General features: G+C 63.5%; 52 protein-coding genes. 29 read left to right on the top strand and 23 right to left on the bottom strand.

Annotated features, from left to right (window positions below; translation table 11 throughout):
- Positions 1–235, top strand: a 235-nt coding sequence (locus AB4Y32_RS27390) for a hypothetical protein (protein WP_368724364.1), incomplete at its 5' end; no start/stop codon positions are given.
- A 50-nt stretch (positions 236–285) separates the two neighbouring features.
- On the opposite strand, the gene AB4Y32_RS27395 is transcribed toward AB4Y32_RS27390, so the two are convergent.
- Positions 286–1560 carry an SGNH/GDSL hydrolase family protein gene (locus AB4Y32_RS27395; RefSeq protein WP_368724365.1) on the bottom strand — a complete coding sequence of 425 codons (1275 nt, stop codon included), beginning with the start codon at positions 1558–1560 and terminating at the stop codon, positions 286–288.
- 159 nt (positions 1561–1719) lie between these two features.
- On the opposite strand from AB4Y32_RS27395, the gene paaA reads away from it, so the two are divergent.
- The 8 genes from paaA (at position 1720) to AB4Y32_RS27435 (ending at position 8191) form a co-directional block, all read left to right on the top strand.
- Positions 1720–2718 carry a 1,2-phenylacetyl-CoA epoxidase subunit PaaA gene (gene paaA, locus AB4Y32_RS27400; protein WP_368724366.1) on the top strand — a complete coding sequence of 333 codons (999 nt, stop codon included), beginning with the start codon at positions 1720–1722 and terminating at the stop codon, positions 2716–2718.
- A 39-nt stretch (positions 2719–2757) separates the two neighbouring features.
- Positions 2758–3042, top strand: coding sequence for a 1,2-phenylacetyl-CoA epoxidase subunit PaaB (gene paaB, locus AB4Y32_RS27405; protein ID WP_090871245.1), 285 nt, complete (start codon positions 2758–2760; stop codon positions 3040–3042).
- Between the two features lie 9 nt (positions 3043–3051).
- Complete coding sequence (gene paaC, locus AB4Y32_RS27410; RefSeq protein WP_368724367.1) at positions 3052–3855, top strand: 1,2-phenylacetyl-CoA epoxidase subunit PaaC; 804 nt, start codon at positions 3052–3054, stop codon at positions 3853–3855.
- Positions 3856–3874: 19 nt separating this feature from the next.
- Positions 3875–4444: a 1,2-phenylacetyl-CoA epoxidase subunit PaaD gene (gene paaD, locus AB4Y32_RS27415; protein ID WP_368724368.1), complete on the top strand. Its 570-nt coding sequence runs from the start codon at positions 3875–3877 to the stop codon at positions 4442–4444.
- A gap of 1 nt (position 4445) precedes the next feature.
- Positions 4446–5534 carry a 1,2-phenylacetyl-CoA epoxidase subunit PaaE gene (gene paaE, locus AB4Y32_RS27420; RefSeq protein WP_368724369.1) on the top strand — a complete coding sequence of 363 codons (1089 nt, stop codon included), beginning with the start codon at positions 4446–4448 and terminating at the stop codon, positions 5532–5534.
- Between the two features lie 226 nt (positions 5535–5760).
- Entirely contained in the window at positions 5761–6573 is an 813-nt protein-coding gene (locus tag AB4Y32_RS27425) for a DUF1835 domain-containing protein (RefSeq protein WP_368724370.1), read from the top strand.
- A 17-nt stretch (positions 6574–6590) separates the two neighbouring features.
- Positions 6591–7217 (top strand): TetR/AcrR family transcriptional regulator, encoded by a 627-nt coding sequence (locus tag AB4Y32_RS27430; RefSeq protein ID WP_368724371.1) that lies wholly within the window; start codon positions 6591–6593, stop codon positions 7215–7217.
- Between the two features lie 308 nt (positions 7218–7525).
- Positions 7526–8191 carry a GNAT family N-acetyltransferase gene (locus tag AB4Y32_RS27435; RefSeq protein ID WP_368724372.1) on the top strand — a complete coding sequence of 222 codons (666 nt, stop codon included), beginning with the start codon at positions 7526–7528 and terminating at the stop codon, positions 8189–8191.
- A gap of 93 nt (positions 8192–8284) precedes the next feature.
- On the opposite strand, the gene AB4Y32_RS27440 is transcribed toward AB4Y32_RS27435, so the two are convergent.
- On the bottom strand, positions 8285–8800 hold the full coding sequence (locus AB4Y32_RS27440; protein ID WP_368724373.1) for an Lrp/AsnC family transcriptional regulator: 516 nt from the start codon (positions 8798–8800) through the stop codon (positions 8285–8287).
- A gap of 154 nt (positions 8801–8954) precedes the next feature.
- Here AB4Y32_RS27440 and hppD point away from each other — a divergent pair, with 154 nt between their 5' ends.
- Positions 8955–10052 (top strand): 4-hydroxyphenylpyruvate dioxygenase, encoded by a 1098-nt coding sequence (hppD, locus tag AB4Y32_RS27445; protein ID WP_368724374.1) that lies wholly within the window; start codon positions 8955–8957, stop codon positions 10050–10052.
- 158 nt (positions 10053–10210) lie between these two features.
- On the opposite strand, the gene AB4Y32_RS27450 is transcribed toward hppD, so the two are convergent.
- A complete protein-coding gene (locus tag AB4Y32_RS27450; RefSeq protein WP_368724375.1) occupies positions 10211–10396 on the bottom strand; it encodes a hypothetical protein in 186 nt (61 codons plus the stop codon).
- Positions 10397–10744: 348 nt separating this feature from the next.
- On the opposite strand from AB4Y32_RS27450, the gene AB4Y32_RS27455 reads away from it, so the two are divergent.
- Complete coding sequence (locus AB4Y32_RS27455; protein WP_368724376.1) at positions 10745–14356, top strand: indolepyruvate ferredoxin oxidoreductase family protein; 3612 nt, start codon at positions 10745–10747, stop codon at positions 14354–14356.
- 105 nt (positions 14357–14461) lie between these two features.
- On the opposite strand, the gene AB4Y32_RS27460 is transcribed toward AB4Y32_RS27455, so the two are convergent.
- Entirely contained in the window at positions 14462–16747 is a 2286-nt protein-coding gene (locus AB4Y32_RS27460) for an NADP-dependent malic enzyme (protein ID WP_368724377.1), read from the bottom strand.
- Between the two features lie 744 nt (positions 16748–17491).
- On the opposite strand from AB4Y32_RS27460, the gene AB4Y32_RS27465 reads away from it, so the two are divergent.
- Positions 17492–18178, top strand: a complete 687-nt coding sequence (locus AB4Y32_RS27465) for an orotate phosphoribosyltransferase (protein WP_368724378.1) — start codon at positions 17492–17494, stop codon at positions 18176–18178.
- A gap of 168 nt (positions 18179–18346) precedes the next feature.
- Here AB4Y32_RS27465 and AB4Y32_RS27470 read toward each other — a convergent pair whose 3' ends face one another.
- A complete protein-coding gene (locus tag AB4Y32_RS27470) occupies positions 18347–19048 on the bottom strand; it encodes a response regulator (protein WP_368724379.1) in 702 nt (233 codons plus the stop codon).
- A 265-nt stretch (positions 19049–19313) separates the two neighbouring features.
- Here AB4Y32_RS27470 and AB4Y32_RS27475 point away from each other — a divergent pair, with 265 nt between their 5' ends.
- The 6 genes from AB4Y32_RS27475 to AB4Y32_RS27500 all read left to right on the top strand — a co-directional run bounded on the left by AB4Y32_RS27475 (position 19314) and on the right by AB4Y32_RS27500 (position 26129).
- Positions 19314–19931, top strand: a complete 618-nt coding sequence (locus AB4Y32_RS27475; RefSeq protein ID WP_368724380.1) for a YbhB/YbcL family Raf kinase inhibitor-like protein — start codon at positions 19314–19316, stop codon at positions 19929–19931.
- Positions 19932–20069: 138 nt separating this feature from the next.
- Entirely contained in the window at positions 20070–20645 is a 576-nt protein-coding gene (locus AB4Y32_RS27480) for a flavodoxin family protein (protein ID WP_368724381.1), read from the top strand.
- Positions 20646–20827: 182 nt separating this feature from the next.
- Positions 20828–21775, top strand: a complete 948-nt coding sequence (gene argC / locus AB4Y32_RS27485; RefSeq protein ID WP_368724382.1) for an N-acetyl-gamma-glutamyl-phosphate reductase — start codon at positions 20828–20830, stop codon at positions 21773–21775.
- A 535-nt stretch (positions 21776–22310) separates the two neighbouring features.
- Positions 22311–23723, top strand: a complete 1413-nt coding sequence (locus AB4Y32_RS27490; protein WP_368724383.1) for a DUF2957 domain-containing protein — start codon at positions 22311–22313, stop codon at positions 23721–23723.
- A gap of 167 nt (positions 23724–23890) precedes the next feature.
- Positions 23891–25138: a DUF2957 domain-containing protein gene (locus AB4Y32_RS27495; protein WP_368724384.1), complete on the top strand. Its 1248-nt coding sequence runs from the start codon at positions 23891–23893 to the stop codon at positions 25136–25138.
- Between the two features lie 154 nt (positions 25139–25292).
- The gene (locus tag AB4Y32_RS27500; RefSeq protein WP_368724385.1) at positions 25293–26129 is read left to right on the top strand and encodes an OmpW family protein; all 837 of its coding nucleotides are present in this window, start codon (positions 25293–25295) and stop codon (positions 26127–26129) included.
- A gap of 257 nt (positions 26130–26386) precedes the next feature.
- On the opposite strand, the gene AB4Y32_RS27505 is transcribed toward AB4Y32_RS27500, so the two are convergent.
- A complete protein-coding gene (locus tag AB4Y32_RS27505) occupies positions 26387–27316 on the bottom strand; it encodes a LysR family transcriptional regulator (RefSeq protein ID WP_368724386.1) in 930 nt (309 codons plus the stop codon).
- 95 nt (positions 27317–27411) lie between these two features.
- Between AB4Y32_RS27505 and AB4Y32_RS27510 the strand changes: the two genes are divergently transcribed.
- Positions 27412–28704 (top strand): MFS transporter, encoded by a 1293-nt coding sequence (locus AB4Y32_RS27510; protein WP_368724387.1) that lies wholly within the window; start codon positions 27412–27414, stop codon positions 28702–28704.
- Positions 28705–28794: 90 nt separating this feature from the next.
- On the opposite strand, the gene AB4Y32_RS27515 is transcribed toward AB4Y32_RS27510, so the two are convergent.
- Positions 28795–29442 carry a LysE family translocator gene (locus AB4Y32_RS27515; protein ID WP_368724388.1) on the bottom strand — a complete coding sequence of 216 codons (648 nt, stop codon included), beginning with the start codon at positions 29440–29442 and terminating at the stop codon, positions 28795–28797.
- A 171-nt stretch (positions 29443–29613) separates the two neighbouring features.
- The gene (locus tag AB4Y32_RS27520; protein WP_368724389.1) at positions 29614–30483 is read right to left on the bottom strand and encodes an NAD(P)-dependent oxidoreductase; all 870 of its coding nucleotides are present in this window, start codon (positions 30481–30483) and stop codon (positions 29614–29616) included.
- 103 nt (positions 30484–30586) lie between these two features.
- Here AB4Y32_RS27520 and AB4Y32_RS27525 point away from each other — a divergent pair, with 103 nt between their 5' ends.
- Both AB4Y32_RS27525 and AB4Y32_RS27530 read left to right on the top strand, forming a co-directional pair.
- The gene (locus AB4Y32_RS27525; RefSeq protein ID WP_368724390.1) at positions 30587–31342 is read left to right on the top strand and encodes a Mut7-C RNAse domain-containing protein; all 756 of its coding nucleotides are present in this window, start codon (positions 30587–30589) and stop codon (positions 31340–31342) included.
- Between the two features lie 99 nt (positions 31343–31441).
- A complete protein-coding gene (locus AB4Y32_RS27530; protein WP_368724391.1) occupies positions 31442–31729 on the top strand; it encodes a hypothetical protein in 288 nt (95 codons plus the stop codon).
- A gap of 198 nt (positions 31730–31927) precedes the next feature.
- Here AB4Y32_RS27530 and AB4Y32_RS27535 read toward each other — a convergent pair whose 3' ends face one another.
- Positions 31928–32137 carry a hypothetical protein gene (locus AB4Y32_RS27535; RefSeq protein ID WP_087736240.1) on the bottom strand — a complete coding sequence of 70 codons (210 nt, stop codon included), beginning with the start codon at positions 32135–32137 and terminating at the stop codon, positions 31928–31930.
- A 337-nt stretch (positions 32138–32474) separates the two neighbouring features.
- Here AB4Y32_RS27535 and AB4Y32_RS27540 point away from each other — a divergent pair, with 337 nt between their 5' ends.
- Complete coding sequence (locus AB4Y32_RS27540) at positions 32475–33425, top strand: DMT family transporter (RefSeq protein ID WP_368724392.1); 951 nt, start codon at positions 32475–32477, stop codon at positions 33423–33425.
- Between the two features lie 196 nt (positions 33426–33621).
- On the opposite strand, the gene AB4Y32_RS27545 is transcribed toward AB4Y32_RS27540, so the two are convergent.
- Together AB4Y32_RS27545 and AB4Y32_RS27550 are read right to left on the bottom strand one after the other, a co-directional pair.
- Complete coding sequence (locus tag AB4Y32_RS27545) at positions 33622–33894, bottom strand: hypothetical protein (RefSeq protein WP_368724393.1); 273 nt, start codon at positions 33892–33894, stop codon at positions 33622–33624.
- A 458-nt stretch (positions 33895–34352) separates the two neighbouring features.
- Positions 34353–35465, bottom strand: coding sequence for a YbfB/YjiJ family MFS transporter (locus tag AB4Y32_RS27550; protein ID WP_368724461.1), 1113 nt, complete (start codon positions 35463–35465; stop codon positions 34353–34355).
- Between the two features lie 335 nt (positions 35466–35800).
- Here AB4Y32_RS27550 and AB4Y32_RS27555 point away from each other — a divergent pair, with 335 nt between their 5' ends.
- Entirely contained in the window at positions 35801–37402 is a 1602-nt protein-coding gene (locus tag AB4Y32_RS27555; RefSeq protein WP_368724394.1) for a diguanylate cyclase, read from the top strand.
- Between the two features lie 239 nt (positions 37403–37641).
- Here the strand turns inward: AB4Y32_RS27555 and AB4Y32_RS27560 are convergent, their stop codons facing one another.
- Complete coding sequence (locus AB4Y32_RS27560; protein ID WP_368724395.1) at positions 37642–38712, bottom strand: LacI family DNA-binding transcriptional regulator; 1071 nt, start codon at positions 38710–38712, stop codon at positions 37642–37644.
- A gap of 130 nt (positions 38713–38842) precedes the next feature.
- On the opposite strand from AB4Y32_RS27560, the gene AB4Y32_RS27565 reads away from it, so the two are divergent.
- On the top strand, positions 38843–40039 hold the full coding sequence (locus AB4Y32_RS27565) for a phytanoyl-CoA dioxygenase family protein (protein ID WP_368724396.1): 1197 nt from the start codon (positions 38843–38845) through the stop codon (positions 40037–40039).
- Between the two features lie 43 nt (positions 40040–40082).
- Positions 40083–41237 (top strand): Gfo/Idh/MocA family protein, encoded by a 1155-nt coding sequence (locus AB4Y32_RS27570; RefSeq protein ID WP_368724397.1) that lies wholly within the window; start codon positions 40083–40085, stop codon positions 41235–41237.
- Positions 41238–41735: 498 nt separating this feature from the next.
- On the opposite strand, the gene AB4Y32_RS27575 is transcribed toward AB4Y32_RS27570, so the two are convergent.
- The gene (locus tag AB4Y32_RS27575) at positions 41736–42071 is read right to left on the bottom strand and encodes a hypothetical protein (protein WP_439899853.1); all 336 of its coding nucleotides are present in this window, start codon (positions 42069–42071) and stop codon (positions 41736–41738) included.
- A 676-nt stretch (positions 42072–42747) separates the two neighbouring features.
- Between AB4Y32_RS27575 and AB4Y32_RS27580 the strand changes: the two genes are divergently transcribed.
- The gene (locus AB4Y32_RS27580) at positions 42748–43560 is read left to right on the top strand and encodes a class I SAM-dependent methyltransferase (protein ID WP_368724398.1); all 813 of its coding nucleotides are present in this window, start codon (positions 42748–42750) and stop codon (positions 43558–43560) included.
- A gap of 141 nt (positions 43561–43701) precedes the next feature.
- On the opposite strand, the gene glmS is transcribed toward AB4Y32_RS27580, so the two are convergent.
- The 5 genes from glmS to AB4Y32_RS27605 all read right to left on the bottom strand — a co-directional run bounded on the left by glmS (position 43702) and on the right by AB4Y32_RS27605 (position 49389).
- Positions 43702–45519 carry a glutamine--fructose-6-phosphate transaminase (isomerizing) gene (glmS, locus tag AB4Y32_RS27585; RefSeq protein ID WP_368724399.1) on the bottom strand — a complete coding sequence of 606 codons (1818 nt, stop codon included), beginning with the start codon at positions 45517–45519 and terminating at the stop codon, positions 43702–43704.
- Positions 45520–45575: 56 nt separating this feature from the next.
- The gene (gene glmU, locus AB4Y32_RS27590) at positions 45576–46937 is read right to left on the bottom strand and encodes a bifunctional UDP-N-acetylglucosamine diphosphorylase/glucosamine-1-phosphate N-acetyltransferase GlmU (protein WP_368724400.1); all 1362 of its coding nucleotides are present in this window, start codon (positions 46935–46937) and stop codon (positions 45576–45578) included.
- Between the two features lie 133 nt (positions 46938–47070).
- On the bottom strand, positions 47071–48072 hold the full coding sequence (gene ttcA / locus AB4Y32_RS27595) for a tRNA 2-thiocytidine(32) synthetase TtcA (protein WP_368724401.1): 1002 nt from the start codon (positions 48070–48072) through the stop codon (positions 47071–47073).
- A gap of 3 nt (positions 48073–48075) precedes the next feature.
- The gene (locus AB4Y32_RS27600) at positions 48076–48471 is read right to left on the bottom strand and encodes a dihydroneopterin aldolase (RefSeq protein ID WP_368724402.1); all 396 of its coding nucleotides are present in this window, start codon (positions 48469–48471) and stop codon (positions 48076–48078) included.
- 102 nt (positions 48472–48573) lie between these two features.
- The gene (locus AB4Y32_RS27605; protein ID WP_368724403.1) at positions 48574–49389 is read right to left on the bottom strand and encodes an SDR family oxidoreductase; all 816 of its coding nucleotides are present in this window, start codon (positions 49387–49389) and stop codon (positions 48574–48576) included.
- A 13-nt stretch (positions 49390–49402) separates the two neighbouring features.
- Here AB4Y32_RS27605 and AB4Y32_RS27610 point away from each other — a divergent pair, with 13 nt between their 5' ends.
- Together AB4Y32_RS27610 and AB4Y32_RS27615 are read left to right on the top strand one after the other, a co-directional pair.
- Positions 49403–50593 carry a class I SAM-dependent methyltransferase gene (locus tag AB4Y32_RS27610; RefSeq protein WP_368724404.1) on the top strand — a complete coding sequence of 397 codons (1191 nt, stop codon included), beginning with the start codon at positions 49403–49405 and terminating at the stop codon, positions 50591–50593.
- A 10-nt stretch (positions 50594–50603) separates the two neighbouring features.
- Positions 50604–50798: a DUF2905 domain-containing protein gene (locus AB4Y32_RS27615; RefSeq protein WP_090871319.1), complete on the top strand. Its 195-nt coding sequence runs from the start codon at positions 50604–50606 to the stop codon at positions 50796–50798.
- 13 nt (positions 50799–50811) lie between these two features.
- Here the strand turns inward: AB4Y32_RS27615 and AB4Y32_RS27620 are convergent, their stop codons facing one another.
- From AB4Y32_RS27620 to AB4Y32_RS27635, 4 genes are all read right to left on the bottom strand, one after another.
- Positions 50812–52065 carry a multifunctional CCA addition/repair protein gene (locus AB4Y32_RS27620; RefSeq protein ID WP_368724405.1) on the bottom strand — a complete coding sequence of 418 codons (1254 nt, stop codon included), beginning with the start codon at positions 52063–52065 and terminating at the stop codon, positions 50812–50814.
- Positions 52062–52709 (bottom strand): glutathione S-transferase family protein, encoded by a 648-nt coding sequence (locus tag AB4Y32_RS27625; protein ID WP_368724406.1) that lies wholly within the window; start codon positions 52707–52709, stop codon positions 52062–52064. Before AB4Y32_RS27625 ends, AB4Y32_RS27620 begins: the two co-directional genes overlap by 4 nt.
- A 44-nt stretch (positions 52710–52753) precedes the next feature.
- Complete coding sequence (locus AB4Y32_RS27630; RefSeq protein ID WP_368724407.1) at positions 52754–53710, bottom strand: complex I NDUFA9 subunit family protein; 957 nt, start codon at positions 53708–53710, stop codon at positions 52754–52756.
- A gap of 89 nt (positions 53711–53799) precedes the next feature.
- Entirely contained in the window at positions 53800–55773 is a 1974-nt protein-coding gene (locus AB4Y32_RS27635) for a lytic transglycosylase domain-containing protein (RefSeq protein WP_368724408.1), read from the bottom strand.
- Between the two features lie 20 nt (positions 55774–55793).
- Between AB4Y32_RS27635 and AB4Y32_RS27640 the strand changes: the two genes are divergently transcribed.
- Entirely contained in the window at positions 55794–56402 is a 609-nt protein-coding gene (locus AB4Y32_RS27640; protein WP_368724409.1) for a 5-formyltetrahydrofolate cyclo-ligase, read from the top strand.
- A 28-nt stretch (positions 56403–56430) separates the two neighbouring features.
- On the opposite strand, the gene AB4Y32_RS27645 is transcribed toward AB4Y32_RS27640, so the two are convergent.
- Positions 56431–56943, bottom strand: a complete 513-nt coding sequence (locus AB4Y32_RS27645; RefSeq protein WP_087736256.1) for a winged helix DNA-binding protein — start codon at positions 56941–56943, stop codon at positions 56431–56433.
- Between the last annotated feature and the right edge of the window lie 30 nt (positions 56944–56973).

The raw sequence follows: 56973 nt of genomic DNA on the forward strand, positions 1-56973 counted from the left end.
CCACACCTGTCGGCTGTTAGTTTTTAAAGAACATTCGCACGAGGCGCCTTGCCTTCGCTGCGTTGCTGCATCAGCAGCAGAGAAAGGAGATTATGAAGAACCTTCCGGTATTCGTCAACAGGTTTTTGCATCATCGCTTGAAACCCCGCCGACCACACCACCGCGCCGTTTCTGCCGCGGCCCTCGCCGCGTCGCGCCGCAAACCGCGCGCCCCAGCGAAGGACGCGAATCTTAGGCCATCCATGGCCCAATGACAAGGGCGTGGGCGGAAGTTTCTTTGACAATTCACTTTTGGAGCGCGCCCAGCACCGCCGGCAGCGGAATCGCAGCGGCCATCGCCGCATAACCTGCATCGCTGGGATGGATATGATCGCCGCTGTCGAACGAACGTTGGAGGCGCGTCGGCTCGGCTGGATTACGCAGTGCGGCATCGAAATCCACGACCCCGTCGAACGCCCGGCTCGTCCGGATCCATTGATTGACCGCCGAACGGATCGCCTCACGCTGCGGCGGCAAATCCGCCGGCGTTAATGTGGCCCCGAAAATGCGCATGCCTCGCGCGTGCGCCGCCGCAACGAGCTGCTTGTAGCCGGCAATCAGACTCTCCGATGTAACGGCCGTATGCGGAAAGTCGCAATCGAGTCCAGCGCGCGCCGGCATCGCGGCAAAGTTGATGTCGTTGATGCCGATCAGCAGGATCACGGTCTTCACGCCGGGCTGGGCCAGCACGTCGCGGGCAAAACGCGAGGCGAGCGCGTCCCCGTAGCAAGGCGAGTCGCTCAGCAGCCGGTTTCCGCTGATCCCAAGATTGACGACCGCCGTCGTCTTGTCGCCGCTCTGAACTACCCGGCGCGCAAACGCGTCAGGCCATCGATGATTCTGATTCAGGCTCGAGCGCATCCCATCCGTGATCGAGTCGCCGATTGCCGCGATCGTCGTCGACGAAGGCGCCTCCACTTGCAACCCCGTCACCCATGCGAACTGGGTAAATCGCTGGCGATAAGCGTCGGCGGACGCATCGGCCGCATGGTTGCCGGGCATCGACACGTAGTTGACCTGATTCGAAACCCGATGCCACGCGACTATCCGCTGCTCGCGCCCCATATAACTGCTGAAGGCATACGGTACGCCGGCGGAAATGGCGATCCGCACGGGATCGCTATCGATCTCCGCGCCGGCAGGCACACTCACTGCCGCTTTTCCGCCAAACGTCACCCGCGCGTCCGTCCCGCTCTGTGTGGCCGCGCCTGCTCCGATACCCGATCGCGCGATCCGCAGATCCTCGATGACGAGCGGCGTCTTTCCATACGCATTGCTGATGTGAATGCGCGCAACGTTGCCCGACAGCGTCGGATAGACGATCTGCCGAACCGTGCGTCCCGCGACGTCGGGCGTCCGGTACAGCGCGGGCGGATCGGGCATTTGCGGGATCGGCTGGAGCGCCGTGGCCCAGGCTGTGACCCATGGCGTCTGCGCGCCGGCCGCGAATGCGGGCGCCGAGGCGAACACGATCGAAGAAAGAACGGCGCCGCAAAGAACAGCGAGAGGACGAGTGATCATTTCGACTGATTGCTGGAAAACGGGTTGAGGACGCAAGTCGCCCATTGTGCACGATCACATAGTGCAAACCCCTACCAATCCATCTCAAAAAATTGATTAACCGACCGGACGGTTGGTTTATACTGCCGGACACACACCACCAGGACGAGAGCGTTCGACATGTACACGCAATCCCTCGACATTCCCGGCAACGTCGCCCCGCTCGATGCGGCAACCGACTCTTCCGAGCAGGCCCGTTTCGATGAAGTGATGGCCGCCGACGGCAAGATCGAGCCGCAGGACTGGATGCCCGACGCGTACCGCAAGACGCTGGTTCGCCAGATTTCGCAGCACGCGCATTCGGAAATTGTCGGCATGCTGCCGGAAGGCAACTGGATCACGCGCGCGCCGAGCCTCAAGCGCAAGGCGATCCTGCTGGCCAAGGTGCAAGACGAAGGCGGCCACGGTCTCTATCTGTATAGCGCGGCCGAAACGCTCGGCGTGTCTCGCGACCAGATGATCGACGCACTGCATTCGGGCAAGGCGAAATATTCGAGCATCTTCAATTACCCGACGCCGACCTGGGCGGACGTCGGTGTGATCGGCTGGCTGGTCGACGGCGCGGCGATCATGAACCAGATTCCGCTGTGCCGCTGCACGTACGGTCCGTACGCGCGCGCCATGATCCGCATCTGCAAGGAAGAGTCGTTCCATCAGCGTCAAGGCTTCGACGCGCTGCTCGCAATGATGAAGGGCACCGACGCCCAGCGCGAACTCGTCCAGCAGGCCGTCAACCGCTGGTGGTGGCCCGTGCTGATGATGTTCGGCCCGAGCGACAAGGATTCCATCCACGGCAACCAGTCGGCGAAGTGGGGCATCAAGCGCATCACGAACGACGATCTGCGCCAGAAATTCGTCGACGCGACCGTCGAGCAGGCCAAGGTGCTGGGCGTCACGCTGCCCGACCCGAAGCTGAAGTGGAACGAGGAACGCGGCCACTACGACTACGGCGACATCGACTGGGAAGAATTCTGGCGTGTCGTCAACGGCGATGGCCCGTGCAACCGGGAACGTCTCGCCACGCGCGTGAAGGCGCATGACGACGGCGCCTGGGTGCGCGAAGCCGCCCTCGCCCATGCCGAAAAACAGCGCCAGCGCGCGCAGCAACACGCCGCCTGAGCGGCGCCCCGAATCTGGAAGGACAGAAAGGAGATAGCGATGAACAAGGAATGGCCGATCTGGGAAGTCTTCGTGCGCAGCAAGCAGGGACTCGACCACAAGCATTGCGGCAGCCTGCACGCGGCCGACGCGGCGATGGCGCTGCGCATGGCGCGTGACGTCTACACGCGCCGCCAGGAAGGCGTGAGCATCTGGGTGGTGCCGTCGTCGGCGATCACGGCATCGGCGCCTGACGAGAAGGCCGAACTGTTCGAACCGGCTGGCGACAAGATCTATCGTCATCCGACGTTCTATCAGCTCCCCGACGAAGTCAACCACATGTAAGCGCGCGTCATGGATATCACACCCCAACACCTCGCCTACGTGCTGCGCCTCGCCGATACGGCGCTGATCCTCGGTCAGCGCAACGCGGAATGGTGCGGCCACGGCCCGATTCTCGAAGAAGACATCGCGCTGTCGAACATGAGCCTCGATCTGATCGGTCAGGCGCGTCTGCTCTACACGCACGCCGCCGAACTGGAAAAGACGCTCACGGGCAAAAGCCGCACGGAAGACGACTTCGCGTTCTTCCGCGCCGAGCGCGAGTTCGCGAACTACACGCTCGCCGAACTGCCGCACGTCGGGCCGCTCTCGGGCACGACGCACGCGGACAAGGACTACGCGGTCACGATCGCGCGCAACTTCCTGTACTCGACGCTGATGCTGCACGTGTGGTCCGCGCTGACGGGCTCGGCGGACGAGCAGCTCGCTGCGATCGCCGCGAAGTCGATCAAGGAAACGCAGTACCACGTGCACCACGCGCGCGAATGGCTTGTGCGTTTCGGCGACGGCACCGACGAATCGCATCGCCGCGCGCAGGCAGCGCTCGATTACCTGATTCCGTACACGCGCGAATTCTTCAGCGCCGATGCGACGGAAGACGCAATCGCCGCCGCCGGCATCGGCCCGAAAACGGCCGAACTGGAAGCGCTGTGGCTCGAAGACGTGCGTGCCGCGCTCGACGAAGCGACGCTCACGCTGCCGGAACCCGTCAGGCACATCACGACGGGCAAGCACGGCGAGCACTCGGAGCACATGGGCTTCCTGCTCGCGGAAATGCAAAGCCTCGCGCGCCAGCATCCGGGCGCAAGCTGGTAATCCAAAGGTGAGTGAGACGATGACTTCGATCGCCCAAACAGCTGCCGTTGCAACGGATCGCGCGCTCGACGAGGCGTGGGCCGTGCTCGAAGCGGTGCCCGATCCGGAAATTCCCGTCGTGTCGATCCGTGAACTGGGGATTCTGCGCGACGTGCGCCATGCCGCCGATGGCGCGCTCGAAGTCGTCATCACGCCGACTTACTCGGGCTGCCCGGCAATGTCGCAGATCGCGGAAGACATCGGCCATGCGCTCGACGCAGCCGGTCTCGCGCCGTATCGCGTGCAAACCGTGCTCGCGCCCGCCTGGACGACCGACTGGATCACCGACGACGCCCGCGACAAACTGCGCGCCTACGGCATCGCGCCGCCGACGGGCAACTGCGGCAGCGCCGAGCCCAGCGCCAATGCAGGCGGGAGCGCGAAAGAGAAAGTGATCCGCTTCGTCCCGCGTTCACTGCCCGCGCCCGCGTGCCCGCGCTGCGGCTCGAAGCATACCGAACGCCTCGCGCAATTCGGCTCGACGGCATGCAAGGCGCTGTATCGCTGCGTCGACTGCCGCGAACCCTTCGACTATTTCAAACCCTACTGATATGGCCACTCCGCAATTTCATCCGCTGCGCATCCGGGAAGTGCGGCCTGAAACCGCCGACGCGGTCTCCGTCGCCTTCGAAGTTCCCGTCGAACTGCGCGAGCAGTATCGCTTCACGCAAGGCCAGTTCGTCACGCTCAAGACACACATCGACGGCGAAGAAACGCGCCGCTCGTACTCGATCTGCGTCGGCGTCACCGATTACGATCGCGACGGCGAGTTGCGCATCGGCATCAAGCGTGTGCGCGGCGGCCGCTTCTCGAACTTCGCGTTCGATACGCTGCAACCCGGCCACACTATCGACGTGATGACGCCCGACGGCCGCTTCTTCACGCACCTGAACGCAGACGACGGCAAGCAGTACGTCGCGTTCTCGGGCGGCTCGGGCATCACGCCCGTGCTCGCGATCATCAAGACGACGCTGGAGATCGAGCCGCGCAGCACGTTCACGCTGATCTACGGCAACCGCAGCATCGATCAGATCATGTTCGCCGAAGAACTCGAAGATCTGAAGAACCGGTTCATGAACCGCTTCGTGCTGTATCACGTGCTGTCCGATGACATCCAGGACGTCGATCTGTTCAACGGCGTGCTCGATCAGCAGAAGTGCGCGTCGTTCCTCGAAACGCTGATGCCCGCCGACGCTATCGACGAAGCGTTCATCTGCGGTCCCGGGCCGATGATGGATGCCGCCGAAGCCGCGTTGAAGGCCGCGGGCGTGCCGCAGGAAAAGGTGCACGTCGAGCGTTTCGGAACGCCGCTGCCGCAAGCGGGCGTGCCCGCCGCCGAAATCACCGACGACACGCCGACAGCCGACCTCGAAATCGTCCTCGACGGCAAGAAGCGCAAGCTGCGTCTGCCATATCAGGGCTTGAGCGTGCTCGACGTAGGCTTGCGAGCCGGACTGGCGCTGCCGTACGCGTGCAAGGGAGGCGTCTGCTGCACCTGCCGCGCGAAGGTGCTGGAAGGCGAGGTGAAGATGGAGAAGAACTACACGCTTGAGGAACAGGAGATTCGCGACGGCTTCGTGCTCACCTGCCAGTGCCATCCCATCAGCGACAAGGTCGTGGTCAGCTACGACGAACGCTGACGGTTGCGCGAAGCACGGCACGGCGCGCCTGCAGTGCACGCGCCGCGTAATGGTGTGCGCGGACGTGGACGCGCCAGTCGCTTTCGGCACGTCCGCGATCCGCTTACACTAGGGGCCGCTCGTCATGGGGAAAGTCACTTTCCTCGACGAGCGGCCTTTTCCGTTGTCCGGGCGAAGCTCGCCTGAACTGCAATCGAGCGGTGACCAAACCGCCCCGTCAATCACAATGAGCACGATCCACATTACCAACGGCGACATTGCCGCCGACTCCCTGCGTCAAGCGCTCAGTCACGCGGGCCGCGCCGACGCCGTGCTCGCGTTGCGCGACGACCTGGCCGTCGGTCCGTTGCTCGGCATCGATGAAGCGCCGCATCTGCGCGCCGACTTCTGGCAACGCGTCGCCGGCGACATCACACGCCATCTCGCGGCCGGATTCGACGCACAGGCGAGCGAACTGGAAGCGCTGGTTGGCGGGACAACGCACGTCGTCGTATGGCATGGCCAAAGCTGCGCCGATCAGCTGACGCTGCGCCGAGTATGTTTCCATCTGCGCGAGATGCCACAACGGCTGAACGAGGTGCGTGTCTGCATCGACGATCTGACGGGCGACAGCGCCGCGCAACGCCGCGCCGATCGGGCGACGTCCGTCGGCATGTTCGCTCCTGCCGTGCTGCAACAGCGGCTCGCCACGGCCGCGCCGATCTCGGTGCTGCGCATCGGGCGTCTCGCGCTCGAATGGCAGGAGATGAAGCAGGCCAACGCGGAACTGCGCCGCTGGCACGACAACACCTTTTCGAGCGGCACGTTCGCCGAACTGGACGCGTCGATCCTCGAACACGCCGCTGAAGGGTGGCAATCCGCCGGGCGCGTCGCCGCTGCCGTGATGACGGCAAACAACGGCTTGCTCGTCAGCGATAGCATCGTGCTCTGGCGTCTGCGCGAGCTCGCCGCTACAGGCCAACTGCAGCTACGCGGCGATCCGAACGCCTGGCGATCACTCGAAATGAACGTCGCGCGCGATACCTTTTCTCCTGCTTGAGACAAACCAGAACAATCATGGCCCGTACACGAGCCCCAGATCACGAGAGCCAGCGCGACCAGATCCTCGATCTGGCCGCCGCGAAATTCGCCCAAACGAGCTATCCGAGCACGTCGATGGCCGACCTCGCCGCGGCGAGCGGCACATCGAAAGCGCGCCTCTACCACTACTACGAGAGCAAGGAAGCGATTCTCTTCGACCTGCTCGACCGCTACACGAAGCGGCTGATGCTGATCATCGCCGAGGTCGAGGGCGCAAGCCAGCGGCGCGGACTCACCGAACGCGATGCGTTCGCCGAACTGATCCGCGCCTTCCTCTCCGAGTACGAGACGTCGCACAGCCGGCACGTCGCGCTGCTGAACGACGTCAAATATCTGGTCGAATCGCAGCGCGAAATCATCCTGAACCGTCAGCGAGACGTGGTCGCCGCATTCGCGCGGCAGCTGGCGCGCGCCTATCCCGAACGCGTCACCCGCGAAAACCAGACCGCGCTCACGATGATGGTCTTCGGGATGATCAACTGGACTTTCACCTGGCTGAAGCCGGGCGGCCGGATGGGCTACCGGGAGTTCGCCGAGCAGGTCGTCGAGATGGTGGATCACGGGCTGCTCGCGTCGAAGGCCGCCGGCGCGGATTGCAACTGACGCGCGATCGTCGCGTTCACGAAGCCAGCATCCATAGGTCCTCGGCGCGCACAAGTCCGGACGCGTTAATGACAAAACGATGTCGCGGTGCAGCAATATACGTGCCTTCGTTGCGACACGGGGACGCAGCGCCGCCGCACGCTCGTTTGATAAATTTTACTTAAAAATCAATCAATTATACGAATGTAGGCAGCGATGTTAGACTACACGCTCGACTCCATTCCGGGTTTTCCCTATGTCGAACTCGGGTTTTCCATTAGAATGCTTATTGCGGCGCGTCATGCCGCGTAGCTAAAGGAGAACCCACCATGAATAAGCAAACTGCCCGCGCCACCGAGCCGATCGTCGTCGATCGCTTGATGACCGTCGCCGGCCACGCGCCTGTTCTGGTCCGGGAACTCGGCGAGAAAGACCGCAAGCGCCTGCTCGCCCATTTCCTCGAACTGGGCGAAGACGATCGTCTGTTGCGCTTCGGCCAGGTCACGCCGGACCACGTGATCGAGAACTACGTCCGCACGCTGGATTTCGGCCGCGACACCGTATTTGGCGTGTTCGACGCCCAACTGCGACTGGTCGGCGTCGGCCATCTGGCCTATCTGCCCGCCGAGGGCAACACGCGCACCGCTGAATTCGGCGTGTCGGTGTCGGAGAGCGTGCGCGGCCAAGGCATCGGCACGAAGCTATTCGAGCGCGCCGCTATCCGCAGCCGCAACACGCACGTCACGACGCTGTACATCCACTGCCTGTCGCGCAACACGACGATGATGCACATCGCCAAGAAAGCCGGCATGAAGATCGAATACGCATACGGCGAAGCCGACGCGTATCTGACGCTCGCGCCGGCCGATCAGAACAGCATCATCGCGGAGATGCTTCAGGAACAGGCAGCCGTCTTCGACTACGTACTCAAGCGCCAGGCGCGAAACACGTCGAAGCTCATCGAATCGTTCATTCCGACCGCGATTGCAGCGTAAGCATCGCGAACGAGGAAACCGCAAAGGGCGGCTCTTTAACGAGCCGCCCTTTTTGTTTGCGCGTGCTTGAGCATGTTTTTAACGTGCCGCCGTTCAAAGCGGCAGCGCGGTGGTTTCCTTGAACTTCTCCAGCGAGAAGCTCGACTTCACGTCGATCACCGACGGATGCCGCAGCAACTGGTCCTGCACGAATCGCGAGAAATGCGCCATATCGCGCACCTGCACGCGCAGCAGGTAGTCCATGTCGCCCGTCATCGCATGGCAGGCGACCACTTCCGGCCAACCCTGCACCGCCGCCCGGAACAGTTCCGAATGCGTCGCGCCCGCGCGCCCTGGCGAGCCGTCGGCGCGCGCGCTGAGCACGGGACCGCCACGCTTTTCCAGTCGCACGTTGACGTAGGCGAGCAGGTCCAGCCCAAGCATCTGCGCATCCAGAAGCGCAACATATCCACGGATCACACCGATTTCCTCCAGCCGGCGAATACGGCGCAGACACGGACTCGGCGACAGATTCACCCGATCCGCGATCTCCTGATTCGAGAGCCGCCCATTCTCCTGAAGGATCGCGAGAATCCGCCGGTCGATTGCATCTATCTCAATTTGAGCCATGTTCTGCCATCTAAAGGCGGCGAAGCGCCATAAAGTAGCGTCAGCGTAGCGACCAGCGATTGTTTTCGCAAGCTTTCTTCCGGCACGGGCAACTACACTTTTCTTCATCGAATCGCGTGACGCGAATCGGAAATCCGCATTTGAGGAGACAGATATGAAGGTCCCTGCTTGGGAAAATCCCGTCGGCACCGACGGTTTCGAATTCATCGAGTACACCGCGCCCGACCCGGTCGCGCTCGGCAAGCTGTTCGAGCGCATGGGCTTCACGGCGCTCGCGAAGCATCGTCACAAGGACGTGACGCTGTATCGCCAGGGCGACATCAACTTCATCGTCAACGCGGAGCCGGATTCGTTCGCGCAGCGCTTTGCGCGCCTGCATGGCCCGTCGATCTGCGCAATCGCGTTTCGCGTGCAGGATGCCGCCAAGGCCTACAAGCGCGCGCTCGAACTGGGCGCATGGGGCATCGACAACAAGACGGGCCCGATGGAGTTGAACGTTCCCGCGATCAAGGGCATCGGCGATTCGCTGATTTACTTCGTCGACCGCTGGCGCGGCAAGAACGGCGCGGCGCCGCACAGCATCGGCGACATCAGCATCTACGACGTCGACTTCGAGCCGATTCCAGGCGCCAATCCGAGCGCAACGGGCAACGGCCTCACCTATATCGATCACCTGACGCACAACGTCCATCGCGGACGCATGCAGGAATGGGCCGAGTTCTACGAGCGCCTGTTCAACTTCCGCGAAGTGCGCTACTTCGACATCGAAGGCAAGGTGACGGGCGTGAAGTCGAAGGCGATGACGTCGCCGTGCGGCAAGATCCGCATTCCGATCAACGAGGAAGGCTCGGAAACGGCTGGCCAGATACAGGAATATCTCGACGCGTACCACGGCGAAGGCATTCAGCACGTCGCGCTCGGCACGAACGATATCTACAGGACAGTCGACGGCCTGCGCGCGTCGAACGTCTCGCTGCTCGATACCATCGACACGTACTACGAACTCGTCGACCGCCGCGTGCCCAACCACGGCGAGCCGCTGGAAGAACTGCGCAAGCGCAAGATCCTGATCGACGGCGCGCACGACGACCTGCTGCTGCAGATCTTCACCGAGAACCAGATCGGACCGATCTTCTTCGAGATCATCCAGCGCAAGGGCAACCAGGGCTTTGGCGAGGGCAACTTCAAGGCGCTGTTCGAATCGATCGAACTGGATCAGATTCGTCGCGGTGTAGTGCAGGACAAGGCGTAACGGCCATTCTGGCGGCTAGCGCCAGGCAAAGAAAAAGGCGAGGAATCGTACGATCCTCGCCTTTCATTTCTGGATTTAAGAATCGGCGCCCCTCGGTCCGCCGACTCTCGCTGTTCGTTCAGACGCGAGCGGCCCAGCCGGCCGCTCGCCACCGCGCGTCAGCCACGCTGCTCCGTGTCGTCGGACGAGCGCTGCCGGTTCACCGCGACAGTTGCCGCTGCCACCGGCGCAGTGCGCGTGATGGCATTCACGAGCGAGTTGGCGCTGCTCGAGTGCATGGGCGCGCTCATCGCGAAGAATGCTGCCGAGACCATCAGGAAGGTCTGGATGTGTTTCGTGTTCATGCGTACTCCTTTTTCGACTCCTGCACAGCGAAGCTCCGCAGCATGCGGAACGTTGCGATTCGTGCAGGTGGGGAGTTTAGACCAGCATTTCAAGTCCCGTTCCTGTCGTTTCAAGCTTTTACACGCTGTTACAGCGTCACACCAAATAGATTCCGCCACGTCATACGCGCGACATTTTCCTGCGTGAGCCATCGCGCATTGTGGTGTTTTCAACGATTAGCGGCGGGTTTTTACCAGTGCTACCATCGCAAAAAAGCCGTCAATATGGCGACCCCGGCCGGAGCATTCACAAGATGCCGAGGCCCTGAAGGTTTTGGCGATCCCAACCTGGGTGGAGGAGTACACATAATGAATGCCCCGCTAGACGCTGGTCAGCGAGCCTCGCTCGAAGCCGCGTTGACTTCCGTCACGCTCGACGACAAATACACGCTCGAACGCGGCCGCGCGTACATGAGCGGCATCCAGGCGCTAGTGCGTCTGCCGATGCTGCAACAAGAGCGCGACAAGGCCGCCGGACTCAATACGGCCGGTTTCATCTCGGGCTATCGCGGATCGCCGCTCGGCGGCCTCGACCAGGCGCTGTGGAAAGCGAAGAAGCATCTCGCCGGGCATCAGGTGGTCTTTCAGCCGGGCGTCAACGAGGACCTCGCCGCGACAGCCGTGTGGGGCTCGCAGCAGGTCAACCTCTATCCCAGCGCCAAACACGACGGCGTGTTCTCGATGTGGTACGGCAAGGGCCCGGGCGTCGATCGCTCGGGCGACGTGTTCAAGCACGGCAACTCGGCTGGCTCGTCGCGTCACGGCGGCGTTCTTGTGCTCGCCGGCGACGACCACGCAGCGAAATCGTCGACGCTCGCGCACCAGTCGGAACACCTGTTCAAGGCATGCGGACTGCCCGTGCTGTTTCCGTCGAACGTGCAGGAATATCTCGACTTCGGCCTACACGGCTGGGCGATGAGCCGCTACTCCGGCCTGTGGGTCGCGATGAAGTGCGTCACCGACGTCGTCGAGTCGTCGGCTTCCGTCGATATCGATCCGCACCGTACGCAAATCATTCTGCCGACCGACTTCGAGATGCCCGAAGGCGGTCTCAACATTCGCTGGCCCGATCCGCCGCTCGTGCAGGAAGCGCGTCTGCTCGACTACAAGTGGTACGCCGGGCTCGCGTACGTGCGCGCGAACAAGCTCGACCGGATCGAGATCGATTCGCCGCACGCGCGCTTCGGCATCATCACGGGCGGCAAGGCCTACCTCGACGTGCGTCAGGCGCTGACCGACCTCGGCCTCGACGACGAAACTTGCTCGCGCATCGGCATTCGCCTGTACAAGGTCGGCTGCGTGTGGCCGCTCGAAGCGCAAGGCGCACAGGCGTTCGCGCGCGGACTGCAAGAGATTCTGGTGGTCGAAGAGAAGCGCCAGATTCTCGAGTACGCGATCAAGGAAGAGTTGTACAACTGGCCGGATGCGCAGCGCCCGCGCGTGTTCGGCAAGTTCGACGAGAAGGACGGCGCAGGCGGCGAGTGGTCGGTGCCGATGGGCAACTGGCTGCTGCCCGCGCACTACGAACTGTCGCCCGCGCTGATCGCAAAGGCGATCGCGACGCGTCTCGACAAGTTCGATCTGCCGTCCGACGTGCGCGCGCGTATCGCCGCGCGCATCGCCGTGATCGAAGCGAAGGAAAAAGCGCTGGCGCGTCCGCGCGTCGAAGCCGAACGCAAGCCGTGGTTCTGCTCGGGCTGTCCGCACAACACGTCGACGAACGTGCCTGAGGGCTCGCGCGCGATGGCGGGCATCGGTTGCCACTACATGACCGTGTGGATGGACCGCAGCACGAGCACGTTCAGCCAGATGGGCGGCGAAGGCGTCGCGTGGGTCGGCCAGGCGCCGTTCACGAACGACAAGCACGTGTTCGCGAATCTCGGCGACGGCACGTATTTCCACTCGGGCCTGCTCGCGATTCGCGCGGCGATCGCGTCGAAGTCCAATATCACGTACAAGATTCTGTATAACGACGCCGTCGCGATGACGGGCGGCCAGCCCGTCGACGGTACGCTGACCGTGCCGCAGATCACGCATCAGCTCACAGCGGAAGGCGCGAAGAAGATCGTGATCGTCACCGACGAGCCCGAGAAGTACAGCGCGAATGTCGGCCTGGCTCCGGGCATCGCGATACACCATCGCGACCTGCTCGACGACGTGCAGCGCGAGTTGCGCGAGATCGAAGGCACGACGATCCTGATTTACGACCAGACCTGCGCGACCGAAAAGCGCCGCCGCCGCAAGCGCGGTGCGTATCCCGATCCGGCCAGGCGCGTCGTGATCAACGAAGCCGTGTGCGAAGGGTGCGGCGATTGCTCGGTGCAGTCGAATTGCCTGTCGGTCGAGCCGCTGGAAACGGAGTACGGCACGAAGCGGCAGATCAACCAGTCGACCTGCAACAAGGACTTCTCCTGCCTGAAGGGCTTTTGCCCGAGCTTCGTGACCGTCGAAGGCGGACAGCTACGCAAGCCGAAGGCGTCGGGTGCCTCAGATGCATCGGGCGATACGATGCCGCCTGTGCCCGATCCTGAGATTCCCGCGATCGGCAAGCCGTACGGCGTGCTGGTGACGGGCGTCGGCGGCACGGGTGTCGTGACGATCGGCGCGCTGCTCGGCATGGCCGCTCACCTCGAAAGCAAGGGCGTCACCGTGCTCGACGTGACGGGCCTCGCGCAGAAAGGCGGCGCCGTGATGAGCCACGTGCAGATCGCGAACCTGCCCGCCGACATCCATGCGACACGCATCGCGATGGGCGAGGCGAATCTGGTGATCGGTTGCGATTCGATCGTGACGGCGGGCGACGAATGCGTGTCGCGGATGCAGAACGGCCGCACGCGCGTCGTGCTGAACAGCGCGCAGACTCCGACGGCCGAGTTCATCAAGAACCCGAACTGGCGCTTCCCTGGCGCGAGCGCCGACGCCGACGTCCGCGCGGCTGCCGGCGACGACAACGTAGCGGCTGTCGATGCTAACCATTTCGCGGTTGCGCTGCTCGGTGACGCGATCTACACGAATCCGTTCGTGCTCGGCTACGCGTGGCAAAAAGGCTGGCTGCCGCTCACGCACGAGTCGCTGATTCGCGCGATCGAACTGAACGCGGTGCAGGTCGAGAAGAACCGCGCGGCATTCGAATGGGGCCGCCGCGCGGCGCACGATCTCGACGCCGTGCGCAAGCTCGCGCGACCGCAGAACCGCATCGGCGACGACGACGCGTCGAATGCCGCGAAGATCATTTCGCTGCATACGCCGAAGGCGCTCGATACGCTGATCGACAAACGCGCGCAGTATCTGGCCGCTTATCAAAACGACGCGTACGCAGCGCGTTATCGAAAGCTGGTCGACGAGGTGCGGGCCGCCGAAACGAAGCTCGATGCCGCCGACGCCCAAATGCCGCTGACGGAAGCCGTCGCGAAGAATCTGCACAAGCTGATGGCGTACAAGGACGAATACGAAGTGGCGCGTCTGTATTCGTCCCCGGCGTTCGTCGAGAAGCTGAAGGCGAATTTCGAAGGCGACTGGAAGCTGAGATTCCATCTCGCGCCGCCGACGACGGCGAAGAAGGACGCACACGGCCATCTCGTGAAGAAGCAGTACGGTCCGTGGATGCTCAACGCGATGCACGTGCTCGCGAAGCTGAAGTTTCTGCGCGGCACGGCTCTCGACGTGTTCGGCAAGACGGAAGAGCGCCGCGTCGAACGTGCGTTGATCGTCGAGTATGAAACGCTGGTGCGTGAGCTGATCGGCGGATTGACGGCTGACAAGCGCGCGCTGGCCGTCGAGCTCGCGAATCTGCCCGACGGCATTCGCGGCTACGGCCACGTGAAGGAGAACAATCTGAAGGGCGCGCGCGCGAAGTGGGCCTCGTTGCTCGCGAAGTGGCGCTCGCCGGCGGGCAGCGTCGAGCAGCAGCACGTCGCGTAACGCTGAAGTTTTCCGGCCAGGCCGGCAGCACAAGACCTGCAGCATCAAAAAGGGCACCTCGCGGTGCCCTTTTTTCATCAAGCGATCATCCAGCCGGACGCGCGCTTAGCTCGCGGCTTGCCGCTCCGCACTGACGTTCGCCGAAGCGATCGCCGTCATGTTGATGATCCGGCGCACGGTCGCGGCCGGCGTCAGGATGTGCACCGGCTTCGACGCGCCGAGCAGGAACGGGCCGACCGTCACGCCTTCGCCGCCGATCATCTTCAGCAGGTTGTACGTGATGTTCGCCGCTTCGACGTTCGGCATGATCAGCAGGTTCGCTTCGCCCGTCAGCGTCGTGCCGGGGAAGGCCGCCTTGCGCACCGCTTCCGACAGCGCCGCGTCGCCGTGCATTTCGCCGTCCACTTCGAGATGCGGCGCGCGTTCGGCGATCAGCTTGCGCGCCGCCGACATGCGTGCCGACGTCGACGACGGAACGCTGCCGAAGTTCGAATTAGACAGTAGCGCGACCTTCGGCACGATGCCGAACTTTTCGATTTCGCGCGCGGCGAGAATCGTCATGTCGGCGAGCTGTTCGGCCGTCGGCACTTCGTTCACGTAGGTGTCGCTGATGAAGAGGTTGCGGCCCGGCAGCATCAACAGGTTCATCGCGGCGAAGTTGTCGACGTTCTTGGCCTTGCCCAGCACCTGCTCGACGTATTTCAGATGCTCGTGATACGTGTCGATCAGGCCGCAGATCATGCCATCCGCGTCGCCGAGATGCACGAGAATCGCGCCGATCAGCGTATTGAACTTGCGCATCGCGGCCTTCGCGACTTCCGGCGTGACGCCTTCGCGCGCGCCAATTTCGTGATACGCCTGCCAGCTCTTGTGGTAACGGGGGTCGTCTTCCGGGTTGACGATCTCGAAGTCCTCGCCGCACTTGAGCTTCGAGCCGATCTTCTTCAGACGCATCTCAATCACGCCCGGGCGGCCCACCAGGATAGGCTTCGCGATCTTTTCGAGCAGCACGAATTGCGCAGCGCGCAGCACGCGCTCGTCTTCGCCTTCCGCGAACACGATGCGCGCCGGCTGCGCTTTCGCGGCGGCGAACACGGGGCGCATCACCATGCCCGAGCGGTAGACGGTCGCGCCGAGTTGCTCGCGATAGGCATCCATGTCCTGAATCGGACGCGTGGCGACACCCGAATCCATCGCGGCCTGCGCGACGGCGGGCGCGATCTTGATGATCAGACGCGGATCGAAAGGCTTCGGAATCAGGTAGTCGGGGCCGAATTCCAGCGAATGGCCTTCGTAGGCCTTCGCGACTTCATCGCCCTGATCGGTTTCTTCGGCAAGCTCGGCGATCGCGCGCACGCACGCAAGCTTCATTTCTTCCGTGATCGTCGTCGCGCCGACGTCCAGCGCGCCACGGAAGATGAACGGGAAGCACAGCACGTTGTTGACCTGGTTCGGATAGTCCGAACGGCCCGTCGCGATGATGCAGTCCGGGCGCACCTTCTTCGCTTCTTCCGGGCGGATTTCCGGCTCCGGGTTCGCAAGCGCGAGGATCAGCGGCTGCGTGCCCATCTCCTTGACCATTTCCGGCTTCAGCACGCCGGCGCTCGAGCAGCCGAGGAACACGTCGGCGCTCTTGATTGCGTCGGCGAGCGCGCGCGCGTCGGTATGCGCCGCGTAGCGCTCCTTCGACGGGTCCAGATTGCCGCGCCCTTCGTAGATCACGCCCTTCGAATCGACGACGAGCACGTTCTGCTTCGACAGCCCCAGGTTCACGAGCAGGTCCAGGCACGCGATGGCCGCGGCACCCGCGCCCGAACACACGAGCTTCACTTCTTCGAGCTTCTTGCCGACCACCTTGAGGCCGTTGAGAATCGCCGCCGATGCGATGATCGCCGTGCCGTGCTGATCGTCGTGGAAAACGGGAATCTTCATGCGCTCGCGCAGCTTCTTCTCGATGTAGAAGCATTCGGGCGCCTTGATGTCTTCGAGATTGATGCCGCCGAGCGTCGGCTCCAGCATCGCGATCGCTTCGACGAGCTTGTCGGGATCGGATTCGCTCAGCTCGATATCGAAGACGTCGATGCCGGCGAACTTCTTGAACAGACACCCCTTGCCTTCCATCACGGGCTTCGCGGCGAGCGGTCCGATGTTGCCGAGGCCCAGCACGGCCGTGCCGTTCGTGACAACGCCGACGAGGTTGCCACGCGACGTGTACTTCTGCGCGTCGAGCGGCTCGTCATGGATGGCCATGCACGCGGCTGCGACGCCCGGCGAGTACGCGAGCGACAGATCCAGCTGGTTCGAAAGCGGCTTGGTCGGCGTGACCGAAATCTTGCCGGGCTTCGGATTCTGGTGATACGCGAGAGCGCTTTGCTTCAGTTGTTCGTCCATTTTCTAACCTGCGAGACGTTAATAATTGGGCCCGGCTCGATACATCACTACGTCACGTGCTGCGCTGGCCATTGCCGGGACGATGCCCGACGGCGGCGTTTCTCGCGTGCGCCCGTTGGGGCGCGGCGTCAAACCTCAGCGGAAAGCAGGCGGCGCTGAGCTTTTTCGGGTCGATTAGTGTACACCCCGCATGAGTCAATTCGGTTCAGGTTTTGTACCGTACGGATAAGCCTGAGCCGCGCGCGCTCGTGCTGCGGCGCGATATGAAAGCACTTTCAGCTTGCGCGCGGGTGCTCGCCAGATGCCGTCATTCGAGCGCCGCGCCGCAACATGCATCTTGCGTGACGGCGTTCGGCGAAGAGGCGATGTTCATGTGCAGTGCTCCGTGCAGGCGTAACCGGACGACAAACGGCAAATGGCCGCGCACGGCCATCGCTGAAACTTGGGGTGATGGAAAACGTCGCGTGAATGTAAAGGCTGCGATCTGGTGTCACAACCTGGCCAAAAGGCATAGGCGAAGCGTCCAGACAGCCAGTGCGTCGGCGGGCATGCGCGTTCGCGCGCCCTGGGACAAGTCCGAATCGGGTAAAATCGCCGGCTACGCGCGCAGCAATCCCGTCAGTTTTTCAACTTTCCGGCGTGTTTCGCCCATCCGGGCGCCGGGTGCCACATCCGGTCACGCCACGCTTGCTGCGCCATAGGGCCGTGCGCCCGCCTCCCAGCTCACCATCCAAGGATTCGCCCATGACAGGCTTCGATCGCCAGACGATCTCCGACACGACCGCAAAAATGCTGCTGGAAGTCCAGGCAGTGCACTTCAACGCGGAAAAACCGTACATCTTCACCTCCGGCTGGGCGAGCCCGGTGTACATCGATTGCCGCAAGCTGATCTCGTATCCGCGCGTGCGCCGCGGCCTGATGGAAATGGCTGAAGCGACGATCTTGCGCGACGTCGGTTACGAGCAGATCGACGCAGTCGCGGGCGGCGAAACGGCGGGCATTCCGTTCGCTGCATGGCTGTCGGACCGCCTGATGGTGCCGATGCAGTACGTGCGCAAGAAGCCGAAGGGTTTCGGTCGTAATGCGCAAATCGAAGGTCTGCTGACGGAAGGCCAACGCGTGCTGCTGGTGGAAGACCTGACGACCGACAGCCGAAGCAAGATCAACTTCATCAACGCGCTGCGCACGGCGGGCGCGCAGGTGAACCACTGCTTCGTGCTGTTCCACTACAACATCTTCAAGGAAAGCGTGTCCGTTCTGAAGGACATCGACGTCGAACTGCACGCGCTCGCCACGTGGTGGGACGTGCTGCGCGTCGCGAAGGAAAAGGGCTACTTCGATACGAAGACGCTCGACGAAGTCGAGAAATTCCTGCACGCGCCCGCCGAGTGGTCGGCAGCGCACGGCGGTGCGACGGCTGCTCCGCAGTAATCATCCGCATCACGCGCCGGGCCTACTTCGTCAGGGACCGCGCGCAGACGGTGACGCCAACAAAAAGGCCGCCTGTCCTCAAGACAGGCGGCCTTTTTATTTAGCACGCCAAGATTCGCGTCGACCGGATTCGGAAGCGGCCCGCCGCCGCCAGCGACACGCCTAAGGCTATTGCGCCGCAGCGCCTCCGTCGTCCGCTTCGCCCGGCGCATACGACGACAGATTCATCAAGCCGTTACTCTGAGCATACTGAAAAAGTTCGGAATCCCGTTCGAGTCCGAGCTTGCGCATCGCCGTGTTCTTTTGAGTACTGATCGTCTTGATGCTGCGATTCAGTTGCTCGGAAATTTCCTTAATGGTCATGCCCGAAACGAAGAGCCGCACCACTTCGAGCTCGCGCTTCGACAGGATCACCTCGTCGCTCTTACCGCCCGCGTTCATGCGCAGCGTGTCGAGCGACGCCTTCACCGACGGACTCATGTATTCGAGATGCCGGCTGACGTGCTGCACGGCAAGACCGATATGACTCAGATCGTCCGACTTGTTCACCACGGAAGTCACGCCCAGCTCATTCAGCCGCTTCAGCAACGCGGCGTTTTCAAGCATTGTCAGGACAACGATGGGCAGGTCGGGAAAGTTCCGACGCAAGTAGCCGATCAATGGCAGACCGTCACCGTAATGCCCGCCGGGCATGGCGAGGTCCGTGACTAGTACGTCGCAGGGCGTCGTTTGTAACAACTTCACTAGCTCACTGGATTGCTTTGCGCGCGCGACAACGCGAACACCCTGGAACTTAAGCAACGCCTGCTCGGCACCAAAGAGAATGACCGGATGGTCGTCGGCAACCACGACCCTGATGGGATCTTGCATGGCGCTCCCTCGATCTGACAATCCACGCTCCGAAACTTCAGTCATGAAACTGTTTCTTAGTTCTAAATTTCTAGGAGTTGTCTGCTTGCATGCGACCGCAGACGATCCCGCGACTATAGCTGATTTCAGGCCGCACTGGCCGCTTACCAAGCACGAATGCTTTTATAAGATGTAATGTTAGACTCGATTTGTCGCTTGGCTATAAAAAAGGACAATAATCCTTCGTAAGGACAATTCTTTACGAGCCTGACAGGAGATTCGGCACATGCGCTCGCGTTGCCCGGTCGTTACGCCTGCTTCGTCCCGTTCGTTCCTGCCGTTTCTGTCTGTCGCGCCATCGCGCGCCGCGTCCGTCATCGCGTTCGCGTGCGCGGTTCACGCGTCCACGGTCTTCGCCGACAACGCGTTCACCGTCACGAGCACCAGTTTTCGCGCGGGCGGCACGGTCAACAACGCGCAGGTCTTCGACCGCGACGACTGCAAGGGCAACAACTATTCGCCGCAACTCAGCTGGCATAACCCGCCCGACGGCACGCGCAGCTTCGCGATCACGATCTTCGATCCCGATGCGCCCGGACGCGGCTGGTGGCATTGGGCCGTCGTCGGCATTCCGGCCAATGTCGATCGGCTGCCGGAAAATGCCAGCGCGTCCGGCTTTCTTAAGAAACTCGGCGCGGTCGAAGCGCGCAACGACTTTGACATCGACGGCTACGGCGGCCCCTGCCCGCCGCCCGGCAAGCCGCATCGCTACATCATCACCGTCTATGCACTGAGCGCGCCCAATCTCAGGCTCGCGCAGGGACGCCCTTCAGTGATGTTCGATCACGAGATCAGCACCGCGACGCTCGGCTACGCGCGCATGACCGTCATGTACGGTCGCTAGCCTTTTCCAAGGCGGTCTCAAAATCGATCAGACGACGCCGCGTTTCTCGCGGCCTCTGAAAAAGCTCGCCCTTGATGACAGAATGAGCGTGCAAGGTTCTGCTCTCGCCAATCATTTCTTGCAACAATGGAGTTGTCCATGTCGAAGATCATCATCGTGTATCACAGCGGCTATGGCCACACGAAGAAGCTCGCGGAAGCGGTTCTGGCCGGCACGCTCGACGGCGGCGCCGATGCAAGGCTGATCGCCGTCGGCGAGCTCGACGATGCGGGCTGGGCCGCGCTGGACGCCGCCGATGCGATCATCTTCGGCGCGCCCACGTACATGGGCGGCCCGTCCGCCGACTTCAAGAAATTCGCCGACGCCAGTTCCAAGCCGTGGTTCGGCCAGAAATGGAAGGACAAGATCGCCGCCGGCTTCACGAATTCGGCGACGATGAACGGCGACAAGTTCTCGACGATCCAGTATTTCGTCACGCTCGCGATGCAGCACAGCATGATCTGGGCGGGCACGGGCATGATGCCGTCCAACACGAAAGCGGCGACGCGCAACGATCTGAACTATGTCGGCGGCTTCACTGGGCTGCTGTCGCAGTCGCCCGCCGACGCCACGCCCGAAGAAGCGCCGCTGCCCGGCGACATCGAAACGGCGAAGGTGTTTGGCGCCCGCATTGCGGCCGTGACGGCGCGCTGGAAGGCGGGACAGCCGGCGTAGGTGGGCGCGACGCGTGCCGATCGCGTCCTGGCAGCAAGGTCTGTCATGCCACTGTCACTGTTGCAGCGCAACGTATTTTTCACCAAATCCGCACATGCGCTGCACACGCGCCGCCAAGCAGCCTTAAAATGGCGTTCCGGCGCAACCGGGCGCCCCGTTTTCCGTAAGCCAGCGAGATCGAGATGAGCACGAAAGTTTTTGTCGACGGACAGGAAGGCACGACCGGCCTGAAAATCTTCGAATACCTGTCGCAGCGCGCAGACGTTGAAATCCTCCGCATCGAAGAAGCCAAGCGCAAGGACATCGACGAGCGCCGTCGTCTCATCAACGCGTCCGACGTCACGTTCCTGTGCCTGCCGGACGTCGCGTCGCGCGAATCGGCCTCGCTCGTCGAGAACGACCGCACTGTGCTGATCGACGCGAGCACGGCATTCCGCACCCATGCCGACTGGGCGTACGGCTTGCCCGAACTGACCCGCGCGCAACGCGAGCGCCTGCGCACGGCCAAGCGCATCGCGGTGCCCGGCTGCCACGCATCGGCGTTCGTGCTGGCCATGCGTCCGCTCGTCGAAGCGGGCGTGGTGTCGGCGGATTTCGCCGCGCACAGCTATTCGATCACCGGCTACAGCGGCGGCGGCAAGAAAATGATCGCGGACTACGAAGCGGGCGGAAACGCGAAGCTCGACAGCCCGCGCCCGTATGCGCTCGGCCTCACGCACAAGCACCTGCCGGAAATGGCCGCGCACACAGGCCTGAAGCACCCGCCCATCTTCACGCCGATCGTCGGCAACTTCTTCAAGGGCCTCGCCGTGACGACGTACCTCACGCCGAGCCAGCTCGCGAAGCCGGCCACGCCGCAAGAAGTGCAGGCGCTCTTCGCCGAGTACTACAGCGGCGAGCAGTTCGTGCGGGTCGCGCCGTTCAACGCGGACGACAACCTCGACAGCGGCTTCTTCGACGTCCAGGCGAACAACGACACGAATCGCGTCGACCTGTTCGTGTTCGGCAGCGAAGAGCGCTTTGTCACGGTCTCGCGGCTCGACAATCTGGGCAAGGGCGCGTCGGGCGCGGCGATCCAGTGCATGAATCTGGCGATCGGCGCAGACGAAGCGACGGGATTGAAACGCTAACCGATCGCTCGCGGACGGCAGGGCCGTCGTTACGCGTCACAAAGCCGGCCATTCAAACGCCGGCTTTTTCTTTGCGCCCGTCAATTCGCGATTTAAAACCATTAATCAAAACACCGCGCAATTCCTTTCGTTTTTCTCACTATCTCCAGCATTCCTGAAAGCTGGCATTTACTACTTCCTTTTTCCCATTCTGAGTATCTGTTACCGCATAGGGAAACTCCGGATTTTTTCGCGAACGATCGTTCGAAGATGATGGAGGCATTTTGCCGTATCGCCCGCCAGCAAAGGGAGAGCGGCATCGAAGGAAATCCGACCGACGTCGAGATAATCCATTTCTGTTTAAAAACGCCAGCCTCGAAGCGTCATGCGACTCTCCGCGCAAAATGGGCTGTTTGAATCGGACTTTTTAGACGATTCGTTCAATTGACAGCCTTAAATCGCGCAGCGAAATTAGCTCGCAAATCAGATCAGTCGGCAAACACGGATCGGAGTAAAGCGCTAAAGCCCCAACTCCGGCCAACAGGGAGACAACAGCATGTACGCCATTTCGAAAGGGCTGGCATGTGCCATTGCCAGCGTGCCGTTTTTGCTCGCGTGCGGCGGAGGGAAAGCGGATAACCCCGGTTCGATCCAGACGAGCCAGTGCTCGGGATCGAACTGCGGCGTGCAAGGGCCGCCGACGTCGACGGCCAGCGCGAGCACGCTCTGCCCCGCCGATGCCGACATCGGCAAGAGCACCTACCTCGGTGGAGCCGGCAGCGGCGAAGTCGTGTCCTTGAACATCGACGCCGTGAAGATGACGTACAAGCTGACGTTTCTGGAGTCGCCGATTCCCGTGTCTGCGGGACAGGTCGACAAGACACGCGCAGGCACGACCGTCACGGGCGCTGTCATGCATCCGCCCGCAGGCATGCTGCCCAACGCCGAGCAGACGCGCTGCGCGTTCATGCTGACGCCGGCCTCGGGCACCGCGCCGTCGACGGGCTCGACGTACACCACATCGTTTTCGTCGGCTAACCCGCCGATCGTGTTCGTCGGCAAAGGCGTCGCGGGCGGCGGCATTCCCGGCGCGGACGTCTCGTACGCCGGCAAGAACATCCTGATCTACCAGAACGTCGGCGCCGTGCCGAGCCGGCACTTCGACTTCTATCCGTTCCTCGGCTTCGCGAGCACGACAACCGATCTCTCGAAGCTCGCCGGCACCTACAACGGCCTGCTGTATCACATCGAGCCATCGGCGAACTACGCGGCGGCCGCAACCAGCACGTCCGAAACGCTCGACGCTAACGGCGCCTGCTCGTCCACATCGAATCCGGCGCCCACTGCCGGCAACACGAGCTCGACGGGATGCCTGTCGACGGGCGACCCGCTGACGCTCAACCCCAACGGCTATTTCGACAGCAATAACGCGCCGCGCATCGAAAACCAGTTCAGCTTGCCGCCGCCGCTCGGCCAAAAGGGCGCGTCGAAGGCCCATATGATCCTCGGTCAGCTGAACGGCGCCACCGTCCCGGTCGTCGTGAGAACGGGCTATGTATTCACCGGCACGGGCGTCATTCCTCTCGACGCGCAGGTCGACGACGAATCCGGCATCGCGATGCTCGCGAGCGCGACGCCGCTCGCGTCGGGCGGCTTCGACGGCGGCTATGTCGGCGCGGACTCGAACTTCAGGTACACCGCGTCGCTGATCCAGGGCGGCCTCGGCACCTTCATCAATCCGACCACGCAAGCAGCCGAAAGCGGCTTCGCGCTGAAGTACGGCCTCGGACATCCCGGCGTCGTGAACGTCGGCGACGCGCAGGGCAAGTCGGGCCTTGCCATCGCCGCTGGCGGACTCTACGCGATCTTCATCGAGGACACGGAAAACGGCGGCATCGCGCCGACGTCGGCCAACGCCGACACCGCCAGTTCGCCTTACTTCAGCGTCGGCGCGCAGATCAGCAAGTGAAGCGCGTGAGAAACCCGGCGACACGTCCATAACGGGCGCCCCGACAACAAGACATGCGGCAAGTGCCGCAGTACGCAACGAACGCAGTACGGCGACAACGCTAGATCACAAGACCGAAGGGCGGCTGGACTGGGAGCCGGCTACCCACAACAAGACAGGGAGGCACAATGAACTGGAAGATTCTTTCGGCGCTGGCTTTTGCCGCGCCGTTGCTCGCGGCTTGCGGCGGTTCGGGCAGCGAAGGCCCGCCGCCGACGGAAGCCCGCCTTTGCCCTTCGTCACTCGATTACGGCACGACCTTCACGGGCGGCGGCGGCGACGGCGAACTCGTCAAGCTGCAACTCGATACGACGAAGATGACGTGGCAAGTTACCTACGTCGAATCGCCGATACCCGCGACGAAGGGAACGGTCGCGCCCACCCGCAAAGGACAGACGGCATCCGGCACGCTCACCCAGGAAACGCAGCTGCCCACCAACAAGCTCAACCAGTGCGCGTTCCGCCTGAACGGCGCGAGTCTCGATCCGAACCGTCCGGCGCGCATCTTCGTCGGCGAGGGCGTGGCGGGCGGCACGATTCCGGGCGCCGAGATCCAGTTCGATGGGATTCTCGGCCAGGGCACGGTGCCTGATACGACATTCCCGTATTACCCGTTCATCGGCTTCTCTTCGATCGAGAAGAATCTTGCCAACATCGCGGGCACGTACAACCAGCTCGGCTATCACCAGATTCCGTCGCAAAACTTCGCACCGACCGTCGTCGATACAAAGATCACGATCAGCGCCGATGGCACCTGGATCGAGTGCGACAACGCGGGCGTCAACGCCGGCAAGTGCCAGCAGCCGGGCACGAACTGGGTGCAGTCGGCCGATGGCAGCGGCGCATTCGAAACCGATAATTTCCAGGGCCAGGGCAAACCGACCCTCGCGACATCGCCTGTCGCGAAAGGCTTCATGATCGTCGGCAAGCTGCGCAACCAGAACGTGCCGATCCTGATCCGCACGGGCGTCGCGAATTCGTCGCTGACGCCGAATCCGCAGAACGGCCTGAGCGGCCCCGTCGCGGACGACGAATCGGGTATCTCGATTCTCGCGCCTCAGACGAACATCGCCGTCAACTCGCAGAACGGCGAGTACATCGGCGTCGACAGCGAGTTCGACTACCGGACGAACGCACTCGTCGGCAATCAGGCGACGCTGCTCGATCCGTTCAACCCGTCGCAGGCCTCGCTGACCAAAGCGCTGAACCTCGATTTCACGCAGACGGTGCCCGGCGTCGTCACGTCGACCTACGCGAGCGCGGCGGCAGGCAGCGCGCCGACCGGCAAGTTCATTTTCACGGGAGGCGTGTTCGGCTTCCTGGACTTGTCGAACGCGTCGTCGCCGTACTTCACGATCGGCGCCTTCGTCCAGTGATGGGCACGCGCTCCGCACCATAAAACGCAACGAGGCGACCGCCCTCCGGCCCGTCCCTCTGCCCGCGCGGCAGAGCGGACGGCCGGGGCGCGGAGCAGACGGCGCCGATAACGCCGTCGCCCGCGCGGCAGGCCGCCCGCTCAGGAGGAACAAAATGAAAAAGCTCTTGGTCGCGGCGTCGGCTGCCGCATTGGGCGCGCTCGCCACGCAGAGGGCGCACGCGCAAAAGGCCGGCGACGATCTCGTCACGCTCGGCTGGTTCCACGTGATGCCGCAGGATTCGAGCACGCCGCTCACGACACACGTCGCGCCCGTGCCGATCAACACGCCATTGCGGCTGCCGAGCTCGTTCACATCACCGGGCACCAGCCTGTCGACGACGAATGCCGACACGGCCGGTCTCGTCTTTTCGCACTTCGTCACCGACCATATCGCGGTGACGTCGGTGGCGGGCATTCCGCCGAAGTTCCAGATCTACGGGCATGGCACGATCCAGCCGCCCGGCCCGGCGGGCGCGCTCGGCAAGCAGGACATCGGTGATCCCGCCGTCAATCCGATCGTGAAGAGCGTGCGGCAATGGAGCCCGGCGCTGATCTTCCAGTATTACTTCGCGTCGGCGACGGCGAAGTTCCGGCCGTTTCTCGGCATCGGCGTGTCGTACAACTGGTTCAGCGACATTCAGCTGAACAATAACTTCGTCACGTCGACGCAGGACAACCTCGGCGCCATTCTCGCCGCGGGCGCGGGCAAGCCGGGCAAGACATCGGTGGAAGCAAAGGCGTCGTCGTCATGGGCGCCCGTCTTCAACGCTGGCGCGATATACAACATCACCGATCATTGGGGTGTGACGGCGTCCGTCACGTATATCCCGCTGAAGACGACTTCATCGGTGATCATCAAGGCGGCGGACGGCACGGAACTGGGCGTATCGAAGGCCGAGCTGAAGGCCGATCCGATCATCACGTACCTCGCGGTGTCGTACAGATTCTGACGACGCTGACGCGAGCGGCTTTGACGGCACCGGCCACGCACAGCGCGCAGACAGGAAACGGACGAAGCGGGGCGAAAAAAAAGCCCGCCAGGTTGGCGGGCTGAATCCATATCAGAGGAGACATGGAGGAGACAAAGACAACTATAGCAAACCCTGTGATGCGTCGCAACATTGAAATTTAGAATGCCCGCTCTACGCGGTATATGGGCGACATATCGCCGAACTGCACCTTTCGGGTGCATTTATTGTGCTTCGCATCATGCCGTCGAGCCGGCCAACGGCCAGCAGGCGGCATCCTTTTCCAGCTTTTCGATCAACGCGTCGCGCATCAACGCAATAGGCCGCATGAGGCGCCCAGGCAGCGCGCCATGTACGAGCCACACGTTCAGTCCGCTGCGAAAATCCGGAACGTCGAGAATCTGCAGCGACTCGCGCTGCGGACTGCGCGCCAGCACTTCCGGCGCCGCAAGCCCCACGCCCAGGCCACGCGCGACGAGCGACAGCTGCAATTCCGAGCCGAATGCCTCGACGGCGACATTGAACGGCAACCCCGCAGCCGACATCGCGCGGCTCAGCGCCGAGCGCATCCCGCAGCCATCCTGATTCAGCACCCACGGATGACAAGACAGCTCGGCAAGCGTCGTCGGCTGCCCGGTGAAACCGAACGAGCGCGGCGCGACGACCACGGTCGGCTTGTACGCGAGCGGCGTCGCGGTGAGCGCTTCCGGCAACGGGACGCCCTCCGGCAGCAGCACGACGGCGGCATCCACCGAGGCGCGCTCGACGCCCTGCAGCAACCCCGGCGACCAGCCCGCCGTCACGCGCAGCGTGAGCTTCGGAAACGCGCTGCGCAGCCGGTCGATGGGCTGCTCCAGCGCGAGTTCGGACAGAAACGGCGGCACGCCGATTTTCAGCTCGCCCGTCGGCTCGCTGTCGGGCGACGCCACGGCCATCAGATCGTCGACGGCGCGCAGCACCGTACGCGCGAGCCCGTATACCTCGTTGCCCGCCGCCGTCGGCCGGAGCGGCTTGCTCTGCCGGTCGAGCAGCTCGATGCCGAGCATCGTCTCCAGATTCTGCACGCGGCGCGTGAGTCCCGGCTGCGTGAGAAACAGCTTTTCCGACGCCCGCACCATTGATCCGCTTTCGACCACCGCGACGAACGCCTGCAAGTCTCGCGTGTTCAAAACATCCTCGCATAAACATTATCGAGATAATTCAATTGTCGCATAACGTCGGCATCCCTACGATAGGTCGGACCGAAACCTTCTGGAGCCAATCGATGAACCGACCCGCCGACACCTGTCCGCGCGCCGTCGCCACAACGCCGCCTTCACCGTCATTGCCGCGATCGCCCGCAACGCCGGGGACTTTGACCACGCCGTTGACGCTCTTCTTCGCCGCCGCCGTCGGCGTGATCGTCGTGAATCTGTCGGCGGCGCAGCCGTTGACGGGGCCCGTCAGCCGTGCGCTGAAACTTCCGCCGGAACTGGCCGGACTGATCGCGATGCTGCCCCAGCTCGGCTACGCGGCCGGTTTGTTGCTGCTCGTGCCGCTATGCGATCTGCTTGAAAACCGCCGGCTCATCGTCAGGACGCTCGCGTGCTGTGCTGTGTTCCTCGCGCTGTCGGCGCTCGCTCGGTCGGGCTGGCTATTTCTGGCGTCGGCATTTCTGGCGGGCGCGACGTCGAGCGTGATCCAGATGCTCGTGCCGATGGCCGCGTCGATGGCGCCGGAAAGCCGGCGAGGGCGCGCCGTCGGCAATGTGATGAGCGGACTGATGCTCGGCATTCTGCTGTCGCGTCCGCTGGCGAGCGTGATCGCGGGGTCGTTCGGATGGCGTTCGTTCTACGGCATCGAAGCGGCCGCCGATGCGTTGCTTGCGTTCGTCCTCTATGTTCAGTTGCCGAACCACACGCCTCCTGTGCGCGCGCGATACACGGAAATGCTGCGCTCACTGTGGACGCTGCTGCGCACCGAGCCCGTACTGCAACGGCGCGCGACGCTGGCCGCTCTCGCGCTGGGCGCATTCAGCGCCTTCTGGACAGCCATCGCATTGCGGCTCGCGCAGCCGCCGTTTTCGCTCGGCATGCAAGGCATCGCGGCATTCGCGCTGGCGGGCGCCACGGGCGCGATCGTCACGCCGCTCGCCGGCTATCTCGGCGATCGCGGCGCGGAGCGCGCGACGCAGATCGTCTCGCATCTGGTGATGATCGGCGCCGTTCTTGTGCTGGGTGTCGCGGGCGCGGGCTGGGGCGGATTCTCGCCGACCGCGCATCCCGTTGCGGCGCTCGCGCTGCTGGTCGCCGGTGCGGCGGCGCTCGATGCCGGTGTGATCACCGATCAGACGCTCGGACGACGCGCGATCAATCTCATCAACCCGAGCGCACGCGGTCGGTTGAATGCGCTCTTCGTGGGTATTTTCTTTATCGGCGGAGCGATTGGCGCCGCGCTCGCAGGTGCGGCGTGGGCATGGGCCGGATGGAGCGGCGTGTGCGCGATCGCCTTGAGTTTCACGATCGCCGTCTTGCTGTTCGGATTCGTCGAACGCGTTGCCCAGCGGACCCGACATTGACAGTGAACCGCTCGCCGCAAGGCCGCGCGAGCGAGCGGAACAATCGATGACCGGGTCGCCGCGCTGAACCTCGCGGGCGAGCGTGAAGCGTCAGTGCCGCACCAGCGCCATCATCGCGCCGAAGCCGACGAACACGCCGCCCGTCAGCCGGTTGAACGCCTTTGCGACGCTGCTGCTTTTAAGCTTCGCGCCGATCTGCGTGCCGCAGCCCGCGTACACGATGTACCAGCTGATTTCGAGCACGGCTGTCGTCGCGACGAGAACCGCGAACTGAGGCAGCGTCGGGCGCGAGGCGTCGATGAATTGCGGCAGCAGCGCAGCCGAAAACAGAATCGCCTTCGGATTGCTGCTGCCGACGAGAAAGCCGTTGCGAAACAGCGAGCCGCGGGAACGGGTGAGCTTGCTGCCTGAGTCATCGGCCGAAGCCTCGATTTTCGCCGCTGCGATTTCGCTCGCGGGCGCGCGCCATGCCTTCACGCCGAGATAGATCAGATACGCCGCCCCAAGCAGGCGCAACGCGTTGAACATCGTCGGCCACGCTTTCAGGAACACGCCAAGACCGGCGACGGACACGGCCAGCATCAGCATCAGCGACATCAGACAGCCGGCCATCGTGGCCGTCGTTTGACGCATGCCGTAGCGCGCGCCGTGCGTCATCATCAAAAGCATGTTCGGACCGGGGATCGCGCAGACGACAAAAACCGTGGCCACGTACAGCCACCAGGTATGCAGACTCATGATGCTTGGTGCTCGATGAAATGGAAAACGGACGGGACGGACATTATGCCCGCCCCGCCCGTTGCGCGCCGAAGCCCGCCGCCTGCCGTCGCGAATGACAGCAAGGATCGACAAGCGCCGGCCCGGTTCAAGGCGAATTCAGGCGATCGGCGGGCCGCCCGCTATCTGGCGTCAACGGCCCGCTCGGCGCGATGCGACTTGCCCCAGCACGGCGAAATCCTTCTCACCGTCTCCATGAGCGACGGCTTCGATCAGGCTGTCGCGCACGACGCTCGCTACCGGCAGCGGTGTCGAAACGGAGTCCGCTGCCGCCAGCGCGAGCCGCACGTCCTTCAGGCCAAGCCGAGCCTTGAAAAGCGCCGGCTCGTAGCGCCTTTCCGCGATCATCTTGCCGTAGCCCTGATACACCGGCCCGGGGAACACGCTATTCGTGATGACATCGAGAAAATCCTGCATTGCGACGCCATGACCGCCAAGCAGCGCCGACGCTTCGCCGAGCGTCTCCACGGCGGACGCCAGCATGAAGTTCGCCGCGAGCTTCACGACGTTCGCCTGCTGCGGCAGCGAGCCGATGCGCCACGTCTTCTGGCCGATCGAATCGAACACTGGCTGAACGCGGTCGATCGCCTCGGCGGGACCGGCGGCGACGATGGTCAGCTTCGCAGCCGCCGCCACGTCCGGCCGGCCCATCACGGGCGCCGCCACGTAATGCACGCCCCGGCTCGCGTGCGCGGTCGCCAGTTCTTCGGCGAGCGAGACGGAAATTGTCGCCATGTTCACGTGGATCAACCCGCGCGGCGCATGCTCGAGCAACGACGCGCTGATGACATCGCGCAGCGCGGCATCGTCGGCGAGCATCGAGAAGACGGCGTCCCCGGCGAAAGCCTCGGCGGGCGAACCCACCACCTGTGCGCCCAGTTCGGCGAGCGGCTGCGCCTTGTCCGGCGAGCGGTTCCACACGCGCACACTGTGCCCGGCTTTCAAGATGTTTGCGACCATCGCGCCGCCCATCTCGCCGAGACCGATAAAACCGATGTCCATCAATAACTCCTGTTCAACAGAACTCGCAGTAGAGCACAGTCGCGCGGGCCGTGCTCGTAATTGCCCATCGGCACCGCGCCGGACGCAGTGCCATACTCGCACCATGGTCACCGCGACTTTCCGCTTCTACGAAGAATTGAACGACTTCCTGGCGCGGCCGCTGCGTCGGCAGTCATTCAGTTGCGAGTGCGCGCGCGCCGCCACGGCCAAGCATATGATCGAAGCGCTCGGCGTGCCGCATACGGAAGTCGAGCTGATCGTCGTGAACGGCGAATCGGTCGGCTTCGAGCATCAGTTGCAGGAAGGCGATCGCGTTGCCGTCTATCCGAAGTTCGAGGCGCTCGATATCCAGCCGCTGCTGCGCGTACGCGAGCGTCCGTTACGCGTGGTGCGCTTCGTCGCGGACGCGCATCTAGGCGGGCTCGCGCAATTGCTGCGGCTGGCCGGCTTTGACACACTCTACGACAACCACTACGCCGATTCGCACATCGAGTCGATCGCTTCCGATGAAGATCGCATCGTCCTCACGCGCGACCGGGAACTGCTCAAACGCCGCACGATCACGCATGGCTGCTATGTGCGCGCATTGAAGCCCGAAGCGCAATTGCGCGAGATTTTCGGCCGGCTCGATCTGGCGGGCACCGCGCGGCCGTTTCGCCTGTGCCTCACATGCAACGCGCCGCTGCGGCGCATTCCAAAGGACGAAGCAATCGGACGCGCGCCCGCTGGGGTGCTCGAGCGGCATTCGCAGTTCGTGACTTGCGACATCTGCCGACGGGTCTTTTGGGAAGGTTCCCACTGGCGGCGAATGCGCGCGTTGATGGATAGCGTGACGGGCGCGCAGACTGCCGCGCAATAACCTCCGCCCCGCTGTCCACACACGGCGCTGCTCGACCGGCATTTCAGGCGCGCGCGATGCGTACAATGTTGGATTGCTTATTCGTTAGAGGCCTTCAGCATGGCAATGAAGAAATTCGACCTTGAGAAGAACAAGGCGCTGAAACTGGGCAACCAGATGAAACAGACTCTCGCCGCCGACCGTTTCGGCAAGGCATCGTCGCAACAGCCGCAACTCGACCGGCGCGAACAGCGCAAGCTCGATCAGGCGATGGGCCTCGTGCCGTTTGCGTGCAAGCTGCCGCAAGCGCTCGTCGATCAGTTGAAGGAGCGTGCCGCGACGCATCCGGAAGGCATGAACGCGCTGATCGCCGAATTGCTGGTCAACGGACTCGCAGCGAGCGCTTGAACGCACGCGAAGCGCGACGTCGACGCGATTCGTTCAGACGCGTGACTCGGGCACCACTGCCCGCGCTGAAAATGCAAAAGGCCGAAGCATCCGCTTCGGCCTTTCTTGTTGCTGCGCCAGCGACGCTGCGAAGGCGCCCGTGCCATCGAAGATGACGCGCCGGCGAACCGCCCGCGGCTGGCGCGACGAACGGGCTGCTTAGTTCGTCGTGCCCTTGTCGTTCGTACCTGCAGCCGAAGCGGCGCTCGACACACCAGCACGCTTGCCGTGCGTCTTCAGTTGCTTGTGGGCGTGCTTCGGCTTGGCGGCGCTAGCGGCTGCCGGTGCTGCGTCGGATGCCTGTGCGAAAGCCTGAACGGACACGAGTGCGAGCGAGGCGGTGATGAGCGAGGCGATGATCTTCTTCATGTATGTTTATCCCCAAAACCTGACGACTTTTAAGTCAAATGTTGAATTGGAACAGCATGACGGTGAAGCCGGCCGGGCCACACAGCGCCTCCCGGCTCCCCGCGGGGGAGTATCACGCAGCGTAGGCAGTTTGTCATCCCATAAAGTTGGACTGTATTTTCGGGGACACATTTAGCTTACTCGATGCTTTCACCCCTCGACGCTTCGCCGATGGCGCGCCCGGGTATCATGTCGGCTGCCGCGAATGCCGTCATGAATCATCGTTTCGTCTGAAGGGACACGCGCCCTATGCGCTGTGGATCGCGCGAAAACGCATTGCCTTGCAGAAAATCTCCGCTTGAAAACCGCCACCCGCCAACACCTGCGCGCGAATCTTCTGATGCTCTTCGCCGCCATGATCTGGGGCAGCGCGTTCGTCGCGCAGCGTCTGAGCCTCGATGCAATCGGACCGTCTCTCTTTACCGGGCTGCGCTTTCTGCTGGGCGCTTTCGTCGTGATGATCGTCTGGTCGGTGGCGCGACGCCTCAAGCCCGGCATCCCGAAGGAAACGACCCCCGCAATCGCCGTTTCGACCGCACGCAAGCTATGGCGCGACGGCGCGCTGCTCGGCCTGCTGGTCGCCGTGTCGATTTCGTGCCAGCAGATCGGCCTTCAGTACACGAAAGTCGCCAACGCGGGCTTCATCAGCTCGCTGTATGTCGTCATCGTGCCGTTGATGGGCGTCGTGCTGCGCCATCAGACAGGCCTCGGCGTGTGGCTCGGCGCGCTGCTGGCCGCGCTCGGCATGTACTTCCTGAGCGTCGACGAGCATTTTTCCATTCTGTACGGCGACTGGCTCCAGCTGGCGGGCGCCATCGTCATTTCTGTTCAGGTGGTGCTGGTCAGCCGTTTTGCGCGCCGTCACGATCCGCTTGCGCTCGCGCTGGTGCAGTTCGTCGTGTGCGGCGTCGTGAGCCTCGCGATCGGACTCGCCGTCGATCCGCTGCGCCTGAGCGACATCGTCCGCGCCGCGCCGACGATTCTCTATGGCGGCGCGCTGTCGGTGGGTGTCGCGTACACGATTCAGGTAGTCGCGCAAAAAGATGCCGCGCCCGCGCACGCCGCCGTGATCTTCAGCATGGAAGGCGTATTCGCGGCGCTGGCCGGCTGGCTCGTGCTCGGAGAAACGCTCGCGGCGCGCGCAATGCTGGGCTGCCCGCTGATGCTCGCGGGCCTGATCGTCTGCCAGGTGATGCCGATGTGGAGCGGACGGCACCAGGTGTTGTCCGATTCAGCGGAACCCGCCTGAAGCGCGGCTCGCCGGGATCACGCCGCGCGAGCGGTCACGAGCGGTCACGAGCGGTCACGAGCGGTCACGAGCGGTCACGAGCTGTCACGAGCGGTCACGAGCTGTCACGAGCTGTCACGAGCTGTCACGAGCAGTCGCACGGGCCCGCGAGCGATCACGAGCGGCGACAAGCAACCACAAACGATCACAAGCCGCTTCAGGCGACGGCCTGCGCGACCAACGCGCTCTGCCAGCTTTCGTCGTCGGAACCCCGCTTCTTCGGCGTCGGCGGAAAGACGCACCAGCAGCCGTCGTCGTGACGAAAGAAGAAAAGCGAGCGCCGACCGTCCGGCAGAGATGTCTCGACGCGCACGTAGCGGGTGTTGTCCCGTTTCGTGCGGCCGACCTGCGTGACGCGCACAGGTGCTGAAACCGGCCCCAGCCACTTGTCGACCAGAAAATGCAGCGACTGTTCAGTGGCGGGTTTCATGACGTTCTCCACGTCGTCTTGTCGCGGGAGCCTTCGCGCGCTTTGTCAGGCTTTTCCTGCTCTTCCTCCGCTGCTTCTGCTGCTGCAAGCTCCATCGCCCGTTGCGTCGCAGCTGCGCGAAGCGCCCTGCAATCCGCCGCGTGCCGCATGTCCGACAGTAGCCGAACCAGTTGTCGCGCGTTTCTACGTTTCATAGCACCCCCGCACTGCACAAGAGACTTGAGAAAGCACTTTAACTTTAGGCGCTGATCTCCCGTCTCTCTAGTTGTTTTGACGAAATAGCAACAGTCAGATTCGAATGGGAGCACTGAGTATTTCGACGGTTTTCATCGTGTCCCCGCCATTGCCCGCAGTCTGTGCGCTGGCGACCGCAATCCGTGCGGCGTGCGGCCCGCGCAACGCCTGATATGGCATCGAATATGCGGTTGCGCCGTACATGTGCGCGTCGACGAAAACGATCAGTTGACCGAATCGGCCTTTTGCGTCCATGTCCTCTGACATGCCGCAAGCGCTGCGCCCGCGGCAAGCAGACATGCCGAATAGATGAGGCCGCGTTCGAGACCGGCGCCGTCGGACACCCAGCCGATCACCGTCGGCCCGACGATCTGCCCGAACGCGAACACGATCGTGAACGCGCTGATGCCGCGTGCCCAATGCGCGGCGGGCAGGTTGTGACGCACGAACGCCGTTGTCGATGCGACGGCGGAGAGGAACGTCGCGCCGAACAGCAGCCCCGACGCAAACGCGACGACGGGATGCGCGATGAGCGCCGGCAACAGCGTTGCGAACGCAAGCAGCGCATTGAGCACGGCCAGCGCCTGGCCGCCGCGCATGCGGTCGAGCAGCCGCGACCAGATGCGCGCGGAGACGATCGTCGCCATGCCTAGCAGCACATAGAAGCCCGTCACGACGCCGTCGCTCATGCCGCCGCCACGCAACAGCGCGACGATGAACGTCATGTAGCCGATATAGCCGACGCCGAAAAGCCCGTAGCCGGACAGCGCGAACGCATAGCGAAAGACAGATGCGGGCCGCGTCGTTGCGGCGGTTTCGCCCGCGCCCGCGACGATTGACAACGCGACGCACGCGCCCGCAAGCGCAAACCATGCGAATTGCCAGCCATGCACTGCCTGCACGAGCGTCGCGGGCACGAGCAGCGCCGATGCGACGATGCCCCATCCCGTGCCGCCGTAGTAGAGGCCGAGAACGAGCCCTGCATCGCGCGGGCTCGACGATGCGAGCCGCGCCGCCAGCACGCCGCCGCTCACGAAGATGAACGCGCTCGCGATGCCCGTCGCGACACGTTGCGCAAACAGAGCGTTGGTATCGGACAGCATGCCTGTCGCTGCCATCAGCAAGGCCGTCGCAATGCATCCGCCGATAAAGAGCGCGCCCGCCGGCCAGCGCCGCGACAGTCGAGGAAACGCCAGCGCGCCGAGCAGATAGCCGAGCGCGTTCGCCGTGTTCATCGCGCCCGCTCGCGCAAAGCTCCAGCCGAGGTCCGTTTTCATCGCCGGCAGCAGCAGCGCGTACGAAAAGCGCGCGAGCCCCAGCGCAATCGCGCTGCCCATCGACAGGCTGATGGCGAGCCACAGCGTCCGTCCGCGGCGCGGCAAGCGAGCGTCCTGCGCGGCGCTCGACGCTTCGCCGGGTAACGCTTCATGGTTTGGCCGCCGCTCGCCTCGTTCGATGAGATTGGTGAGGCTGATGCGGGTCCATGAAAATGCGCGGCGAGCGAAGCCAGTCGTCATGTCGTTGTTTGTGTGAATCGGTTGGGCTATCACTGTACATCGCGAGCGTGCGTTCAGTGGGCACGCGTTCCGCACGCATCGAACGCCGGCGCGGCGCTTGCTGGAAACTTCGCTAGCCTGATAGCGTATTGATCCCCACTACAGAGACCGTTCTTGTGTTGAACCCGCTTCTGGCCATCCGTCACCGGCTTCGCCATATCGAGCGCACGCACGGCGCGGCCGTCTCGCAAGCGGTCGGCAATCGCCCGTTTATGACGGGTATCGCGGGCACGCTGATCGCGACGGCGATGGCGGGCTTGACGCTGGCCACGTTGTACTCGGGACGCACCGACGCGCTTGACCACGCACGCGAAACGTCGGCGAATCTCGTGCTGCTGATTTCGAGCGACATCGCGCGCAACGTCGAAATCTACGATCTGTCGTTGCAGGAAATCGTCCATCGCGCGCAGGAACCCGCCGTCTGGCAAATGTCCGACGAGTTGCGTCGCACGATGCTGTTCGATCGCGCGACCCTGGCCGCATATCTCGGCGGCGCCTATGTCGTCGATGCGCAAGGCATGCTCAAGGCGACGCAGCAAGGCCCCGTCAACAGGACCGTCAGGTTCGACGACCGAGACTACTTCATCGTCCAGCAGGACGACCCGCATGCAGGCCTGTTTGTTTCGCATCCGTACCGGTCGCGTCTGCGCGGTCACGAGCTTTCGTTTGCACTGTCCCGCCGAATCGATGCGCCCGACGGCTCGTTCGCGGGCGTCGCGCTGCTCGCAGTACGCATCGCCTATTTGCAGCGGCTGCTCGACAAGGTCAGCACGGGCCAGGCGGGAACGGCCGCCATTCTGCTCGATGACGGAACGGTGCTCGCGCGCAAGCCGTTTGTCGAAGGCCTGATCGGCACCAATGTAAAAAGCATTCCGCTATACGCCGAAAGGCGGACAGCAACGGCAGGGTCGTACATCGACTATTCGCCCGTCGATCGTGTGCAGCGAATCTACTCGTACGAGCATGTGCCCGGCACGCCGCTGGTGGTCGTCGTCGCGCCTGCCGTCGACGATGTGCTCACCCTATGGCGCACGCGCAGTGCGATTGCGGGCGGACTCACCTTCATGCTGGGCGCGATCGTCGTGCTGGTTTGCTGGACGCTCGCGTTCACGCTGCGCGACAAGGTGCGCGCGCAGGCGCGCCTCGCCGAGCTGGCCACCACCGATCCCCTCACCAAGCTGAGCAACCGCCGCACGCTCGACCTGCATCTCGACGAGGAATGGCGCCGCGCGCGGCGCAACGGTGCGCCGATGTCGGTGCTCTTCATCGACGTCGATTACTTCAAGCGCCTCAACGACACCTACGGCCATGCAACCGGCGACGAAGTGCTGGCGGCCGTCGCGGATTGCATCGCGTCAGTGGCGCGGCGCTCGGTCGACATGGTCGCGCGATATGGCGGCGAAGAATTTGCTGTCGTGCTGCCGGACACGGCGTCGAATGCAGCGATCCAGGTCGCCGAGAAAATTCGCGGCGTCGTCGAGACGCTGCACGTCAAGCAACTGCCGCCCGACCACGGCGGCGTGACGGTGAGCATCGGCGTCGCGACCTGCCGTCCCGCCGACGGCGGCACGCCGCCGGAACTCGTCGCCGCCGCCGACGCGCAGTTGTACGCAGCGAAGGCGGCCGGGCGCAATCAGGTGAAATCGGCGGAATGGGCGCAGGCTGACGAGGCCAACGATCGTGCGGATCGCGCCAATTCGGCGAAACGGCATGCCTGACCCGAAATGCACGGGACACATCGAATTGCGGGGAAAACCGCTCACTGTTCGCGCGATGGCCGTCTATCGCGCCGACATAGACTTGTTCCTGTCTCCAGGTTCTCCATGATTCTCCGCGCAGTCGGAATCATTGGGACGATTTGCGCGCCACGGCTTTTGTCCGTGGCGTTTTTCTTTTGCTGGTCGAAGCGAAGAGCAAGCACGTGGTGAAGACCGCGCGCCTCGAAGGAACCGTGGCGCTAGCTCTCGCGCCCGTCGCGCTGATCGCGCCCGGCAAAGCGCTGCGCCACTTCGTGTGGAATATTCTCCGGCGTCACCACCACCACCGACGACGACTGGCTCACCGCCGACATCGGCAGCAGCTTGTGAAAGCACATCACGTGCTGACACGCCGAGCGCATGTCCTGCCGCAAGTCGTGATGCAGCACCGCCGTGATCGCGCGGTCGCGCAGCAACTGCACGTTCTCGCGATCCAGGTCGTGTCCGATGAAGCACTTCGGATGCTGGTTCAGCGACCTGAGCGCGCGCAGAATCGCCGCGTTGCCGCCGCCCATCGAATAGATAGCGGCGATCTTCTGTCCCGCCTCGACCGCCTTGCGCACGCGGCCTTCCGTTTCCGCATCGAGCCCCTGCCCGCCGCTCGCGTCGATCAGCGTCAGATGCGCATAGCGTTCGCGCAGCGTCGCGCGAAAGCTCGCCTCGCGCTCCTCTTCGCCGCGAAAGCGCTCGTTGCTCATCGTCACCAGCACGTTGCCCGCGCGCCTGCCGAGCCAGTGGCCGATCAGATACGCAGCCGTCGCGCCGCCGACGCGATTGTCGAGCCCCGCATACGCAATGCGCTCCGACGCCGGGATGTCGGTGAACATCGTCACGACGGGAATATCGCGCTGTTTCAGTTCGGCGATGGCTTGCGCGATCTCCGGCACGTCCCGCGCTTTCAGAAGCACGCCGTGACTGCCGCGCCGCGCGATCGCGCGCAACGCATCGACGACTTGCGCCGTCGTCATCGTTTCCTGCATCAGAAAGCGCGGCCGAAAGATCGCGGGATGCAGGCTCGGAATCGTGTCTTCGAGCGCGTCGCGGATCTCGTCGGCGAAACGGCGCGGCGCCTCCACGACGACATCGACGACGAGCTTGCGCCCGCTCGTCGCCATCGTCATCTGCTGCTTCTCCAGTTCCCTGATCGCCTGCATCACGCGGCGGCGCGTGTGCTCGCGAACGTGCGCGCGACCGTTCAGCACGCGGTCGACGGTGGCCGTGCCGAGCCCCGCCTGCAACGCGATTTCCTTGATCAGAAAGGGATGACTCATGGTGCGTTGAGCGAAAACGCCGCCCGCGTTTGATGTGTTTTTGATGTTTCGATAGTAACGCAGCACCGAGTTTTGGCGATAAGCTGGTTCGCAACATCCAGCAATCGGGTTGCATCGGACGGGAGACGACATGAGCCAGGACCCTCGACGTTTTGCATCGGGCGCGGAAGCATGGTTTCGCGAAGCGGACTGTTCCGTCGACGACTTCGCGACGCTGATCGAAGCTTCGTGTGAAGCGTACGCACGGCCGCCCTTCGCCGCTGCCATCGAGCAGGCGATTCCCGTGTACGACTGCGACGCGCTGCGGCCCGTCGTGGCCGATGCGTCGCGCCGTCCCGAGCTGCTCGCGGAATGGGCCGACGTGTTGCTCGACGGCGCCGGCGTGTTCGTGCTCAAGCGCGCGTACGAAGACGCGTCCGCGATCGACGATGCCACCGCGATCTTCGAGTCGATCATCCAAAGCGAGCGCAAGGCGGGCGGCGGCGCCGATCACTTCGCGAAGGCCGGCGCGAACGACCGCATCTGGAACGCGCAGGAAAAGCTATGCCTTGCCGCGCCGGATGTGTTCGTGCGCTACTTCGCGAATCCGATCCTGATGGCGGCTGCCGAAGCGTGGCTCGGCCCCGGCTACCAGATGACATCGCAGGTGAACGTCGTGCGTCCGGGCGGCGAAGCACAACAGGCGCACCGCGATTTTCATCTCGGCTTTCTCACCGTCGACGAAGCGCAGTGCTTTCCCGCCCATGTGCACTTGATGTCGGCGCTGCTGACGCTGCAAGGCGCCGTCGCGCACACCGACATGCCCGTCGATAGCGGGCCGACCAAGCTGCTGCCGTTCTCGCAGCGTTATCCGCAGGGCTATGTCGCGTGGCGCCGCGCGGATTTCCGCGAGTATTTCGAATCGCACTACGCGCAGTTGCCGCTGCAAAAGGGCGATGCGGTCTTCTTCAGTCCCGCGCTCTTTCATGCGGCCGGTTCGAACCGTACGCGCGACGTGCAGCGCATGGCGAATCTGCTGCAGGTGTCGTCGGCTTACGGGCGCGCGATGGAATCGCTCGATCGCACGCGCATGTGCAACGCCGTGTTTCCTGCGTTGCGTGCGATGCGCGCGCAACAGAGGATGGGCGCGACGGAAGCGGCGGCCGCGATCGCATCGTGCGCGGAAGGCTACGCGTTCCCGACCAATCTCGATCGCAATCCGCCCGTCGGCGGACTCGCGCCCGCGAGCCAGCAACAGATCTTCGCAACGGCGCTCGACGAAAACTGGTCCGGCGAAAAATTCGCGGAAGCGCTGCGCGACCTCGAAGTCCGCAACGCGACGCACTAACCACGCACCTGCTCTACGCACTCACTCGAACGACGGAGACGACATGACGATAAGCACAATCGGCAGACGCATTCGGCTCGGACTGATCGGCGGCGGCCCTGGCTCGATCATCGGCGAGACGCATCGCATCGCGGCGCGGCTGGACGGCCATTACGACATCGTCGCGGGCGCGCTGTCCTCCGATCCCGAACGCGCGCGGCAGGCGGCGCTGAAGCTCGGCATCGCGCATGAGCGCGCGTATCCGTCCTGGCAGCAGATGATCGAAACGGAAGCCGCGCAGCCCGATCGCATCGACGTGGTCGCGGTGATGACGCCCAACGACTCGCATCACGCGATCTGCATGATGGCGCTCGACAAGGGCTTTCACGTGATCTGCGATAAGCCGCTCGCCAACGATCTGGCGCAGGCGCGCGAGATCGCGGCGCGCGTCGAGGCGACCAACGCGGAGTTCTGCGTCACGTACTGCTACTCGGGCTTTCCGATGGTGCGCCAGGCGCGCGATATGGTCCGTGCTGGCGAACTCGGCGAGATTCGCCAGGTGCATCTGCAATACGTGCAGAGCTATCTGGCTGCACACGATCTGCCCGCAGGCTGGCGCACGGAAGCGGGACGCGCGGGACGCTCGCTCGTGCTGATGGATATCGGCACGCATGCGTTCCATCTGGGCGCTTACGTCACCGGGCTCGACGTTACGCGCGTGTGCGCGGACGTCGGATCGGCGATTCCCGGCCGCACCATCGACGATTATGTTTCCGCGCTACTGCGCTACGAGAACGGCGCGCGCGGCTCGCTCTGGGTGACGAACGCGGCGGCGGGCTCGGAGCATGGACTGAGCTTTCGCATCCACGGCGACAAAGGCGGACTCGAATGGCATCAGGAAGAGCCGAACCGATTGATTCATCGCCGGCATGACGGCTTCGAGCAGATCATCACGCGCAGACTCGGCGCGGCGATGAGCGAAGGCGCGCAACGCTCGACGCGCATCGCCATCGGCCATCCCGAAGGTTATCTGGAAGCGTTCGCGAATCTCTACACGGAGTTCGCGGAGCGTGTCGCTGGGCGAATCAGCAAAGGCGAACGGGATGACAGGCGGGCGCTCTTTCCCGGCGTGCGCGACGGCGTGAAGGGGCTCGCGTTCGTCGATGCTTCGGTGAAGAGCATGGCCGCGGGCGCGTGGCAGGACGTCGAGCGCGCTTGATCTGCGGATCGTCTGCGCCGAAAAAAAGAGCCCTGTTCCGCGGGGGAACAGGGCTCGGTGGATGAGTCATATCGTACAGGCGCGTGGATGCTTGCCGACTGCTGCTCATCACATGAAGCTGTTATTGGTCACGCTTCTTTTTGCTTCGATTTTGGCCCCGCGCCTACTCCTTGCTGCTAACCCCAACTGCATTCTGTCAAACGGGTGAATCGACTGCTCGTTTGCCGCTGCTACGACTGCTGTTGCCGACTGCATTACTCTGCTACTGCTGTACTGCCGTACTGCTACCGCAACGAGGACTTCAAACTGCTGATCGAACTGAGGCAACCTACGGTCATGCACGACGCGGAGGGGAACCGCATCGATGGGGCTTGTTGAATCGTCGCTCCATGGAAAGAAGTATAGGAGCGGGCGGGCGCAATCAATTGGCTGAAGCGAGGGCGATTCGTGGCGCTGTTCGCCCGTTTGCTCGCGGGCGGCCAGCGGTGCGCGATACGTTCACGTTGCGAAGCGCGTGCTCGCCGCATGCAAACGGTAGACGCTGCCGAACAGCACGTCGGGATCGGCGCGGTCTTCGTCGGCGGTTTCACTGAGTTCGCGGAACGTCGCGACGAGGCTGTCCCACGAAGCGGACCAGCGTGTTTCTCTCAGACGGCTGCCCGTGCTGTCCGTAATGCGCAGGACGCCCGTGTCAGGGAAAAAAGTGAGCGTAACCGCGATTCCATCGATGACACACGTCGCAGTACAGGGTTTTGCTGCAAGCACGATCGCCTCCGGTTGATGTGTGGTGAAGTCCGCTTCATTGGCGGGCGCGCAGTAAAAAGCAATGGGCATGCCATGAAGCGCTTGCGTGCGCCACGGCTTGCTGCGCGGGACGCATCGGTGCTTGTGCGCGACTCATGAGCGGACCTCGAGCCGACGAGTGTTGGCTTGCTCCACACACAATGCGTTCGCACTGACCTTGCCAAACCGACACTGCACCGAGACTGCTATTGCACGCCAGACTCATCAATCCAGTGTTGTCCAGGGAACGGGCAAATACCATCATCTGTTGCACATTCACGCTGTACGCATGCATTGCTCAACGCTTTTAACTCATCGATATGTATACGTAGTAGCAGTTAACAAGCATCGCCGTTTTCTGTGGACAAGCATCAAATCTGTATTGCGTTCAATCGATTGCGAAATGGATAGCCGTGCGCATAAGCGCTGGACCCGTTACGGCAGCCTTGGATAACTTTTCCCATGTTCGAACGCTCCGCGCGTTTACCCAGAATCCACCCACAGCAATCGCCTCCGCGATATCCCCATGTTGTCCAGAGCATCATGTGGACATCCGGACGTCGGGTCCGCGTGGATTCATGCCCCTCGTCGATTGATCGTTGCACTCTCGCGTCAGGAGCCTATAACGGAATTCATCGCGCGAAATCGCGGCGGCGGGATGATCGCTTCGCCGCGAACAGGCTTCGCTCGCTATCGTGAACGCCATAAAGCGTCTGGAGAAACCGACATGGAAGAAAGCGAATTCGGCGCCTTCGAACATCGAGGCTGGGAACGGGCCGCGCAGCCATATCACACGTATTTCGGCAACTTGACCATTCAGTCCCACGGCCCGTTGCTCGACGCGCTGGACGTCCGTCGCGGCGTCCGCTTCCTCGACGTCGCATCGGGCCCCGGCTATCTCGCCGCGGCGGCCGCGCAGCGCGGCGCCGATGCCGTCGGCGTCGACTTTGCCGAGTCGATGGTCGATCAGGCGCGGCGCATCTATCCCGCGCTCACGTTCCGCATCGGCAGTGCGGAAGACCTGCCGTTCCCCGACGAGTGTGTCGACGCTGTTGGCATCAACTTCGGGATGCTGCACTTCTCGAATCCCGAGAAGGCGCTTCTGGAGGCATTCAGGGTGCTGCGGCCCGGAGGCAAGTTCGGCTTCACGAATTGGGCGACGCCCGACAAGGCGGCCGGATTCGATATCGTGCTTAAGGCGATCGAGGCGCATGGCCGGATGGATGTTCAGTTGCCGCCAGGGCCGCCCTTCTTCCGGTTCAGCGACTGGGACGAATGCAAGCGTGTGCTCGTCGAGGCTGGTTTTCTCGATCCGCGTGTGCAGGAAATCGGGCTGACTTTACATGCGCGCGCGCCGGGCGCGCTATTCGACATGGTGAAGCGAGGCGGCGTGCGCATTTCCGCGATCCTGAATGCACAGACGCCAGAGGCACTGGACTTGATCGAGAAGACGATCGCCGAAGGGGCTGCGCGATATGAAAGCGCCGGCGAGGTCCGGATACCGATGCCGTGCGTGCTGGCCAGCGCGGCGAAGCCTTGAGCGTTCGCGAGGGAACGTCAGGCAATAGAGGTGGAGAGAGCTTGAATTCGAGGCGTTCCGGATACGACCGCCAACATGGCGCCATATCGGGAACGCTTGCACGACAACAACGACAACAACATCACTGCAGAGCGAACAGCCTCACTCCACCGTGACGGATTTCGCGAGATTGCGCGGCTTGTCCACGTCCGTCCCGCGCGAGCACGCCGTGTGATACGCGAGCAGCTGCAGCGGCACGACATGCAGAATCGGCGACAGCAAGCCGTAATGTTCCGGCATGCGGATCACGTGCAGCCCTTCGTCGTTGACGATCTTCGTATCGGCATCGGCGAACACATACAGCTGGCCGCCACGCGCGCGCACTTCCTGAATGTTCGACTTGAGCTTTTCGAGCAGCGCGTCGTTGGGCGCGACCGTCACGACGGGCATCGCCTCCGTGACGAGCGCCAGCGGCCCGTGCTTCAGTTCGCCCGCCGGATACGCCTCCGCATGGATGTACGAGATTTCCTTGAGCTTCAGCGCGCCTTCCAGCGCGATCGGATAATGCAGGCCACGGCCGAGGAACAGCGCGTTCTCCTTGCGCGAGAACTCTTCCGACCACGCGATGATCTGCGGCTCCAGCGCCAGCACGCTGTTGAGCGCTGCGGGCAAATGGCGCAGCTGGCGGACGTAGTCCGCTTCCTGCTTCGCGCTGATGTGGCCACGCATCTTGCCGAGCGTCGCCGCGAGCACGAACAGTGCGACCAGTTGCGTCGTGAAAGCCTTCGTCGACGCGACGCCGATCTCGCGGCCCGCGTGCGTGAGGAACGACAGCTCCGTCATGCGCACCATCGCGCTCGTCGCGACGTTGCACACCGACAGCGTGTGCTTGTGCCCCAGCGATTGCGCGTGCTTGAGCGCCGCGATCGTATCGGCCGTTTCGCCCGATTGCGAAATCACGACGACGAGCGACTTCGGATTCGGCACCGAATCGCGATAACGGTACTCGCTTGCGATCTCGACCTGCGTCGGAATCTTCGCGATCGATTCGAGCCAGTACTTCGCCGTCAGACCCGAGTAGTAGCTCGTGCCACACGCGAGAATCAGCAGGCTGTCGATTTCGGCAAGCGCCTTCGGGGCCGCTTCGCCGAACAGCGACGCATCGAATACGTCGGACTGCGGAATCGTGTCCGAGATCGCGCGCGGCTGCTCGAAGATTTCCTTCTGCATGAAATGACGATACGGGCCAAGCTCGACCGCGCCGCCATATGCTGCGACCTGGCGCACGTCGCGCTCGGCCGGCTTGCCGTCGCGATCGAACACGCGGACCTTTTCGAGCGTCAGTTCGCAGACGTCGCCTTCTTCGAGGAACATGAAGCGATCGGTGCTGCCCGCGAGCGCGAGCGCGTCCGACGCGAGGAAGTTCTCACCGTCACCGAGGCCGACCACGAGCGGCGAACCCTGACGCGCGCCCACCACCGTATGCGGCTGGCTCTTGTGCAGCACGGCGATCGCGTAGGCGCCGTGCAGATGCTGCGTCGCTTCGCGCACGGCCGCGAACAGATCGCCGTGATACAGGCTGTGGATCAGATGCGCGATCACTTCCGTATCTGTCTGCGAGATGAACTCATAGCCCTTGCCGCGCAGCATGTCGCGCAGTGTTTCGTAGTTCTCGATGATGCCGTTGTGGACAATCGCGAGCTCGTTGCGCGAGAAGATCGGATGCGCGTTGTCGGTGACGGGCGCGCCGTGCGTCGCCCAGCGCGTGTGCGCGATACCCGTCACGCCTTCGAGGCGCGTCTCGCGCACCTGTTCGTCGAGGTCCGCGACGCGCGCCACGCTGCGCGCGCGCTTCGGCTCGCCGCCCGCGAGCACCGCGACGCCGCATGAGTCATAGCCGCGATATTCGAGGCGACGCAATCCTTCGATCAGAACAGAAACGATGTTTCGCTGCGCTACTGCGCCGACAATGCCGCACATAATCAATGATCCTTTGCAGAGTTAGGGTCCGCTGCGCACTTCACGCGCGGCTTCCTTCAGCTTTTCTTCTTCGTCGGGCGCACGTAACCCTTCTTGCCCACCTGGGTCTTCTCGTTTAGCACGAGAAGGCCTTCTTCGACGTCCTTCCATACCGTCGTGCCCGCCGCGATCGTTACGCCGCGGCCGACGCGCACGGGCGCCACGAGCTGCGTATCCGAGCCGACGAACACGTCGTCTTCGATGATCGTGCGGAATTTGTTCGCGCCGTCGTAGTTGCAGGTGATCGTGCCCGCGCCGATATTCACGCGCGCGCCGACGTCCGAATCGCCGATATACGACAGGTGATTCGCCTTCGACCCGTGGCCCAGCACCGCGTTCTTCACTTCGACGAAGTTGCCGACGTGCGTCTCGTCCGAGAGCGCCGCGCCCGGACGCAGACGCGCGTATGGACCGAGCACGACCTGCGCGCCGATCTGCGCGCCTTCGATGTGCGTATAGGCATCGACGCGCGTGCCCGCGCCGATGGTCGCGTTGCGGATCACGCAGTTCGGCCCGATCGACACGTTGTCGGCCAGCGTAACCTCGCCTTCGAACACGCAATTCACGTCGATCGACACATCGCGGCCGCATTCGAGCGAGCCGCGCACGTCGATGCGGGCCGGGTCCGCAATCGTCACGCCCGCGACGAGCAGTTCGTCCGCGACGTTGCGCTGATGGATGCGCTCGAGTTCCGCGAGCTGCTGCTTGCTGTTGACGCCGAGCGTTTCCCACTCCTCGTCCGGCTGCGCGGTGACGACATCGATGCCCGCTTCGATCGCCAGCTCGACCACATCGGTCAAGTAGAACTCGCCCTGCGCGTTGTCGCTCTTCAGCGACGACAGCCAGCCGTCGAGGCGCTTCGTCGGCATCACGACGATGCCCGTGTTGATCTCGGCGATCTTCTGCTGCTCCGGCGTCGCGTCCTTCTGTTCGACGATGCGCTCGACCTTGCCGTTCGCATCGCGCACGATGCGGCCGTAGCCCGTCGGATCGTCGAGCGTCACCGTGAGCACGCCGTAGCCGTCGCGGCCCGCACTATCCGTCAGACGCTTGAGCGTGCCCGCTTTCGTGAGGGGCACATCGCCGTACAGCACGAGCGTCGGCTGCGACGGATCGAGCAGCGGCAAAGCCTGCTGCACCGCGTGTCCCGTGCCGAGCTGCTGCTCCTGCAACGCGAATTGCACATCGGGTGCCGCAACGGCCGTGCGCACCTGTTCAGCGCCGTGACCGATCACGACGACGAGGCGCGTCGGATTCAGCGTGCGGGCGGTATCGATCACATGAGCGAGAAGCGGCCGACCGGCCAGGGGATGAAGCACCTTCGGCAACGCGGAACGCATGCGCTTGCCGGTGCCTGCCGCCAGAATCACGATATTCATGACGTGGGCGTCTATGACGAGTTTGGAGTGGGCGATTCTAGCACGCTGCGCATGACGGCAGCGTTGCCAGGCAGACCGACAACTCCCCGCAAATGCCTGTGCTGAAAGGCTTTGCGGGGAATCGGGCGATCTGTCACAGATCGTCGAATTGCACGAATGAGATCGTTTGCGACGCGCTCGGCTGCGTGCCGTCCAGCGTGGAATCGGTCGAGCACGGCTCTTCGTCGAACGCGATATCGCCTTGCGGATCGGCTTCGCCCGTCGCGCGCAGATTCGCGAACGGGAACAGCTTGTGATCCATCAGATGCGACGGCACCACGTTCGACAACGCATTGAACATGTTGTCGACGCGGCCCGGGAAACGCTTCTCCCATTCGCGGATCAGCGCCTTCATTTCCGCGCGTTTCAGGTTCGGCTGGCTGCCGCACAGATTGCACGGAATGATCGGGAATTCGCGCAATTCCGCATATTTTTCGAGGTCCGTTTCCTTCACATACGCGAGGGGACGGATCACGACGTTCTTACCGTCGTCCGATTGCAGCTTGGGTGGCATGCCCTTCAGCTTGCCGCCGTAGAACAGGTTCAAGAGCAGCGTTTGCAGGATGTCGTCGCGATGATGGCCGAGCGCGATCTTGGTCGCGCCAAGCTCTCCCGCCACGCGATACAGAATGCCGCGCCGCAGACGCGAACACAGCGAGCACGTCGTCTTGCCCTCGGGCACGAGACGCTTGACGATGCTGTACGTGTCCTGGTTCTCGATATGGAACGGGATCTCCAGCTTGCTCAGGTACTCGGGCAGCACATGTTCCGGAAAGCCCGGCTGCTTCTGGTCGAGGTTCACGGCGACGATCTCGAAGTCGATCGGCGCGCGCTCGCGCAGACGCATCAGGATGTCGAGCATCGCATAGCTGTCCTTGCCGCCCGACAGGCACACCATCACCTTGTCGCCGTGCTCGATCATGTTGAAGTCGCCGATCGCCTGGCCGACCTGGCGTGCGAGCCGCTTGAACAGCTTGTTGTTCTCGTACGCTTCTTTCTGCTCGCGGCGCGTGAGCGCGCGCTTGCGCTCGTCAGCGGCCGCTTCGGCTGCGGCGGCGTTCGCGTCGACGCCCGTCAACGTTTCGGGAGCGTTCATCGCTCAGTCCTCTTTGATCTGGAAGACTTCGACGCCCACGGCATCGCAGTCGGAATAAACATCGGGCTTTTCCGTCGAAAGGCGCACAGCGCGGACCTGCGGATGCGCGAGCAGCACTTTGACCAGGTCATCGCAGAGCGTTTCCTGCAGATGGATATGCCCCTGGCTCACGCGCCGTGCAATCGTCGCACGCATGAAATCGTAGTCGACGACTTCGCGCAGCTTGTCTTCGACGGGCGTCGACAGCGCGAGCGGCACGAACAGTTCGACGTTGATCACCACGCGCTGCTCGCCGCGCTTTTCGAATTCATGCACGCCGATGTTGATGTGCACCTCGTAGTTGCGCAGAAAGAGCCGGCGGCAATCCGCGAGCCGGGGATGAAGCAAAGCGGCAGACATGTTCGTTCCAGTACAAAAGGGCGCGTGCGCAAAAGGGTGCGTGCGGCACGCAGTTGCAATTGGGCGCGCGTTGCGGCGCGCCGGTGGGGCGCGACCTCCCGGTCAGGCGCCCGTCAAAAACATCACATCGCGCGGCAGCGGCACGAGATGCTGGCCGCCGTCGACGACCAGCGTCGTACCCGTGACGCCCCGCGCATCCGCGAGATACAGCGCGGCCGCGACGATATCCTCGATGCGCGACGCACGGCCGAGCGGCGTGACCTTGTGCGCGGCCTCGAAGCTCTCCGGCGTCTGGTCGCCGGATTGCAGCGTGAGGCCGGGCGCGAGGCCGACGACGCGCACCTTCGGCGCCAGCGCCTGCGCGAGCGCGACGGTCGCCGTGCCGAGCGCGGCCTTCGACACCGTGTACGACAGGTAATCCGGATTCATGTTGTACAGCTTCTGGTCGAGCACGTTGATGACGGCACTGCGCAGCGACTCGTCGTGCCGCGCCGCCTCGGGCGTCACTTCGTGCAGCATCCGCGCGAGCACGAGCGGCGCGCCGACGTTGATCGACGTCAGATGCAGCAACTTCGCGTAGCCGATGTCGAGCGCGGTGTCCTCGTCGAACAGCGACGCGTTGTTCACGATGCACGACGGACGCCCGAGCGACGCGATGCAATCGGGCACGAGCCGCTCGACTTGCGCCTCGACGGACAGATCGGCCCTCAGCGCGACGGCGCGCCGGCCCAGCGCGGCGATTTCCGCGACCACATCGTCGGCTTTCGCCTTCGACGAGCCGTAATGCACCGCCACGTCCCAGCCCGCCGCCGCAAAGCCGACGGCAAGCCCGCGGCCGATCCGGTGCGAGGCGCCCGTGACGAGGACGACGCGCTCGCGTCGGGCGTTGGCGGCGGGAGTGTCGTTCGAGGCGGTCATTTACAATGCAAGGATGAATCCGAAAGCTCACCAACCCGATAGTTTACCTGCTCCCGGCCCGACCGCGCTCGCGCAGTCCGAAGCGCTCGTTTCGCGGATTCGCGCGGAGATCGACGCGAACGGCGGCTGGATGCCGTTCGATCGCTACATGGAGCGCGCGCTGTACGCGCCGGGACTGGGCTACTACAGCGGCGGCGCAATCAAGTTCGGCCGCCGCGCCGAGGATGGCAGCGACTTCGTGACGGCGCCGGAGCTGTCGCCGCTCTTTGCCGGAACGCTCGCGCGGCCCGTCGCGCAGGCGCTCGAAGCGAGCGGCACGCGTCACGTGATGGAGTTCGGCGCGGGCACGGGCAAGCTGGCCTCCGGCTTGCTCAATGCGTTATCGGATGACGCGCAGTTCGACAGCTACTCGATCGTCGATCTGTCCGGCGAATTGCGCGAGCGCCAACGCGAAACGATCGAAGCACAGGCGCCCGCGATGGCCTCGCGCGTGCGCTGGCTCGACGCGTTGCCGGAGCAGTTCGAAGGCGTGATCGTGGGCAACGAGGTGCTCGACGCGATGCCCGTGCGACTCTTCGCGCGCAGCAGCGGGCAATGGCACGAACGCGGCGTCGCCTTCGAGAACGGCGCGCTGCGCTTCGCAGACCGCTCCGTTCAGTCGACGCACGATGCCGCGTTCCTGCGCGATCTGGAAATCGACGGCGATGGCGAGTATGTGACGGAGACGCACGAAGCCGCGCTCGCCTTCACGCGCACCGTCTGCACGATGCTCACGCGCGGCGCGGCGCTTCTGATCGACTACGGCTTTCCGCGTCACGAGTACTATCACGCGCAGCGCACGCAGGGCACGCTGATGTGCCACTACCGGCACCGCGCGCACGGCGATCCGTTTCTCTATCCGGGCTTGCAGGACATCACGTCGCATGTCGAATTCACGGGCATCGCCGAGGCGGGCGTCGATACCGGCGCGGATCTGCTCGGCTATACGTCGCAGGCGCGCTTCCTGATGAACGCGGGTATCACGGAAGCATTGAGCGCAATCGAACCGTCCGACATTCCCAACTTCCTGCCCGCCGCGAACGCGGTACAGAAGCTGCTATCGGAGGCCGAAATGGGCGAGCTCTTCAAGGTGATCGCGTTTTCGCGCGGCATCGACGGAACACTCGATGCGTTCGCGCGCGGCGATCGTTCGCACACGCTGTGAGGCAAACACGATGATCCGCTGGCTGCTCACCACGTTCGTCGCCGTGGCCGTGCTGTCGGCGTGCTGGCCGTGGCTGCGCAAGCTCGGCATCGGCAGGATGCCGGGCGATGTCACGCTGCGTCTGTTCGGAAAGGAGTATCCGTTTCCGTTCATGTCGACGCTGATACTGTCGATGCTGCTGTCGCTGATCGCCCGGCTGCTTTGACTATGCGATTCCCTCACGCGTCTTCCGGCGACGCTTCGTTCAACGCTTTCGCGACCGCGCGCACGCGCTCGCGATGCACGGCATCCTTGATCTTCGCAGCGTCGTCCACATACGCGCTCGCAACCGCGCCCGCATCGACCGAGCGCGCGGCGACGAGCGCCTCGCGCAAGCGCTCGGCTTGCGGATAGGCCGCCGCCTCGAACCCGAGCCGGCCGCGCGCGTCGGCTTCGCACGCCTGCAAGGCTTCCGCGAAACGCGCGGGCTTGCGTAGCGCATCGCAGCGCTCGAAGAGCCGCACGAGTCCCGCCGGCTTCGTCTCCATCACGCGATGAATGTTGCCGTGCTCGCGCGCGACCAGCAGCGCGAGATCGCGGCATTCGTTCGGCACGCGCAGCCGTTCGCACAACGGCTTGAGCAGATCGATGGTGCGTCCTTCGTGGCCGATGTGACGCGGAAGAACATGTTCGGGCGTGGTCGCCTTGCCGAGATCGTGCGTGAGCGCGGCGAAGCGTACCGTCAGCGCGTAGTTCTGCGCGGCGGCATGATCGACGACCATCATCACGTGGACGCCCGTATCGACTTCCGGGTGATAGTCGGCACGTTGCGGCACGCCGTATAGTGCGTCGATCTCCGGAAGAATGCGCGCGAGCGCGCCGGATTCGCGCAGCACGTCGAACATCCGCGAAGGCTTCTTCTCCATCAGACCGCGCGAGACTTCCTGCCACACGCGTTCGGGCACCAGCGCATCGACTTCGCCCGCCTCGACCATCTTGCGCATCAGCGCCATCGTCTCCTGGGCGATGGTGAAATCGGCAAAGCGCGCCGAGAAACGCGCGACGCGCAGAATGCGCACCGGGTCTTCGAGAAACGCATCGCTGACATGCCGGAACACGCGGTTCTTCAGATCGGTCTGGCCGTCGAACGGATCGATCACCGGGCCCGTCAGATCGCCGTCCGGGGTCACTTCGCGCGCCATCGCGTTGACGGTGAGATCGCGCCGCGCGAGGTCCTCTTCGAGCGTCACATCGGGTGCGTAGAAAAACTGGAAGCCGTGATAGCCCGCCGACGTCTTGCGCTCGGTGCGCGCGAGCGCGTACTCCTCCTGCGAGTCGGGATGCAGGAAAACAGGGAAATCCTTGCCGACCGGGCGAAAGCCCTTCGCGATCATCTGCTCGGGCGTCGCGCCGACCACGACGTAATCGCGATCCTGAACGGGCATGCCGAGCAGCTCGTCGCGGATCGCGCCGCCTACTGCGTAGATATTCATGCGCAGATATCGTACTTGGCGATGTCATGTCCCTCGCGCAAGGCATCGCTGATCCACGCTTTCACGGCCGGCTGCTCCGTCACGCGGCGCGCGTATCCGGCCGCAGCCTCCGACAGCTTCGGCTGCCACGTGTTGAAGCGCATCACGACAGGCGCGTACATCGCATCGGCGATGGTGAACTCGCCGAACAGGAACGGGCCGCCGTACGTTTCAAGGCACTCGCTCCAGATCGCGTCGATGCGCGCGATGTCGGCGAGCGCGCCCGGCGTCGCGCCCTTGCCGGGGAACGACGCGCGAATGTTCATCCACATGTTCGAGCGCAGATCGCCGAAGCCCGAATGCATCTCGGCGCTGACGCTGCGCGCGCGCCCGCGCGCGGCGGCGTCGCGCGGCCACATCGCATGCTGCGGATACCGCTCGGCCAGCGTCTCGCAGATCGCGAGCGAGTCCCACACGGTGATGTCATCGTTGGTGATCAGGCACGGCACTCTGCCCGAAGGCGAATGCGCAAGGATGGACGCTTGCGTCTGATCTTCGGCCAATGGAATCCGCACCTCTTCGAATGGGACGCCGAAGTGCGTGAGCACGAGCCACGGCCGCATCGACCACGACGAATAGTTCTTGTCACCGATAACGAGTTTCATGCTTTACCAGAAGTGAAGTTGAAGGAAACGACGGGTTTGCTGGCTCAACGGCCCGCGCTCTCGCGGAACGTGTTGAAGCGCGAGCGGAACGACGAGCCCGTCAGATACATGGGCGCGATCGTTTCGATGCTGGCCGGTTCGATATCGAGCTCGGGCGCGAGCGGCGCGCTCAGCACGGCATCGATTTTCATCGAGTCGAGATTGTCGCGCGAGAGGACGGGCTCGCCGGGCGCGAGTTCGAACGACAGCGCCTGCAGCCGCGCAAGCGAATCGGGCAGACGGATGATGCGTGCATGCTTGCCGATCACCGAGCCGCAGTAGTCGACGAGCGCTTCGAGCGTATAGACGGACGGCCCGCCGAGTTCGTAAGTGCGGCCCGTCGATGCGTCGAGATCCAGCACGTTGACGATCGCCTTCGCGACATCTCCGACGAAGATCGGCTGAAAGCGCGCCTCGGCCTTCGCGAGCGGAATCATCGGGAACACGCGCTGGAGGAACGCGAACTTGTTGAGAAACTGGTCCTCGGGACCGAACACGACAGACGGGCGGAAGATCGTCGACGCAAGCATCGACGACGCGTGAATCGCGCGCTCGCCGTCACCCTTCGAGCGCAGATACATGCTCGGTCCACGCGGGTCGGCGCCGATCGCGCTGACATGGATCAGCCGATGCACGCCCTTGCCTTCGCATGCTGAGACGATCTTTGTCGGCAGCTCGACGTGCGCCTTCGCGAACTCGGGGCCATACGGATCGCCGCGATGACCATGCAGCACGCCGACGAGATTGATCACGGCATCCGCGCCCTCGACGAAGCGCGCAAGCTGGATGGGGTCGAACACATCGACTTCGACCACGTCGATGGGAAGCAGCGTGAGATGCCGCGCGTTATAGCGGCGACGGGTGGCGATGCGCACCGTCTTGCCGAGTTCGACGAGCGCGTTGACAAGGTGACTGCCGATGAAGCCAGAACCGCCGATGATCGCGATGGTTTGATGTCGCATTTTTCGACTCCCTGAAGGAAGCCGCGGCAATGGCTGAATGTCGGGCGCCGCTGCGTGCGCGTGTCACGCGGCGGCGGCCTGGCGCACCGTCATTGCAAGGGCGAGATGTAACCCAGACGCGCCTTCAGCGATTGCGGACGGCCTTCGAACAACGCCGCATAGTAGACCGTGTTGGACAGCACGTTCTTCACGTAGTCGCGCGTCTCCTGGAACGGGATGGCTTCCGCGAAAATCGCGCCTTCGACACCGTGCGGCAACGACGCGCGCCAGTTGCGCGGACGGCCCGGACCGGCGTTGTAGCCAGCTGTGGCCAGCACGGCAGATCCGTCGAATTCATTGTAGATCATCGACAGATAGTTCGTGCCGAGCAGGATATTCGTGTTGATGTCGTTCATTTGCGCGCGCGAAATCGGACCGAGGCCGATCTTCTTCGCGACCAGTTGCGCGGTGCCCGGCATCAGCTGCATCAAGCCGCTTGCGCCGACATCCGAGCGCGCGTTCATGATGAAGCGCGACTCCTGACGGATCAGACCATATGCCCATTCGACGTCGAGCCCGTTCGACTGAGCGTCGCGCTCGACGATATCGCGGAACGGCGACAGAAAGCGCAGCGAGAAATCGTGCTCGCTCTTCGTGCGATCGGCCGTGTTCACCGCGCGGTCATACAGCTCGATACGGCGCGCGTACTCGGCGGCGGCGATCAGTTGACGGTCGTTCATGTTGCGCAGCGGCCAGTTCCATTCACGATTGCCTTCCAGACGCAGATTCAGCGAATAGAACTTCTGAGCAAGCGCGAAGCCCGGCGTCTTGCCCGCCTGCTCGACTTCGGTATCGGAGACGGTCGTCTTCGGCGGGACGATGATCTTCTGGCCGAGTTCCTCCGCCGCGAGCTGGCCGTAGAAGTTGTAGCCCTGTGCAATCGATTCGAATTCCTGGTTCGCCGTCGTCACGTCGCCCGCCTGCTTCAACGCGCGCGCATGCCAGTAGACCCACGCGGGCTGGCTGCGCAGCGACGGCGGCATCTGTTCGGTCGACCAGCGCACCATCGTCCAGTCGCCTGCAACGAGCGCCATACGCGTGCGCCATTCGTACGCGGGATTCGACAGCGGTGCATTCGCCGACAGGCGATACCAGTCGACGGCACCGGGCATCTGCTTCGCGGCCGCCTGATAGGCAATCGTGCCCCAGCCGATCGCGCGTTCGGGCGTAGTCAGCGACGGCGCGACGGAACCGAACGTCGCGGCCGCCATCGCCGGATCGTTGCGAGCCATGCGCGTGATCGCGAGCAGCGCGAGCTGATGCGATTGCTGATCAGGGCCGACGCCGCGCGCAAGCAGAAGAGGTGGCGTGCTCGCGGCCTGATCGAAGAGCGTCGGATCGGGACGGTTGTTGCCGAGCGCATCGACGAGCTTCGCGCCCGTGTTCGTCTGATTCTGCTCGTACGCGAGACGGATCTGCTGCCAGACGTCGTCGCTGGTGAACTGCTGGTTGATCGCGAGCGCGGTGATCAGGTCGACACAGCCGTCGCCATAGTTGCGCGGCTCGACGAGCAGTGAGCGCGCCGCGTCGACGACGTTCTCGCCTTTCGCCGCACGCGATTCGAGCGCGTAGCACTTCACCTGCGTATCGTCGTCGAGAACGAAGCGTGCGTATTGCTGGTCGAAGTTGCGCCAGTCGTGGCGCGCGCCGAGCACGACGAGGTAGTCGTTGCGCATGCGGTCCGCGATTGCCTGGCCGTCGTAGCGTTGCAGGAACGACAGCACGGGTGCATCGGGCGCGTCGACGCGCGGATGACCCTGGTTGTCGAACAGCTGTGGCTTCAACTGGAAGTACTCGAGATACGAAGGCGCCGGATAATCCGGAATCATCGCCGCGAGTTGCGCGGCGCGGCCAGCATCGTTATTGCGCGCGGCCTCGCGCAATTGCATGAATATCTGGTCGTCGTTATTGGGTGGGGAAAGCTGAATGGGCCTGACGGCGGAAGCCGTGCTGCACGCGACGAGTGCCGCCGCGGCGAGCGCCAGACTGGCCGCGCGATATACTCGAAAGAGGCTTTTGGACATCGTTATTTCTGGAGCGCGAATTGAACTCAAGCATAGCATGCAACCTCGGCGCAAAATCGAAAAAGGAACTGCGTACAACGCTTCTCGAAGCGCGTCTGCATGCGGCTCGCGGGCCAGGGATCAACGATGCGCTGAACCGTCGTGTGCTTGATGCGTTGAAGCGCTTTGCACCGAAGAGCGTAGGGCTGTACTGGCCGCTATCAGGCGAGTTCGACATACGCGCCGCGATCGCAATCTGGCTCGCGATCGACGCCACGCGCCGCGCGAGTCTGCCCGTCATCACGGGCCGCGAAAAGCCGCTCGAGTTTCATGTATGGACGCCGGACATGCGGATGCAACTCGGCGCACATCGCATCCATGAACCGACCTCGGGCGAAGCAATCACGCCCGATCTTCTTTTCGTGCCGTGCGTCGGTTTCGACGCGGACGGTTACCGGCTCGGCTATGGCGGCGGCTATTATGACCGCACGCTCGCGATGTTTCGCGACACCGGCAAAGTGCCCATCACAGTGGGCATTGCGTATGAAGCATGTCGTACGGAAACGCTGCAGCACGAAGCGCACGATATTCCGCTCGATGCAATCGTCACCGATGCCGCCTGGTATCCGAAAGAGAAAGAGACCGCTTGAGCGCGCGGTCGCTATTTCATAGACAGTCTCAAAGCGATGCGGCCGCGCGCGCCGCCGTGTCGTAGATGCCCGACGCGTTGCGCATCAATTGTGCGGCCTCGCCGATCTGTTCATTGGTGAGGCCGCTTTCCTTAAGCGTCGCGATCAGACAGTTCTCACGCACCTCGCGATACTTCATGCACAGATCGCGCCCCGCCTGCGTAGCGGAAAAGAACACCTCCTTGCCGGTCTTTTCGCTTTTTACATACCCCCTCGCTACGAGTTTCTTGAGCGCATAGGTCGCGACGTGCGTGTCCTCGATGTTCAGCACGAAGCAGATGTCGGCGATCTTCTTGCGCCGCTCGCGATGGCTCACGTGATGCAGCAGCGACACCTCGATGGCCGTCATGTCCTTGTCACCGGCAGCCGCCATACAACGAACCATCCAGCGGTTGAATGCGTTGCTCGCCATGATCAGCCCATATTCCAGTTCGGACAGTTCCGCACTGAACTCGGAAACAAGATGCTCCGATGAGACGATTTTGGTCGGATGACGCGCCATGGTGATTTTTTTGCGTGATGGTTGATGGGA

Source organism: Paraburkholderia phymatum (assembly GCF_040965635.1).
Classification (GTDB): Bacteria; Pseudomonadota; Gammaproteobacteria; order Burkholderiales; family Burkholderiaceae; genus Paraburkholderia; species Paraburkholderia phymatum_B.

Coding starts and splice junctions, on each gene's coding strand:
- paaC (WP_368724367.1), top strand. CDS start 3,052: ATGGATATCACACCCCAACACCTCGCCTACGTGCTGCGCCTCGCCGAT.
- AB4Y32_RS27570 (WP_368724397.1), top strand. CDS start 40,083: ATGACGATAAGCACAATCGGCAGACGCATTCGGCTCGGACTGATCGGC.
- AB4Y32_RS27490 (WP_368724383.1), top strand. CDS start 22,311: ATGTACGCCATTTCGAAAGGGCTGGCATGTGCCATTGCCAGCGTGCCG.
- AB4Y32_RS27630 (WP_368724407.1), bottom strand. CDS start 53,710: ATGCGACATCAAACCATCGCGATCATCGGCGGTTCTGGCTTCATCGGC.
- AB4Y32_RS27635 (WP_368724408.1), bottom strand. CDS start 55,773: ATGTCCAAAAGCCTCTTTCGAGTATATCGCGCGGCCAGTCTGGCGCTC.
- AB4Y32_RS27500 (WP_368724385.1), top strand. CDS start 25,293: ATGAAAAAGCTCTTGGTCGCGGCGTCGGCTGCCGCATTGGGCGCGCTC.
- AB4Y32_RS27620 (WP_368724405.1), bottom strand. CDS start 52,065: ATGAATATCTACGCAGTAGGCGGCGCGATCCGCGACGAGCTGCTCGGC.
- AB4Y32_RS27430 (WP_368724371.1), top strand. CDS start 6,591: ATGGCCCGTACACGAGCCCCAGATCACGAGAGCCAGCGCGACCAGATC.
- paaB (WP_090871245.1), top strand. CDS start 2,758: ATGAACAAGGAATGGCCGATCTGGGAAGTCTTCGTGCGCAGCAAGCAG.
- AB4Y32_RS27495 (WP_368724384.1), top strand. CDS start 23,891: ATGAACTGGAAGATTCTTTCGGCGCTGGCTTTTGCCGCGCCGTTGCTC.
- AB4Y32_RS27475 (WP_368724380.1), top strand. CDS start 19,314: ATGCGCTCGCGTTGCCCGGTCGTTACGCCTGCTTCGTCCCGTTCGTTC.
- AB4Y32_RS27625 (WP_368724406.1), bottom strand. CDS start 52,709: ATGAAACTCGTTATCGGTGACAAGAACTATTCGTCGTGGTCGATGCGG.
- AB4Y32_RS27565 (WP_368724396.1), top strand. CDS start 38,843: ATGAGCCAGGACCCTCGACGTTTTGCATCGGGCGCGGAAGCATGGTTT.
- AB4Y32_RS27455 (WP_368724376.1), top strand. CDS start 10,745: ATGAATGCCCCGCTAGACGCTGGTCAGCGAGCCTCGCTCGAAGCCGCG.
- AB4Y32_RS27580 (WP_368724398.1), top strand. CDS start 42,748: ATGGAAGAAAGCGAATTCGGCGCCTTCGAACATCGAGGCTGGGAACGG.
- AB4Y32_RS27610 (WP_368724404.1), top strand. CDS start 49,403: ATGAATCCGAAAGCTCACCAACCCGATAGTTTACCTGCTCCCGGCCCG.
- AB4Y32_RS27510 (WP_368724387.1), top strand. CDS start 27,412: ATGAACCGACCCGCCGACACCTGTCCGCGCGCCGTCGCCACAACGCCG.
- ttcA (WP_368724401.1), bottom strand. CDS start 48,072: ATGAACGCTCCCGAAACGTTGACGGGCGTCGACGCGAACGCCGCCGCA.
- glmS (WP_368724399.1), bottom strand. CDS start 45,519: ATGTGCGGCATTGTCGGCGCAGTAGCGCAGCGAAACATCGTTTCTGTT.
- paaD (WP_368724368.1), top strand. CDS start 3,875: ATGACTTCGATCGCCCAAACAGCTGCCGTTGCAACGGATCGCGCGCTC.
- AB4Y32_RS27560 (WP_368724395.1), bottom strand. CDS start 38,712: ATGAGTCATCCCTTTCTGATCAAGGAAATCGCGTTGCAGGCGGGGCTC.
- AB4Y32_RS27575 (WP_439899853.1), bottom strand. CDS start 42,071: ATGCCCATTGCTTTTTACTGCGCGCCCGCCAATGAAGCGGACTTCACC.
- AB4Y32_RS27615 (WP_090871319.1), top strand. CDS start 50,604: ATGATCCGCTGGCTGCTCACCACGTTCGTCGCCGTGGCCGTGCTGTCG.
- AB4Y32_RS27520 (WP_368724389.1), bottom strand. CDS start 30,483: ATGGACATCGGTTTTATCGGTCTCGGCGAGATGGGCGGCGCGATGGTC.
- AB4Y32_RS27605 (WP_368724403.1), bottom strand. CDS start 49,389: ATGACCGCCTCGAACGACACTCCCGCCGCCAACGCCCGACGCGAGCGC.
- AB4Y32_RS27545 (WP_368724393.1), bottom strand. CDS start 33,894: ATGAAACCCGCCACTGAACAGTCGCTGCATTTTCTGGTCGACAAGTGG.
- AB4Y32_RS27395 (WP_368724365.1), bottom strand. CDS start 1,560: ATGATCACTCGTCCTCTCGCTGTTCTTTGCGGCGCCGTTCTTTCTTCG.
- AB4Y32_RS27425 (WP_368724370.1), top strand. CDS start 5,761: ATGAGCACGATCCACATTACCAACGGCGACATTGCCGCCGACTCCCTG.
- argC (WP_368724382.1), top strand. CDS start 20,828: ATGAGCACGAAAGTTTTTGTCGACGGACAGGAAGGCACGACCGGCCTG.
- AB4Y32_RS27600 (WP_368724402.1), bottom strand. CDS start 48,471: ATGTCTGCCGCTTTGCTTCATCCCCGGCTCGCGGATTGCCGCCGGCTC.
- paaE (WP_368724369.1), top strand. CDS start 4,446: ATGGCCACTCCGCAATTTCATCCGCTGCGCATCCGGGAAGTGCGGCCT.
- AB4Y32_RS27525 (WP_368724390.1), top strand. CDS start 30,587: ATGGTCACCGCGACTTTCCGCTTCTACGAAGAATTGAACGACTTCCTG.
- AB4Y32_RS27530 (WP_368724391.1), top strand. CDS start 31,442: ATGGCAATGAAGAAATTCGACCTTGAGAAGAACAAGGCGCTGAAACTG.
- AB4Y32_RS27470 (WP_368724379.1), bottom strand. CDS start 19,048: ATGCAAGATCCCATCAGGGTCGTGGTTGCCGACGACCATCCGGTCATT.
- hppD (WP_368724374.1), top strand. CDS start 8,955: ATGAAGGTCCCTGCTTGGGAAAATCCCGTCGGCACCGACGGTTTCGAA.
- AB4Y32_RS27440 (WP_368724373.1), bottom strand. CDS start 8,800: ATGGCTCAAATTGAGATAGATGCAATCGACCGGCGGATTCTCGCGATC.
- AB4Y32_RS27645 (WP_087736256.1), bottom strand. CDS start 56,943: ATGGCGCGTCATCCGACCAAAATCGTCTCATCGGAGCATCTTGTTTCC.
- glmU (WP_368724400.1), bottom strand. CDS start 46,937: ATGAATATCGTGATTCTGGCGGCAGGCACCGGCAAGCGCATGCGTTCC.
- paaA (WP_368724366.1), top strand. CDS start 1,720: ATGTACACGCAATCCCTCGACATTCCCGGCAACGTCGCCCCGCTCGAT.
- AB4Y32_RS27480 (WP_368724381.1), top strand. CDS start 20,070: ATGTCGAAGATCATCATCGTGTATCACAGCGGCTATGGCCACACGAAG.
- AB4Y32_RS27550 (WP_368724461.1), bottom strand. CDS start 35,465: ATGGGCAGCGCGATTGCGCTGGGGCTCGCGCGCTTTTCGTACGCGCTG.
- AB4Y32_RS27515 (WP_368724388.1), bottom strand. CDS start 29,442: ATGAGTCTGCATACCTGGTGGCTGTACGTGGCCACGGTTTTTGTCGTC.
- AB4Y32_RS27460 (WP_368724377.1), bottom strand. CDS start 16,747: ATGGACGAACAACTGAAGCAAAGCGCTCTCGCGTATCACCAGAATCCG.
- AB4Y32_RS27535 (WP_087736240.1), bottom strand. CDS start 32,137: ATGAAGAAGATCATCGCCTCGCTCATCACCGCCTCGCTCGCACTCGTG.
- AB4Y32_RS27450 (WP_368724375.1), bottom strand. CDS start 10,396: ATGAACACGAAACACATCCAGACCTTCCTGATGGTCTCGGCAGCATTC.
- AB4Y32_RS27435 (WP_368724372.1), top strand. CDS start 7,526: ATGAATAAGCAAACTGCCCGCGCCACCGAGCCGATCGTCGTCGATCGC.
- AB4Y32_RS27465 (WP_368724378.1), top strand. CDS start 17,492: ATGACAGGCTTCGATCGCCAGACGATCTCCGACACGACCGCAAAAATG.